This is a genomic window from Chryseobacterium sp. HNCC26DJ238 (assembly GCF_057180465.1).
This window is the reverse complement of record NZ_JBXUGI010000019.1, coordinates 1-57,671: the sequence shown is the minus strand read 5'-3', so window position 1 is coordinate 57,671 and position 57,671 is coordinate 1. Positions and strand designations below refer to the sequence as shown.

General features: G+C 36.7%; 57 protein-coding genes and 1 pseudogene (1 of these 58 running past the window's edge). 21 read left to right on the top strand and 37 right to left on the bottom strand.

Annotation, left to right across the window (positions count from 1 at the left end):
- The 3 genes from AC2A07_RS16930 to AC2A07_RS16920 form a co-directional block, all read right to left on the bottom strand.
- On the bottom strand, window positions 1-799 hold the 5' end (the start) of the coding sequence (locus tag AC2A07_RS16930; RefSeq protein ID WP_314495027.1) for an efflux RND transporter permease subunit. It extends 2,384 nt beyond the left edge of the window; the window shows 799 of its 3,183 coding nt (coding positions 1-799); its start codon is at window positions 797-799; its stop codon lies beyond the left edge, outside the window.
- Between the two features lie 196 nt (window positions 800-995).
- On the bottom strand, window positions 996-2,156 hold the full coding sequence (locus AC2A07_RS16925) for an efflux RND transporter periplasmic adaptor subunit (protein WP_484051356.1): 1,161 nt from the start codon (window positions 2,154-2,156) through the stop codon (window positions 996-998).
- 345 nt (window positions 2,157-2,501) lie between these two features.
- On the bottom strand, window positions 2,502-3,098 hold the full coding sequence (locus AC2A07_RS16920) for a TetR family transcriptional regulator (RefSeq protein WP_314495023.1): 597 nt from the start codon (window positions 3,096-3,098) through the stop codon (window positions 2,502-2,504).
- A gap of 260 nt (window positions 3,099-3,358) precedes the next feature.
- Between AC2A07_RS16920 and AC2A07_RS16915 the strand changes: the two genes are divergently transcribed.
- Window positions 3,359-3,913, top strand: coding sequence for a redoxin family protein (locus AC2A07_RS16915; protein WP_314495022.1), 555 nt, complete (start codon window positions 3,359-3,361; stop codon window positions 3,911-3,913).
- A 142-nt stretch (window positions 3,914-4,055) separates the two neighbouring features.
- Here AC2A07_RS16915 and AC2A07_RS16910 read toward each other — a convergent pair whose 3' ends face one another.
- Window positions 4,056-4,694: an MBL fold metallo-hydrolase gene (locus tag AC2A07_RS16910; RefSeq protein ID WP_484051355.1), complete on the bottom strand. Its 639-nt coding sequence runs from the start codon at window positions 4,692-4,694 to the stop codon at window positions 4,056-4,058.
- A 61-nt stretch (window positions 4,695-4,755) separates the two neighbouring features.
- On the opposite strand from AC2A07_RS16910, the gene AC2A07_RS16905 reads away from it, so the two are divergent.
- The gene (locus tag AC2A07_RS16905) at window positions 4,756-5,967 is read left to right on the top strand and encodes a type IX secretion system plug protein (protein ID WP_484051354.1); all 1,212 of its coding nucleotides are present in this window, start codon (window positions 4,756-4,758) and stop codon (window positions 5,965-5,967) included.
- Window positions 5,968-6,100: 133 nt separating this feature from the next.
- Here the strand turns inward: AC2A07_RS16905 and AC2A07_RS16900 are convergent, their stop codons facing one another.
- The 4 genes from AC2A07_RS16900 to AC2A07_RS16885 all read right to left on the bottom strand — a co-directional run bounded on the left by AC2A07_RS16900 (window position 6,101) and on the right by AC2A07_RS16885 (window position 8,756).
- On the bottom strand, window positions 6,101-6,361 hold the full coding sequence (locus AC2A07_RS16900) for a hypothetical protein (RefSeq protein WP_314495016.1): 261 nt from the start codon (window positions 6,359-6,361) through the stop codon (window positions 6,101-6,103).
- Window positions 6,361-6,588, bottom strand: coding sequence for a hypothetical protein (locus AC2A07_RS16895; protein WP_314495014.1), 228 nt, complete (start codon window positions 6,586-6,588; stop codon window positions 6,361-6,363). The genes AC2A07_RS16900 and AC2A07_RS16895 overlap by 1 nt, the downstream gene beginning before the upstream one ends.
- A 214-nt stretch (window positions 6,589-6,802) precedes the next feature.
- Complete coding sequence (hemH, locus tag AC2A07_RS16890; protein ID WP_484051353.1) at window positions 6,803-7,825, bottom strand: ferrochelatase; 1,023 nt, start codon at window positions 7,823-7,825, stop codon at window positions 6,803-6,805.
- Window positions 7,826-7,877: 52 nt separating this feature from the next.
- Window positions 7,878-8,756 (bottom strand): NifU N-terminal domain-containing protein, encoded by an 879-nt coding sequence (locus AC2A07_RS16885; protein ID WP_314495012.1) that lies wholly within the window; start codon window positions 8,754-8,756, stop codon window positions 7,878-7,880.
- Window positions 8,757-8,909: 153 nt separating this feature from the next.
- On the opposite strand from AC2A07_RS16885, the gene AC2A07_RS16880 reads away from it, so the two are divergent.
- On the top strand, window positions 8,910-9,425 hold the full coding sequence (locus tag AC2A07_RS16880; RefSeq protein ID WP_314495010.1) for a DapH/DapD/GlmU-related protein: 516 nt from the start codon (window positions 8,910-8,912) through the stop codon (window positions 9,423-9,425).
- Window positions 9,426-9,712: 287 nt separating this feature from the next.
- Here the strand turns inward: AC2A07_RS16880 and AC2A07_RS16875 are convergent, their stop codons facing one another.
- On the bottom strand, window positions 9,713-10,159 hold the full coding sequence (locus AC2A07_RS16875) for a hypothetical protein (protein WP_484051352.1): 447 nt from the start codon (window positions 10,157-10,159) through the stop codon (window positions 9,713-9,715).
- A 64-nt stretch (window positions 10,160-10,223) separates the two neighbouring features.
- On the opposite strand from AC2A07_RS16875, the gene AC2A07_RS16870 reads away from it, so the two are divergent.
- The gene (locus AC2A07_RS16870) at window positions 10,224-12,350 is read left to right on the top strand and encodes a helix-turn-helix domain-containing protein (protein ID WP_484051351.1); all 2,127 of its coding nucleotides are present in this window, start codon (window positions 10,224-10,226) and stop codon (window positions 12,348-12,350) included.
- 220 nt (window positions 12,351-12,570) lie between these two features.
- Here AC2A07_RS16870 and AC2A07_RS16865 read toward each other — a convergent pair whose 3' ends face one another.
- From AC2A07_RS16865 to AC2A07_RS16855, 3 genes and pseudogenes are all read right to left on the bottom strand, one after another.
- On the bottom strand, window positions 12,571-13,005 hold the full coding sequence (locus AC2A07_RS16865) for a hypothetical protein (RefSeq protein ID WP_484051350.1): 435 nt from the start codon (window positions 13,003-13,005) through the stop codon (window positions 12,571-12,573).
- Between the two features lie 97 nt (window positions 13,006-13,102).
- Window positions 13,103-13,639, bottom strand: a complete 537-nt coding sequence (locus AC2A07_RS16860) for a hypothetical protein (RefSeq protein WP_484051349.1) — start codon at window positions 13,637-13,639, stop codon at window positions 13,103-13,105.
- Window positions 13,626-13,802: pseudogene (locus AC2A07_RS16855) on the bottom strand (Txe/YoeB family addiction module toxin); the annotation flags it as partial. The gene AC2A07_RS16860 and the pseudogene AC2A07_RS16855, both read right to left, overlap by 14 nt.
- A 291-nt stretch (window positions 13,803-14,093) precedes the next feature.
- Here AC2A07_RS16855 and AC2A07_RS16850 point away from each other — a divergent pair.
- Together AC2A07_RS16850 and ribB are read left to right on the top strand one after the other, a co-directional pair.
- Window positions 14,094-15,140 (top strand): LLM class flavin-dependent oxidoreductase, encoded by a 1,047-nt coding sequence (locus tag AC2A07_RS16850; protein ID WP_484051348.1) that lies wholly within the window; start codon window positions 14,094-14,096, stop codon window positions 15,138-15,140.
- A 414-nt stretch (window positions 15,141-15,554) separates the two neighbouring features.
- A complete protein-coding gene (gene ribB, locus AC2A07_RS16845) occupies window positions 15,555-16,676 on the top strand; it encodes a 3,4-dihydroxy-2-butanone-4-phosphate synthase (protein ID WP_484051347.1) in 1,122 nt (373 codons plus the stop codon).
- 91 nt (window positions 16,677-16,767) lie between these two features.
- On the opposite strand, the gene fmt is transcribed toward ribB, so the two are convergent.
- From fmt to folK, 5 genes are all read right to left on the bottom strand, one after another.
- Complete coding sequence (gene fmt / locus AC2A07_RS16840) at window positions 16,768-17,715, bottom strand: methionyl-tRNA formyltransferase (protein WP_484051346.1); 948 nt, start codon at window positions 17,713-17,715, stop codon at window positions 16,768-16,770.
- A 175-nt stretch (window positions 17,716-17,890) separates the two neighbouring features.
- Window positions 17,891-19,792, bottom strand: coding sequence for a RecQ family ATP-dependent DNA helicase (locus tag AC2A07_RS16835; protein ID WP_484051345.1), 1,902 nt, complete (start codon window positions 19,790-19,792; stop codon window positions 17,891-17,893).
- Between the two features lie 76 nt (window positions 19,793-19,868).
- Window positions 19,869-21,326, bottom strand: a complete 1,458-nt coding sequence (locus AC2A07_RS16830) for an OmpA family protein (protein WP_484051344.1) — start codon at window positions 21,324-21,326, stop codon at window positions 19,869-19,871.
- 52 nt (window positions 21,327-21,378) lie between these two features.
- The gene (locus AC2A07_RS16825) at window positions 21,379-22,476 is read right to left on the bottom strand and encodes an OmpA family protein (RefSeq protein ID WP_314494992.1); all 1,098 of its coding nucleotides are present in this window, start codon (window positions 22,474-22,476) and stop codon (window positions 21,379-21,381) included.
- A gap of 21 nt (window positions 22,477-22,497) precedes the next feature.
- The gene (gene folK / locus AC2A07_RS16820; RefSeq protein ID WP_314494991.1) at window positions 22,498-22,911 is read right to left on the bottom strand and encodes a 2-amino-4-hydroxy-6-hydroxymethyldihydropteridine diphosphokinase; all 414 of its coding nucleotides are present in this window, start codon (window positions 22,909-22,911) and stop codon (window positions 22,498-22,500) included.
- Window positions 22,912-22,930: 19 nt separating this feature from the next.
- Between folK and sppA the strand changes: the two genes are divergently transcribed.
- Complete coding sequence (sppA, locus tag AC2A07_RS16815; protein WP_484051343.1) at window positions 22,931-24,685, top strand: signal peptide peptidase SppA; 1,755 nt, start codon at window positions 22,931-22,933, stop codon at window positions 24,683-24,685.
- Between the two features lie 67 nt (window positions 24,686-24,752).
- Here sppA and AC2A07_RS16810 read toward each other — a convergent pair whose 3' ends face one another.
- The 6 genes from AC2A07_RS16810 to lnt form a co-directional block, all read right to left on the bottom strand.
- Entirely contained in the window at window positions 24,753-25,004 is a 252-nt protein-coding gene (locus AC2A07_RS16810) for a GlsB/YeaQ/YmgE family stress response membrane protein (protein WP_050377379.1), read from the bottom strand.
- A 56-nt stretch (window positions 25,005-25,060) separates the two neighbouring features.
- Window positions 25,061-26,014 (bottom strand): signal recognition particle-docking protein FtsY, encoded by a 954-nt coding sequence (gene ftsY / locus AC2A07_RS16805; RefSeq protein ID WP_484051342.1) that lies wholly within the window; start codon window positions 26,012-26,014, stop codon window positions 25,061-25,063.
- A 104-nt stretch (window positions 26,015-26,118) separates the two neighbouring features.
- Window positions 26,119-26,271 (bottom strand): DUF4295 family protein, encoded by a 153-nt coding sequence (locus tag AC2A07_RS16800; RefSeq protein ID WP_082002123.1) that lies wholly within the window; start codon window positions 26,269-26,271, stop codon window positions 26,119-26,121.
- 19 nt (window positions 26,272-26,290) lie between these two features.
- Complete coding sequence (gene rpmG / locus AC2A07_RS16795) at window positions 26,291-26,473, bottom strand: 50S ribosomal protein L33 (RefSeq protein ID WP_027373683.1); 183 nt, start codon at window positions 26,471-26,473, stop codon at window positions 26,291-26,293.
- A gap of 6 nt (window positions 26,474-26,479) precedes the next feature.
- Window positions 26,480-26,722: a 50S ribosomal protein L28 gene (rpmB, locus tag AC2A07_RS16790; RefSeq protein ID WP_463429458.1), complete on the bottom strand. Its 243-nt coding sequence runs from the start codon at window positions 26,720-26,722 to the stop codon at window positions 26,480-26,482.
- A 193-nt stretch (window positions 26,723-26,915) separates the two neighbouring features.
- Window positions 26,916-28,559 (bottom strand): apolipoprotein N-acyltransferase, encoded by a 1,644-nt coding sequence (gene lnt, locus AC2A07_RS16785; RefSeq protein ID WP_484051341.1) that lies wholly within the window; start codon window positions 28,557-28,559, stop codon window positions 26,916-26,918.
- A 55-nt stretch (window positions 28,560-28,614) separates the two neighbouring features.
- Between lnt and AC2A07_RS16780 the strand changes: the two genes are divergently transcribed.
- Window positions 28,615-29,040, top strand: coding sequence for a VanZ family protein (locus tag AC2A07_RS16780; protein WP_484051340.1), 426 nt, complete (start codon window positions 28,615-28,617; stop codon window positions 29,038-29,040).
- A 34-nt stretch (window positions 29,041-29,074) separates the two neighbouring features.
- On the opposite strand, the gene proC is transcribed toward AC2A07_RS16780, so the two are convergent.
- The 9 genes from proC to AC2A07_RS16735 form a co-directional block, all read right to left on the bottom strand.
- Window positions 29,075-29,878 carry a pyrroline-5-carboxylate reductase gene (proC, locus tag AC2A07_RS16775; protein ID WP_484051339.1) on the bottom strand — a complete coding sequence of 268 codons (804 nt, stop codon included), beginning with the start codon at window positions 29,876-29,878 and terminating at the stop codon, window positions 29,075-29,077.
- Window positions 29,879-29,916: 38 nt separating this feature from the next.
- Window positions 29,917-31,065, bottom strand: a complete 1,149-nt coding sequence (locus AC2A07_RS16770; RefSeq protein ID WP_484051338.1) for a cytochrome-c peroxidase — start codon at window positions 31,063-31,065, stop codon at window positions 29,917-29,919.
- Window position 31,066: 1 nt separating this feature from the next.
- A complete protein-coding gene (locus AC2A07_RS16765; RefSeq protein ID WP_484051337.1) occupies window positions 31,067-32,599 on the bottom strand; it encodes a DUF6850 family outer membrane beta-barrel protein in 1,533 nt (510 codons plus the stop codon).
- Between the two features lie 29 nt (window positions 32,600-32,628).
- On the bottom strand, window positions 32,629-33,858 hold the full coding sequence (locus AC2A07_RS16760; protein ID WP_484051336.1) for a DUF4876 domain-containing protein: 1,230 nt from the start codon (window positions 33,856-33,858) through the stop codon (window positions 32,629-32,631).
- A gap of 24 nt (window positions 33,859-33,882) precedes the next feature.
- Window positions 33,883-35,223 carry a hypothetical protein gene (locus AC2A07_RS16755; protein WP_484051335.1) on the bottom strand — a complete coding sequence of 447 codons (1,341 nt, stop codon included), beginning with the start codon at window positions 35,221-35,223 and terminating at the stop codon, window positions 33,883-33,885.
- Entirely contained in the window at window positions 35,204-36,634 is a 1,431-nt protein-coding gene (locus AC2A07_RS16750; RefSeq protein WP_484051334.1) for a TonB-dependent receptor plug domain-containing protein, read from the bottom strand. Before AC2A07_RS16750 ends, AC2A07_RS16755 begins: the two co-directional genes overlap by 20 nt.
- 123 nt (window positions 36,635-36,757) lie before the next feature.
- Window positions 36,758-37,795, bottom strand: a complete 1,038-nt coding sequence (gene murB / locus AC2A07_RS16745) for a UDP-N-acetylmuramate dehydrogenase (RefSeq protein WP_484051333.1) — start codon at window positions 37,793-37,795, stop codon at window positions 36,758-36,760.
- Between the two features lie 51 nt (window positions 37,796-37,846).
- Window positions 37,847-38,326, bottom strand: a complete 480-nt coding sequence (locus AC2A07_RS16740) for a hypothetical protein (protein WP_484051332.1) — start codon at window positions 38,324-38,326, stop codon at window positions 37,847-37,849.
- Between the two features lie 14 nt (window positions 38,327-38,340).
- Window positions 38,341-39,546 (bottom strand): pyridoxal phosphate-dependent aminotransferase, encoded by a 1,206-nt coding sequence (locus AC2A07_RS16735; protein WP_484051331.1) that lies wholly within the window; start codon window positions 39,544-39,546, stop codon window positions 38,341-38,343.
- Between the two features lie 284 nt (window positions 39,547-39,830).
- Between AC2A07_RS16735 and AC2A07_RS16730 the strand changes: the two genes are divergently transcribed.
- The 6 genes from AC2A07_RS16730 to AC2A07_RS16705 all read left to right on the top strand — a co-directional run bounded on the left by AC2A07_RS16730 (window position 39,831) and on the right by AC2A07_RS16705 (window position 46,757).
- Window positions 39,831-42,305, top strand: coding sequence for a GEVED domain-containing protein (locus AC2A07_RS16730; RefSeq protein WP_484051330.1), 2,475 nt, complete (start codon window positions 39,831-39,833; stop codon window positions 42,303-42,305).
- A 99-nt stretch (window positions 42,306-42,404) separates the two neighbouring features.
- Complete coding sequence (locus AC2A07_RS16725) at window positions 42,405-42,860, top strand: DUF1801 domain-containing protein (protein ID WP_484051329.1); 456 nt, start codon at window positions 42,405-42,407, stop codon at window positions 42,858-42,860.
- Window positions 42,861-42,867: 7 nt separating this feature from the next.
- Complete coding sequence (locus tag AC2A07_RS16720; RefSeq protein ID WP_484051328.1) at window positions 42,868-43,491, top strand: YiiX/YebB-like N1pC/P60 family cysteine hydrolase; 624 nt, start codon at window positions 42,868-42,870, stop codon at window positions 43,489-43,491.
- A 171-nt stretch (window positions 43,492-43,662) separates the two neighbouring features.
- A complete protein-coding gene (locus AC2A07_RS16715; RefSeq protein WP_314494952.1) occupies window positions 43,663-43,968 on the top strand; it encodes an NIL domain-containing protein in 306 nt (101 codons plus the stop codon).
- 281 nt (window positions 43,969-44,249) lie between these two features.
- Complete coding sequence (locus tag AC2A07_RS16710) at window positions 44,250-44,804, top strand: LemA family protein (RefSeq protein ID WP_484051327.1); 555 nt, start codon at window positions 44,250-44,252, stop codon at window positions 44,802-44,804.
- Between the two features lie 3 nt (window positions 44,805-44,807).
- Window positions 44,808-46,757, top strand: a complete 1,950-nt coding sequence (locus tag AC2A07_RS16705; protein ID WP_484051326.1) for a DUF2207 domain-containing protein — start codon at window positions 44,808-44,810, stop codon at window positions 46,755-46,757.
- Between the two features lie 100 nt (window positions 46,758-46,857).
- Here the strand turns inward: AC2A07_RS16705 and murA are convergent, their stop codons facing one another.
- Window positions 46,858-48,165 (bottom strand): UDP-N-acetylglucosamine 1-carboxyvinyltransferase, encoded by a 1,308-nt coding sequence (gene murA / locus AC2A07_RS16700; protein ID WP_314494947.1) that lies wholly within the window; start codon window positions 48,163-48,165, stop codon window positions 46,858-46,860.
- Complete coding sequence (locus AC2A07_RS16695) at window positions 48,165-48,833, bottom strand: DUF4290 domain-containing protein (RefSeq protein ID WP_484051325.1); 669 nt, start codon at window positions 48,831-48,833, stop codon at window positions 48,165-48,167. The genes murA and AC2A07_RS16695 overlap by 1 nt, the downstream gene beginning before the upstream one ends.
- Window positions 48,834-49,022: 189 nt before the next feature.
- On the opposite strand from AC2A07_RS16695, the gene AC2A07_RS16690 reads away from it, so the two are divergent.
- The gene (locus AC2A07_RS16690; protein WP_484051324.1) at window positions 49,023-50,450 is read left to right on the top strand and encodes an alpha-amylase; all 1,428 of its coding nucleotides are present in this window, start codon (window positions 49,023-49,025) and stop codon (window positions 50,448-50,450) included.
- A 35-nt stretch (window positions 50,451-50,485) separates the two neighbouring features.
- On the opposite strand, the gene AC2A07_RS16685 is transcribed toward AC2A07_RS16690, so the two are convergent.
- The gene (locus AC2A07_RS16685) at window positions 50,486-50,899 is read right to left on the bottom strand and encodes a thiol-disulfide oxidoreductase DCC family protein (RefSeq protein WP_314494942.1); all 414 of its coding nucleotides are present in this window, start codon (window positions 50,897-50,899) and stop codon (window positions 50,486-50,488) included.
- 11 nt (window positions 50,900-50,910) lie between these two features.
- Window positions 50,911-51,369, bottom strand: coding sequence for a heme-binding domain-containing protein (locus tag AC2A07_RS16680; RefSeq protein WP_484051323.1), 459 nt, complete (start codon window positions 51,367-51,369; stop codon window positions 50,911-50,913).
- 228 nt (window positions 51,370-51,597) lie between these two features.
- Here AC2A07_RS16680 and der point away from each other — a divergent pair, with 228 nt between their 5' ends.
- Window positions 51,598-52,908 (top strand): ribosome biogenesis GTPase Der, encoded by a 1,311-nt coding sequence (gene der / locus AC2A07_RS16675; RefSeq protein WP_484051322.1) that lies wholly within the window; start codon window positions 51,598-51,600, stop codon window positions 52,906-52,908.
- A gap of 106 nt (window positions 52,909-53,014) precedes the next feature.
- Window positions 53,015-53,665 (top strand): uracil phosphoribosyltransferase, encoded by a 651-nt coding sequence (upp, locus tag AC2A07_RS16670; protein ID WP_484051321.1) that lies wholly within the window; start codon window positions 53,015-53,017, stop codon window positions 53,663-53,665.
- Window positions 53,666-53,822: 157 nt separating this feature from the next.
- On the opposite strand, the gene AC2A07_RS16665 is transcribed toward upp, so the two are convergent.
- Window positions 53,823-54,476 (bottom strand): ComF family protein, encoded by a 654-nt coding sequence (locus tag AC2A07_RS16665; RefSeq protein WP_484051320.1) that lies wholly within the window; start codon window positions 54,474-54,476, stop codon window positions 53,823-53,825.
- Window positions 54,477-54,570: 94 nt separating this feature from the next.
- On the opposite strand from AC2A07_RS16665, the gene AC2A07_RS16660 reads away from it, so the two are divergent.
- The 4 genes from AC2A07_RS16660 to AC2A07_RS16645 all read left to right on the top strand — a co-directional run bounded on the left by AC2A07_RS16660 (window position 54,571) and on the right by AC2A07_RS16645 (window position 57,651).
- Window positions 54,571-55,017 (top strand): 6-carboxytetrahydropterin synthase, encoded by a 447-nt coding sequence (locus AC2A07_RS16660; RefSeq protein ID WP_314494934.1) that lies wholly within the window; start codon window positions 54,571-54,573, stop codon window positions 55,015-55,017.
- A gap of 24 nt (window positions 55,018-55,041) precedes the next feature.
- Entirely contained in the window at window positions 55,042-55,815 is a 774-nt protein-coding gene (locus tag AC2A07_RS16655) for a UDP-2,3-diacylglucosamine diphosphatase (protein WP_314494932.1), read from the top strand.
- A 173-nt stretch (window positions 55,816-55,988) separates the two neighbouring features.
- Window positions 55,989-56,978, top strand: a complete 990-nt coding sequence (locus AC2A07_RS16650; protein ID WP_484051319.1) for a LuxE/PaaK family acyltransferase — start codon at window positions 55,989-55,991, stop codon at window positions 56,976-56,978.
- 127 nt (window positions 56,979-57,105) lie between these two features.
- Window positions 57,106-57,651, top strand: coding sequence for a hypothetical protein (locus AC2A07_RS16645; protein ID WP_314494928.1), 546 nt, complete (start codon window positions 57,106-57,108; stop codon window positions 57,649-57,651).
- The last annotated feature ends 20 nt before the right edge of the window (window positions 57,652-57,671 follow it).

Below are 57,671 nucleotides of genomic sequence, written 5' to 3'. Positions count from 1 at the left end.
CTCTTGCCACATCCTTTAATCTTAAAAAGGAGCCGTCGCTGTTCGATTTGACAGCAATGTTTTCGTAGTCTTCGTTTTTATTTAATTTACCTTTATACTTTAAAATATATTCATAAGTTTCCTTGCTTCCCTGTCCCAAACGTCCCGGTGCTGCTTCAAGGTTATGGTCTTTAACTGCTGCCAAAACTTCCTGGGGAGAAAGATTATTAGAGGCTAGGCGGTCGGGTTTAAGCCAGATTCTCATTGAATAATCCCTTGTACCGAAGACCTGTGCCTGTGCGACTCCGGGTATACGCTGTATTTGAGGAATGATGTTGATTTTCAGATAATTCTGTAAGAAAAGTTCGTCGTATTGCTTTGGATCATCGCTGGATAGTCCCATAAACATAATCATACTGTTCTGAACTTTCTGAGTTGAAATTCCCGCCTGTACCACTTCCTGAGGAAGCTGGCTCATTGCTTTTGAAACACGGTTCTGAACATTCACCGCAGCATTGTCAGGGTCAGAACCCTGCTTGAAAAATACGCTTAGGGTCATTGAACCGTCATTGCTTGAGTTGGAGGTCATGTACGTCATGTTCTCAACACCGTTCACTGCTTCTTCAATCGGAACTGCTACAGAACGGGCAACAACTTCTGCATTGGCTCCGGGATAAAATGCCGTTACCTGTACACTTGGTGGGGCAATGTCGGGAAACAATGTAATCGGAAGGTTGAAAACCGACATCGCTCCCAACAGCAAAAGTATGATGGAGATGACCGTAGAAAGCACCGGTCGATCTATAAATTGTTTTAACATAAGAAGTTTATTTTTTTAATGTTGTTAACCTTTTGTGAGCCAGCTTTTAAACCCTTAAGTTTATTTTAATTTTAAGAATTTAATCTTTGATTTTTTTTTAAACTTATGTGCTCTTAATTTTCATAATGCTTATCACTTAATGTGACTTATGTGTCAAAAAATTTTGTGACTTTTATGATTAAAATTCAAACGGGTTTTACAAAGGTCTTGCTCTTAAAAGGCTGTCAGAAGAAATTGCTTTGGGATTGATGGTAACTCCGTCTTTCAGTGCACCGATTCCTGTAAATACGATCTTATCTCCTGCGGAAAGTCCTTCAGAAATAAAATAATAGCTGTCTGTCTTTCCTGAAATCTGTATCGGTTTTCCGGTTACTTTTTTATCTTTTCCAACCACGTATACATAAATTTTATCCTGTATTTCGAAAGTTGCTTCCTGAGGAATGACAAGTGTATTGGTAAATAACTGGGGCATCCGTACACGACCGGTATTACCTGTACGCAGTGTTCCATTGGCATTTGGGAAAATAGCACGTACGCTGATTGCTCCTGTGGTTTTGTCAAACTGCCCGTCAACGATACTCATTTTTCCTTTTTCAGGATAAGTTGTGTTATCAGCAATGACTAAATCTACCATAGGCATATTTTTCAGCTTTTCATTAAGTGTTGCTCCGGGATATTTTTTCTGAAAGCCGATAAAATCCAGTTCGCTCAGTGAGAAGTATGCGTAGATTTCACTGATGTCTGATAATAAAGTGAGAGGGCTGGCATCTGTTCTTGAGATCAGACTTCCTTTTTTATGGGGGATTCTGCCTATATAGCCACTGACCGGAGCAGTAATTGTGGTAAAGCCGACATTGATTTTAGCTCCTCCAACGGATGCTTTTGCCTGGGATGCCGCAGCCACCGCCGCAGCATAATTGGCTTTTGCAGTTTTCATCTGTACATCTGAAACGACTTTTGCGGCAACCAAAGGCTGAAGCCTGTCTACCTCTACTTTAGCTTTCTGAATATTGGCGTTGGCGACCTGTAAATTGGCCTGAGCCATATTCATCTGTTCTCCATAAGCTCTTGAATCTATTTTAAATAAAGGCTGTCCGGCTCTTACATAAACCCCTTCTTCCACATAGATTCTGTCTAAATATCCATCAACTTGGGATCTGATTTCCACATTATTCTTACCTTCAAGAGCTGTAGGGAACTCCTGATAGATGGTTGCAGGTGATGTGGTAACAGTGAATACCGGTAATTCCGGAGCGGGTGGTGCAGCATTCGAACCTTCTGCCGCCTTTGTACAATTCTGTAAAAGAATGATACTTGATATAAGTAAGATAATTCTTGCTTTTGTAGTTGTTTTCATTTAAGTTTTATTTTTTAATGAGTGTTATATAATGTTGTTTTAATATTAAATCATGTTATTTTTTCTAACGGTGTTAAGTGTAAAGAAAAAAAATTAACATGATTTGAGTGGAAGATTATTTTGTTGTTTTCATGAGGATAATTTTTGATGTTGATTTTAAATAGAAATGATATTTCAGGTGTTATTTTTCTTAACAGTGTTAATGGTAAGGAAAAAAAATGGCAAGAATCAGTGTTATGAAATTATGTTTCATTTTAAAGTTTTTTAATTTATATAATAGTATGCTAATGTTAATTATTCCGTGTTACTTTTCCTAACAGTGTTAATATTTGGTTCAAAAAAAAATTACAAAGATTTAATAAAGGCCGAAACCGTTTCGTCCAAAGTTGTTTTATTCATCGTTGAAGGAATGTCGTCATTTCTCATCATCATGATAGAGATCAGTCCGTGGACTGCTGAAAACAAAGCGTGAGAAGAGTGGCATGCATTATCCTGATTTGAACCTTTTTTCTTAATAATTTCAAAGGTACAGTCATAAATCATATCCTGAAAAGAGGAAAATTCCTCTTTCATTAAACCTTTTCCGCTGCATTGCATTCCAAGACCAAACATCAACTGGTAATATTCCTTGTTTTTAAAGGCAAATTTCCAGTAAGCTTCGACAATTGCCGTTAACTGTTCTTCCGGAGTATCATGTTTTTTCTGAGCTTTCAGTAAATCAATCTGTAAGCAGTGAAAACCATTTATAGAAATTTCATATAAAATGGCTTCTTTGTTTTCAAAATGATCATAAACAACAGGTGCACTGTATTCAATAGCATCAGCAATTTTACGGATAGAAAGCGATGCCCAGCCGTCAGTTTTAGCCAAAGTAAAAGCAGCCTGCAAAATATTTGCACGGATAGATTCCTTTTCTCTTTGACGACGTTCATGTAAACCCATGATTTTATTTTACTAACAGTGTTAGCAAAACTACAAACATTTGACCATACCAACCAAATAATATTTAAAATTTAACATTCAGATCTTGTGTAAAAGTGAAATGTTCGATTGTTTAAACGCAGTAGCTTATAAATTTCTGAGTAACAAAGCATAATTTATCCGTTCTCCAACACGATCGTCTAAATTAACGCAAGTTTATAAAACCCGAATTGGCTAATCCTAAAACTTGTTTTATCTTTGTGTTTAAAGAAATTATGGATATGAATACTCCCTCAAATATGCTGGCATTAGGCACAAAAGCTCCTTTTTTTGAACTTCCGAATCCTTCAAGAAGTAATGAAGTGCAGTCATTAGATGATTTGAAAGGTGAAAAAGGTACATTGGTGATCTTTATGTGCAACCATTGTCCGTTTGTATTGCACATCATCGATAAGTTGACAGAACTTTACGAAGATTATAATGAAGCAGGAATTGAGTTTATCGCTGTCAACTCAAATAATGTCGAGAAGTATCCTGCTGACTCTCCGGAAAAAATGATTGAATTTCAGATTGAAAGAAATTTTGATTTTCCGTACCTGTATGATGAAAGCCAGGCGATTGCCAAAGCGTATGACGCTGCCTGTACTCCGGATTTCTTTTTCTTTGATGATAAATTAGACCTTATTTACAGAGGCCAGATCGACGATTCAAGACCCGGAAATCATAAAGATGTCACCGGTGAAGACCTTATTATTGCTTTTGAAAACCTGTTAATTGGTGAACCTCAGGAGGAAATTCAGAGACCGAGCATAGGCTGTAATATCAAATGGAAATAAATTTTTATTCAAAATAAATTAAAAACCGTCAGATTTTTCTGACGGTTTTTTAATACGCAGACCGGCTTTCAGTACTTTTTCTTTCCATGTGAAAACCGGATTGGCTTTTAACTAAAACTCGTATTAATCCTGCTTGAGAATTTTATTTCAAAAACGGATTGTACTGTTTTTCAAAACCGATGGTTGTCGCATTTCCATGACCTGAAAAGACCTGGGTTTCTTCATCAAGAATTAAAAGTTTTGTTTTGATTCCCTCAATAAGCTGATCATAGTTTCCTTTATATAAATCTGTTCTGCCTATGCTTCCTTCAAACAGCACATCCCCGGAAATCATGAATTTCTGAGTGTCATTGTGATATACTACACTGCCCGGAGAATGTCCGGGAACATGATAGACTTTAAATTTTTCTCCGTCAAAATCGATTTCGTCTCCTTCATTAATGTATTCAGGGTCAATGTTGATGTGATCAAGCTGAAATCCGAATCTCATTCCGCTGATCTGAAACATATCCAATACTTCCTGATCATCCTGATGCATGGTCACCGGAACTTTGAAAGTATCGGATGCCCACTGTAAACCCAAAACGTGGTCAATGTGGGCGTGGGTCAGAAGAATTCTTTCAATTTGCAATTCATTTTCTCTGATGAAATTTTCAATCGTTTTGGTCTCCTGATCGTTCATATTTCCCGGATCAATCAGCCAGGCATTCTTATTTTCATTAAAAAGGATATATGTGTTTTCACTTGCAAAATTGAAAACAAAGGCTTGTATCTGAAACATATTCTGAATATTTTTTCATCAAAAATACAATATTCCTGATAGATTCGTTATCTTCGTCATAATGAAAACGTTGCAGATATTTTTACTCGGTTTAACTTCTTTAGCTTTCGGACAGAACATTCAGAGTGTTCAGCTTTTTAATCCTCATACCAATGATGAGACGCCTGTTATTACGATGAATCAACAGCTCGTGCTGAGTTTTGATGATCTTACCAATTCAAGTAATATCTACCGGTATACGATCAAACATTATGACAGGAACTGGCAGGATGATAATCTTTTTTTTACGGAGATTGCCAATGGAAGTATGAATGCCCTGCTGGATCAGTTTGAATATTCTTTCAATACATTACAGCCTTACACGCATTATAAACTCAATTTCCCAAATGATAAGATCAGGCCGAAAATATCAGGCAATTTCGAAATCATCGTGTATAAAGATTCTGCGGACAAACCATTATTCACCAAAAGATTTTCTTTAGTGGAAGATCAGGCGAATTTAGCATTGAATATTTCGAGAATTGCAGATGCCAGAAACCCGAATGTGAATCAAAGGGTCGAGGTGCAGGTGACTTCAAAAGGAGGAGATCTGTCGGCAAATGTGAACTCCATGACGCTTAATGTGATGCAGAATAACAATCAGCACATGACGATTACTAATCTTAAGCCAAGTTCTACGCTGGGAAGTCAGATCCTGTTTCAGCAGATGGGTATTGTGTTCCCGGGAAATAATGAATTTTATTATTTCGATAATAAAAATATGAATATGCCGGCAGATATGGTGCGTGCAACAGAACTGAAAGAAGGTATTAACCAGACGTATCTTCATCCTGTCTGGGCTTATCCGTTAAATTATCAGTATCAGCCTGACGTCAACGGTGCCTTTTATTACAGGAGAAATGATCTGGGCTTAGAAAGGAATGCAGATCGGGAAGCAGATTATTCATGGGTGCATTTTTCACTGGACTCTGATCCGATGGATAAAGAACTGTATGTTTTGGGTGGTTTCAATAACTTTAAAGCAGACAAAGAGTCCCAGATGATTTATGATGCTGAAAGTAAAAAATATATTGCAAAAATTTACCTCAAGCAGGGATTCTATAATTACATTCTGGCAACAAAAGAGCAAAACGGTGCTTTGAATTTCGGAGAAATCAACGGGAATTTCTGGCAGACGGAAAATCTGTATCAGGCATTTTTATATTACAAACCTTTCGGAAGAAACTATGACGGTCTGCTTGGTTATGGCGAATTCCGAACGCCAGTAAGATAGTATCCCCGGATTATTTTGAAATGAAAAAACCTTACAAATTTTCCATTTGTAAGGTTGCTGTTTGGGGTGTACAAGACCCCGACAGATAAATCAAACTATATAATAATGTCAAAAAAGTCGTTACTAAGATGTACTAATTTTTAAAAATGGCAGTGATAAAAAGACTGTCGTTATCTTCAAATAAATAATGAATATGGACAGGAAATTTTTCGGTTTTATACACCTGGATTTCTTTGCTTTTTATATCTATATTTTCGTAATTAATCAGAATCGTGTTGATGGATTCTTTTAAATCATCCAGAAAATATTTGTCTTTATTAATCTCTTCCGCATTAAATACCCTCATCAGCATTCTAATGTCATTTTTTGCAATCGATGACAGTAAAACTTTCATTAGGCACAGATTTTCTCCAGTTCAGAGATATTCTCAAAAAAATCAAGTTTCGTCGCAGGATTTTCTGTATGAAACTGAATTCTGTTAAAAACTTCATCCATCTGAAACTGTGGAACATCAGATCTCACAGTTGTATCTAGGTTTTCCACAATTTTAATAAATGCCTCTGCAAGTTCAGGAGTGAAATTTTCAATCTTTCTTTTTAAGATTTCTATACTTGTATCCATGATTTCTAAAAATTTAAGGTAGTGCTTATCTTTTGATAGGGTAAAGGTATGAAAAAATATTAAAAAACAAAGTTAACCCCTATAAAAATGTAAAAATATTTTAAAAAATTTGTTTTGTTTAAATAATGTAGTGTTTTAAAGGGGGGGTAGAGAGAATTAAATAAAAAATGACATTTGATTAATCAAATGTCATTCATATTTTTAGAAGTTGGTTTTAAACAAAATAAAACTCGTTCAGTTTTTCTTCACATAGTGTTTTTACCACATCAATCCATCTGTCTTCATCGTTCAGGCAAGGGATATAATGAAAGTTTTCTCCTCCTCCATGAGTAAACTGATGTTTCCCTTCAACAGAAATTTCTTCCAGAGTTTCCAGGCAGTCAGAAACAAATGCCGGACAGACAATAGCCAGGTTTTTAATTCCTTTTTTGCCGATAGTTTCCAGGGTTTCATCTGTATAAGGTTCCATCCATTTATCTTTACCTAATCTTGACTGGAATGTAACCATTACTTTTTCTTTTGGTAAGCCTAATTTCTTAATGACAGAGTTGGTGACATCAAAACACTGATGACGGTAACAGAACTGATGGCTGGGATTATTTTCACGTGAACAGCAGTCATTCAGATTACAGGTATTTGTAGGATCCGTCTTATAAATGTGTCTCTCCGGAACGCCGTGATATGAAAACTGTAAGGCGTCAAAATTTTCAGGAAGTTTTTCTCTTATGCTCTCTGCAAGACAGTCTATATAAATCTCTCTGTTGTAAAAAGGCTGTATGTAATTGATTTTAATTCCGGGGAATTTCTTTTTCCTGACCTCTTCTGCTTTTTCAATCACAGTTTCGGTTGTACTCATTGCATATTGTGGGTAAAGAGGAAATAAAACAATTTCTGTTACCCCCTGATCAACTAATTTCTGAATTCCGGCTTCGATACTTGGCTGTGCATAACGCATTCCTATCTCTACGGGAACGTCCACCAGTTTCTGAAGTTTTTTCCGAATTCTCTGAGTGATGACAATCAAAGGAGAACCTTCATCGGTCCATACAGTTTTATAAGCTTCAGCTGATTTTGCAGGTCTGGTATTTAAAATGATACCCTGCACCAAAAGCGCACGAAAAAACCATCGGTAATCAATTACCTTTTCATCCATCAGAAATTCATCAAGATATTCTCTTACATCGGGTACGCTGGTTGATCTCGGTGACCCGAGATTGACTAATAATATTCCTTTCATAAATATAAGTAATGGGTAATAAGTAATGGGTAATTTACTTGCTGCTCATTTTTTATCCGTTTACGGCTTCCACATGTTCCACTAAATCCGGAACAAACTGTTTTAAAATATTTTCAATTCCTCCCTTTAAAGTGGCGGTAGAGCTTGGACATCCTGAACATGCTCCCTGTAGAAGCATCTTTGCAGTTTTGTTGGCTTCGTCATATTCAATTAATGAAATTTTTCCACCGTCATTTTCAACTGCAGGTGCAACATATTCATTTAAAATATCAGAAATTTTCTGTTCGTTATCTGTATAATCCCGGTTAATGATATTCTCAACCGGACTTTCGTGTTTCTGAGCAGTGATATTGGATATTTCTCCTCCGTTCTGAAGGTATTCGGCAATCAGGCCGCGCACTGCCATCATTACCTGATGCCATTCCACAGAGTTGTCTCTTGTTACCGCAACGAAATTATCTGAAATGAAAACTTCTTTAGCGAAATCGAAATCTTTAAAAATAGCCTGAGCTAAAGGGACTCCGTCTGAAGTCTCTCTGGATTTCACCTCTACGAAGCCATCCATCAGCATTTTACTCGAAACAAACTTCATCACATTTGGATTCGGTGTCATTTCGGCATAAATCTGAACCAATTCTTTTTTCTTCTGAAGATAGATTCTTGGATTAGCCAGAAGTTCGTCCTCAATTACGTTTTTCAGATTTTCCGAAATGTGCTCCCATTCCACAGTGTCCTGTTTTGCAACTGCAATAAAGTTGGCAGTGACAAAAATCCTGTCAACAAAAGGATAGTTGAAAAGTTCCTGTGCTAAAGGGATTTCTGATATATCTGAATTTCTGTCCAACTCTAAAGACCCTGGAATCAGATTGTAATCAGCTACAAACTTCATCACTTTTGGGTTTTCTGTCGGCTCTATAAGAATAGTATGCATTTTTTCTATAAATTTGAGATACAAAAATACGGATTTAGAACTTAGAAGCTGGAAATTGGCAGTTAGATTTTTGCTATCACTGCCATTTACAATTTGTGATTTCAATTTACTGTTTCAATTGAACTCGTTATAAATTTTTCAAAATAAAAATAAATGGCACTTATAAAAGAACTTTTAGGGAAAACACCGGAAATCGGAGAAAATACATTTTTAGCCGAAACAGCCACTGTAATCGGTAACGTAGTAATGGGCAAAGACTGCAGTATCTGGTACAATGCTGTGATCAGAGGTGATGTGAATTATATCAAAATGGGAGATAAAGTCAATGTACAGGACAATGCCATGTTACACTGCACCTATGAAAAATTCCCTTTGGAAATAGGAAATAATGTTTCGATCGGTCATAATGCCATCGTCCATGGCTGCAGAATTAAAGATAATGTCCTGATCGGTATGGGTTCTATTGTAATGGATGACTGTTTAGTTGAAGAGAATTCCATCGTTGGTGCGGGGTCGGTAGTAACGCAGGGAACTCACATCAAATCAGGCGAAGTCTGGGGCGGAGTTCCTGCAAGAAAAATAAAAGATATTTCTTCTGCCTTACTGGAAGGAGAAGTAAATAGAATAGCTGATAATTACGTAAAATATTCTTCGTGGTATAAAGAGTAGATGCAGATGGTTTTTTGGGATGGAGCAATAATTTTTGCTGTTTCCTGTGAAATCTGAATTTTATTTTAAAATGCTGATTGGTAGAATTTTGAATTTTATAAAGTAAATACAACGAGCCGGTTTTTGGATAGAAACGGGCATGTCGTCTCTGGCGCAGGAAGTCTGTTTTTGATAGAGAAATAATCCTTTGAATTTAGCGAGAACCTACTGTTGAATCGGGCAAAAAAACAAAAGCTCTGAACGAAATTTAGTTTAGAGCTTTATTTTATCTTAAAAAACTTATAAAATCAAGGATAGATCAAAACGGCTTTTTCACCCTGACATTTTACGCCCGTAGGTTCGGCAGGCATCATGCAGTCTGAGGTGATACTGTATTTCTTGTTAAATTCAGACATTTTTATTTCATATTCTTTAATTTTTGGAAGGATAATATCCTCATTTTTCTTAGGATAAGCAATGTAGGAAACCGGTCCGCCACAGGCTTTTGTACCTAATGGAGAAAAAGACCATTCCGCAGCATCTGTACATTTTTCTTTAGAAATCATTGATTCTATTGAAGCTTTCAGTTTATCAAGCTGAGCCTCATCATACTTTTGAGAGCTTTCATCTGCAGGTCTTTCTGAAATATCTTTAGGCATTTCGGAAGGGTCATTGCTTTGTGCTGATTTACAGGAAAACATTGTGAGACTTACACATAGAGCAATTGCCGGAATTCTTATCAACCAATTTTGCATAATTAATTTTTTTAGAGGTCATCAAATTCCATTCCTTATTTTCATTTTTTGTAATTTTGCAGCGATGAATAATCATTTTTTTGACTTAATAGAACATACCAACCGAAGTGTTTTTCTTACCGGAAAAGCAGGAACGGGAAAGACAACATTCCTCAACGAATTTGTAAAAAAAACCAGAAAAAAGCACATTGTCGTAGCTCCAACAGGGATTGCGGCTATTAATGCAGGTGGCGTAACCATCCATTCTATGTTTGGTCTGCCCCTGCGTACCTTTTTGCCGACCACCGACAGAATTGATGGAAGTCTGGGAAATAATATTGCAGATCTGATGTCTCATTTTAAATACAGAAAAGATAAACTCAAGCTTTTGCGGGAAGTTGAAGTTCTGATTATTGATGAGGTTTCGATGTTGCGGGCTGATGTTCTGGATATGATGGATTTTTCTCTCCGGTTCATACGAAGAAATAATCAGCGGTTTGGAGGTGTACAGATGCTGTTTATCGGAGATCTGTATCAGCTTCCGCCAGTGGTTAGGGATGAGCATATTTTAAAAATGTTTTATCAGTCACCTTTCTTTTTTGACAGTCTTGCGATCAAAGATATTCCTCTGCTGACAATTGAACTGACTAAGGTATACCGTCAGACGGACGAAGATTTTCTTGAAATCTTAAATGCTGTTCGTGACGGGGATGTTGCAAATATTGATTTTGACCATCTGAATGAAAGATTCAATCCTGATTTTAATTATGGTGAAGAATCTTATATCTATCTATGTTCGCACAATAAGCTGGCTGATGACATTAATCAGCAGAAACTGGCTGAAATCAAAGTTGATCCTTCCACTTTTGAAGCGAAACTGTTTGGCGAGTTCAAGGAAAATCAGTTTCCGAATGAGCAGTTTTTAGAATTGAAGATTGGTGCTCAGGTAATGTTTATCAGAAATGATATTTCCGGAGAGAAAAAATATTTCAACGGAAAACTGGGAGAAATCTCAGCTTTGGATGAAAAAGAGATCAAAGTAATTCTTGACGGAAGCGAAAGGGAAATTACGGTGAAAAGAGAAGTCTGGGAACAGAAAAAATATTCCTTAGACGGAGAAAAAAATATTAAGGAGGAAGTACTGGGAAGTTTCGAGCAGTTTCCAATTAAACTCGCATGGGCAGTGACGATACATAAGAGTCAGGGATTAACTTTCGATAAGGTCATTATTGATGCAGGGAAAAGTTTTACTGCAGGGCAGGTCTATGTGGCTTTGTCCCGTTGCCGGACTCTGGAGGGTATAGTTTTAAAATCTAAAATAACCCCGGAAGTTATTTTTAAAGACAACAGGATTCTGCAGTTCCAGGGTGATACTTTCGCAAATGATCATGTGGAAGATATCATCAATAAAGAAAAGTATGACTACAGCATCCGAAAAGTGCTGCGCTCGGTCGATTCCCAATGGCTTTTAAAGGAAGTTGAGCTTTGGAATAATCTCTCGATGACCACAAAAAGCATTGATCAGGCAAAATCTAAACAGCTGTATCTTCAACTGAAGCGTGATGTTGTAAATCTGGGTAAGATTTTCGAAAAACTGGAAAGGATTATTTTTCAAAAGGTAAATAATTTCATCAGTAAAACTGAGGAATGGAGCGAGATTGAAAATAAAACCAAAGGTGCGGTCAATTTCTTTTTTAATGAAGTGAAAGATAAAATTTTCAGTCCTCTGAAAGAATTTTATTCTGAAATCAAAGGAGTGAAGGGGCTGAAAAATTATAACGAAGAACTCAGAAGCTGGCTTGAAGATATTGAAGAATATCTCAATGGGTTAAAAACGGCTCATCTTTTGGAGACGAAACTTTTAGATGAAAAAAACGATAAGGAAGTCAGCATGAAAATTGCGAAAGTGCCTTCTCAGGTTTTGACTTTCCAGTTGTTTGAGCAGGGGAAAACAATCTCAGAAATCGCTTTGGAAAGAGGACTGGTTAAAGAAACAGTTTTGGGCCATCTGGCAAGATTTGCAGAGCAGGGTTTACTGGATATATCGAGAGTGATCACTTCTGACAAAATTAAAGCGTTTGAAAAGGCATTTAAAACTGACCCGAAGGATACGTTAAACGAGTGGAAAACGGCATTGCCCAATGATTTTGATTTTAATGAAATCCGGATTTTGATCAATCATTTTAATTTTTTGAAAGAGAAAGATAAGTAGTATTTATTATTAGACAAAACACTTATTTTTTGAAGATCCGATATCAATCATACTACATAATTTGATACTAAATGCACGAATTTTTTTTACGAATAAATGTTTTAATGTTACATTAAGCTATTGACTTTGTCGAAATGATATTGATAGATTAAATGTAGATAATCTTTGATTTTACTTATGAAGTTAAGGAATTTTAGTTATGACAAACGGATAATCAAGCTTATTTTTTTGTTGTATGATTGATGTGGTAACCTACAATTTTAATGATCTCATCTTCTTTAAGCATTGAGAATGTTTCTTGAGTTTTACCAGATTCTCTCACCACATCATAGATAAGCAGATATTGACTTTTATTATTCGAACCCTTGATAACCAAAGTTTCCCAGTGTTTTAAATTATATTCTTTGATGACGCCGCTTTCTTGCTGTGCGTACATAATCAATTCATCTAATTTATCCCTGCTTGTGATCTCAGAAAATTTATCACTGAACAAATAATAAATTTTATCCTGATTTGAGCCATATAATAATTCCCAATAGAATTTTTGGGTAATTTTTTTTGCATCATCTTTATCTGATTCTCTGTTTGAAAATGTCTGATTAAACGAGCAGCTTGCTAATATTAATACAGATAGTAGAAGTTGAAAATTTTTCATTTAATATTTTAAAATTTAGCTTGAAAGCATTATTGTAAATAATTTGATCAACAGTTTTAATTTTTTAAATATAAATGACGGAAGTCGATTTTACTGTTTACAATTTATATCTGAATTGTTCAGCAATAACAAATTGGTCATTGATCATCAATAATTGATTTTCTGTAAACTTAATTTCTCCAAAGTAACTGATTTTTACCTTATGATCACGGCAGGCTGTTTCTATTTTTTCAATAATCGAAAATGGTGCTTTCAAAAGCAGACCTGATCCTTTTTGAATGTTTTTTAAAAAAATCTGATAATTGGTTCCAGTATCAGATTCAATATAATCTTTCCAGTTTCTAAAACCCTGAGTGACTTCATTGATCGCTTTTTTTAGATCTTCGATAAACATTTCATGATTTTCCGGTTTAGAGTTTATGAAAACTTCATGATTGCTTTCATTATAGTTTGTTAATAAAGGATGATGTTCGTAGAAATTCAGTTTTCCTGTCTTTTTCTGATTTAGAAAAGCTTCCTTTTTATTTCTAAAATCAAAGTGCAGCAGTTTATTTTTGATTTTTAAAACGATGAATGTACTCTGGAAGTTTTCAATTGTTGCGATTTGATTTTGAAAATCTTTAAGTGTAGCCATACTTCAATCTGCATTTTGCGATAAGGATCTCATCATCCTGAAATTTATAAATCAGTCTGTGTTCTTCGTCAATTCTTCGTGACCAAAACCTCTAATATTTATGTTTCAATAGTTCAGGTTTTCCGATTTTTTCGAAAGGATTTTTTGAAATATCTTTCAGTAAATTAAATCATTTATTCTTTTAAGTTTCTACTTTATCAAAGTAAGATATTATATCTTTTTTAAAATCTGAAGCAGCTGTCCTTAGTGTACAGCATTATTTATACAAATATATGTACAAAATCTGATATTCACATTACTTCTAAATTTCATGTATTTTAGACTTCTCTAAATATTTTAATAATAGATTTTCGTATGCAATAACTATTACCCCTATCAATTACAAAAAGTAACTAATGCAGTTTAATAGCTTTAAATTTGTATTTCATTTTTGTAAAAGAAAAATGTTTTAAATATGAAAAACTTTGAAATATCTGTTTTAGACCTCGCTCCCGTAAAGCAAGGGAAGAGCATTAATAATACTTTTCAGGACAGTCTGTCTTTGGCAAACTTTGCTGAAAATTTAAATTATAAAAGATTCTGGCTCGCCGAACATCACAATATGGAAAGCATTGCCAGTTCTGCAACTTCAGTGCTTATTGGCTACATTGCTAATGGGACAAAAAAAATCAGAGTCGGCTCAGGAGGGATTATGCTTCCCAATCACAGTTCACTGGTCATTGCCGAACAGTTCGGAACCCTGGAATCACTTTTTCCTGGAAGAATAGATCTGGGTCTGGGAAGAGCTCCGGGAACGGATGGTCTGACTGCAAAAGCTTTGGGAAGAAATCCTGCAATCATCAATGAGCAGTTTCCGAGACAGATTCTTGAGCTTCAGAGGTATTTTTCAAAAGAGAATTCTGATGCGCAGGTTCGTGCAATTCCCGGTGAGGGTCTGGATATTCCGATGTATATTTTAGGTTCGAGTACCGACAGTGCCTGGTTAGCGGCCGAACTTGGACTTCCTTACGCTTTTGCCGGACACTTTGCTCCGGAGCAGATGGAAATGGCTTTTAAAATTTACAGGGAACATTTTGAGCCTTCACTCTATTTGGATCAACCTTATTTGATTGCCTGCGTAAATGGAGTGGCTGCAGAAACTTCTGAAGAAGCACACCTGCTTTCCACGACTTTGTTTCAGGCATTTATCAACATCATCAGAAATGACAGAAAACCTTTTCCGGCACCGGTCGAAGATATGGATGCCATTTGGTCAGCCATGGAAAAATCGATGGTTTTACAAAAATTGAAATTTAGTTTTATTGGAAATCAGGATGAAATTGCAGAACAGATTAAAAACTTTCAGGAAAAATATCAGGTGGATGAACTGATGATTAATTCTCATATTTACGACCACCAAAAACGTTTGGAGTCGTACGAAATTATCAGAAAAGCTACAGATTCTTTGATGAATCAGCACATTAGTCACAGAGATTTTTTTTCAGCTTTGAAAATATTTTAGAGCACATTAGAAAAAGCTCAAAAATTTTTGAGAGGTGTGTTTATAGTTGGTCTGTGAGAATTAAAAAATGTAATGATTTCCCTTCAAAATTAGATTAGTAAGTGTATTGAGCATTAATGAAAATCTTTAACTTTCAAATCTTTTGTGTTCTAAAATATTTTCAATATGTATAACTAAAACTAATGTGACTTATGTGTCAAAAAATATTTTGTGATTAATTTCCAGCATATTGATAAAAATGGAGTTGAACAAGAAACTTATAAGTTCTAAAATGTTTTCAATAGGTATAACTGAAACTAATATGACTTATGTGTCAAAAAATATTTTGTGATTAATTTCCAACGTTAAAACAAACCGTTCATATTAATTGTTGATGCTTATTTTTATGAGTATCTTTGCGAAAATTAAAGTAAAATGTCTGATTTTAAATTAAATACTATTCCAGAGGCTATCGAAGACCTTAAAAATGGTAAAATAATTATAGTAGTAGATGACGAAGACAGGGAAAATGAAGGAGATTTTCTTTGCGCTGCCGAATTAACGACTCCTGAACTCATCAATTTTATGGCATTCCACGGAAGGGGACTGATTTGTATGCCGCTTCCTGAAAAGAGATGTGATGAGCTCGGTTTAGATATTATGGTAAGCAGAAGCAGTGATCCTAAGGAGACTGCATTTACGGTTTCGGTTGACCTTTTAGGGGATGGGACTTCTACAGGAATTTCTGCAGGAGACAGAGCTAAAACTATATTAGCATTAATGGATGAAAAGTCTAAGCCTACAGATTTTATGCGTCCCGGCCATATTTTTCCGCTTCGTGCAAAAAAAGGAGGTGTTTTAAAAAGAGCAGGACACACGGAAGCAGCCATTGACCTTACGTGTCTTGCAGGTCTGAAGGAAGGGGGAGTGATCTGTGAGATCATGAATGAAGATGGAAGCATGTCCCGTCTGCCGGAGTTGTATGCCTTTGCACAGAAACATGATATGAAAATCGTTTCGATCGAAGATCTGATTCACTATCAGCTTAAGAAAGGAAACCTTATCGATAGAATCGAGGAAAGAGATGTAAAAACGGCTTTTGGTGATTTTCATTTCCTGGCTTTCAGAGAAACGTCGAATGATCAGATTCACTTTGCATTGACCAAAGGATCATGGACCGTTGACGAGCCCGTCCTTGTGAGAGTACAGTCTTCAGATTCTTATTTTGATGTTTTAACCCGCTTGAATAATGGTGAAAAACCTCAGTTGGAAAAAGTGACAGGGATGATCAATGAAGCAGGAAAAGGAGCCATTATTTTTATTAACAATGTATCCAATTCTGAAAATACACTGAGAAAGCTTCAACAGTTCTTAAATCATCAGGACGGTCAGCAGAAACATCCTACTGCAGCATTTAATTACAGGGATTACGGAATAGGAACTCAGATTTTAAAGAATCTGGGAATTAATAAGTTTAAAGTAATCACTCAGAATCCTGATGTGAAACCTCAGGTTGGAGGATATGACGTTGAGGTGACTGAAATGGTTCAGCTTTAGAAGTGAACAGTATAAAATCAATTTTGTAATACAGACGAATTTTTCTGTTATAAAATTGACTTCGATTGAATAAAAAAATGGCTTGAGTACATCAAGCCATTTTTATTTCTTCAAAATTTCTGAATCCGTTCAGGAAATCTTTTACAATCATCCTTTTCTTTCCTTCTAACTGCAATTCAAGGGGAAAGTAAATTCCATCCTTGGTATAGATTTTAAATTCATTTTTAGAAATATCTGATGTTCCGGAATTTCTACTGTGCTCCAGAATTTCAAATGTACCGCCATAGATTTTAAGCCCTTTTTCTTCTTCTCCAATTTTTAACGTGGTAAATGCAGCCGGATAGGGTGACATTCCCAGGATAAACTGATGAACTTCTTTTGAGTTTTTACTGAAGTCAATTCTCGTGTCTTCCTTAAATATTTTAAATGCATTTTTTGGCTGTTCTACCTGCGGTTGGGGTTTTTCTGTTATTGAATTTTCAGATAAGCCGTCAAGTGTCTTTACGATTAATTTTGCACCCATCTCCATGAGTCTGTCGTGAAGGCTTCCTGCGTTTTCATTAGGCAAAATTTCAATTTCTTCCTGAAGAAGGATATTCCCTTCGTCAATTTTTTCATTGATAAAAAATGTTGTAGCACCGGTTTTTTCTTCACCGTTTATTACGGCGTAATTGATGGGGGCAGCTCCCCGGTAATCAGGAAGTAACGATGCATGAAGATTAAAAGTACCAAGCTGAGGCATTTCAAACAGGACTTTCGGCATCATTCTGAAAGCGACGACTACATAAACATCAGCATTTAATTTTTTTACTTCTTCTAAAAATTCAGGATCTTTTAATTTCTCAGGTTGTAGGATTGGTAAATTATTTTCTGCAGCATATATTTTCACTGCCGACTGACTGATTTTCTGTCCGCGTCCGCTGGCTTTGTCAGCAACGGTCACTACACCTGCAATTTTGTGGTGTGACTGATGAATGGCTGCCAGAGCTGTTTTCGCAAACTCGGGCGTACCAAAAAAAATGACTTTCAATGATTTCATACTGCAAAGATAATTTTCTTTGATTTTATTTAAAAATGAAATGGAAGTAAAATGAGATTTTTAATTTTGCTCATCACTCATCACTCATCACTCATCACTCATCACTCATCACTCATCACTCATCACTCATCACTCATCAATTATTACTTATTACCCATTACCCATTACCCATTACTCATGCCAACGCGTAAGTTCTGAAGTTCAGCATTTTTATCTTTCCTGAATCTAAAAGAAAAATCAGGTTTTCAAGAATATTTTCTTTTGCATGAAAATTCAGCTGGATAGACAGCTCTTCAATGGTTGCAGGTTTTTTGGCTAGTAATCTGATAATTTCTGAAGATATGTTATTTCCAAACATAGACTGTTTATTTTTTTCACAGACTGTACACTGTCCACAGTTTTTTGAATTTTTTTCGCCAAAATAAGCAAGAATCAGTTTCATTTTACAGTAGGTTGAATCTTCAATGTAAAACTTCATTTCTTCCCATTTCTGAATTTTATTTTTTTGGATTTGCTCAAAAAGCTTCCAGTATATGCTTTTTATTGATCTTTCGTCTCTCGGTTTAAGGAATTTAACACTTGCCAGGGTTCCGTCAATGTATTCGAGATAATTTTTCTGCTGTAATTCTTTTAAGCGTTCTTTGATCAGGTGGATACTGACTCCTATTTTGTCGCTGACTTTCTGTTCGCTGAACATCACCTTGTGTGTGGTTACTCCGGAAACCGAGCGCAGAAGGAGCTCTATGAAGTATGCGTCTTTCTGTGGGAGCTGATCAAGTTCGTCCGCTTTCACGGAAAGCTCCAGCGATGACAGACTTTTGTTGCTGTTATAATAGATGATTTCCTGAGTATGAAGAAAATTCAGGACATTTTTAATTTTTGCATTGGAAAGTCTGGTGAAATTCTGAATTCCGGAAATATTCAATTGAAAAACTTTCTCTGGAAGTTCAAATTCGGCCACCTGAAATTTAGAATAGAGATAAGAAATTATTTTCAGGAACTCATCTTTATTGGGAATCTGATTTCTTAGAATCTGGTCAAAGTTTAAAATTTCCTGCCGGTTCCAAAGCATAAACGCAAAACTTTTTTTTCCGTCTCTACCTGCTCTACCGATTTCCTGATAATAATTCTCAATGGACTGGGAAGGGGAGAAGTGGATGACAAAGCGTACATTGTCTTTGTCAATTCCCATTCCGAATGCATTGGTAGAAATCAGTACATTTTTATCGCTGTTATTCCAGAAATTCTGTCTTTCATTTTTTTCTTTTGTCGTCAGACCTGCATGGAAATAATCTACCGTAGTGATTTTATTTCTGTGAAGAAACTCTGTGAGCAGTTCAGCTTCTTTCCTTGTTCTTACATAAATGATCCCGGATTCCTGAGCATATTTTAAAATATTAAAAATACGTTGGTATTTATCAGAAATTTCTTCACAGAAAATTTTAATATTTTCCCGTTTAAAACTTTTCTGAAAAATATTTGGTTTTTTTAATTCAAGCTTATTTTTTATTTCTTCCAGAACTTTAGGAGTTGCGGTAGCTGTCAATGCCAGGCAGCTGATCTCAGGGTTGTTTTTTCTGAAATCTTTAATGTTCTGGTAGCTGGGCCTGAAATCCTGCCCCCACTCTGAAATACAGTGAGCTTCATCAACGGCAATAAATGACATCTGTATTTCCTCCATTTGCTGAATAAAATGAAAGTTAGTGAGTCGTTCCGGTGAAACATATAAAAGTTTTGTTAAACCGTCTTTACAACGGTTATAGATGACCTCTGCATCAAAGTCATCGAGTTCCGAAGACAGGTATTCAGCTTCGATTCCTCTGAATTTTAATTGATTGACCTGATCCTTCATCAAAGCCAGTAATGGCGAAATAACAAGACATACGCCTTCCCTTAATAAAGCAGGAAGCTGGTAGCACAGGGATTTTCCGGCACCTGTAGGCAAAAGCACAAGCGTGTCGTTTCCTGCGATGACCGAATCAATGATATCACCCTGGGAATCTCTAAAAGTATCATATCCCCAAAAATGTTTTAGGGTTTTATTTTTCAGTTCCTGAAAGTCATGAGAAGAAATCATCCTGTAAAAATATAGAAAGTAATTTAACAAAAAAAGTCACGCATTGCGTGACTTTAAAAAATAGGTAATAAGTTTATTATTTAGCTTCGAAATAAACTCTTCTGTTTGCTCTGTTTTTCCACTCCGGACATTTAGTAGCCGGATCACACTCTGGGTATTTAAGGTCTTTTTCACCTCTACCTACCGCATTGATTTTAGAAGAATCTACACCATTTTTGATCAGATAATTTTTAACACTGTTCGCTCTTCTTTCAGATAATTTCTGGTTATAAGCATCAGAAGCTCTTGTGTCAGTTGCTCCGATCACCGTATATGAACCATTTGAAGAATTGATATAGCTTACCGCATTATTAAGGATTGGAGTGTTTGAAGGTAAGATTCTGTCAGAATTCAAATCAAATTCAATTCCCTCCATATTGGTTACTTCTTCTTTTACAGGTCCCGTTGGTCCTACAGGGGTAACCGGACAACCGTCATTTTCAACAGGTCCCGGTACAGTAACACATTTATCGTAAAGGTCGATAACTCCATCTAAATCTGCATCTAAAGCAACACCTGCTCCGTCAACTCTTGCACCTGCAGGAGTATCAAGCTGTCTGTCCCAGTCATCACAAACTCCGTCATTATCTGCATCTCCTTTTTTGCAAACTTCAATATCCTGGTTTTTATCTGCCAGAACATCTAATTTATAATAAATCTCCTGTAATGGATCATGCCACATTAAGTGCGATTCGTGTTTTCCTAATTTTAATGATAATCCTACAGTAGCATTAAAGAAGTTGTCAGAGATCTGATCTTCTCTTTTGTTGATATCACTATATTGTGCTCCACCACCGTCGAATTCATCATCACCCGTGTAAACATACATTACTCTTGTTTCAAGATCCAGTCTTCTGTTTACTTTAAACTTAAGTCCGGCTCCTGCCTGACCGAAGAATGAACCAAGTTTAAAAGGTTTGATCTCTGTGACTAATCTCTGACCGGAAAGATCTTTCTGAAAAGCTCTGTATGCTATGGTACCGATACCTGCATAACCGTGTAGAGCCCATCTGTAAGTTGACTTGTTGTCAACTCTTCTCAAAAGATTTGAAAAATTAAGATCACCCAAAATTGAGATTGCATCATACTGAGTTCTTGCACCTACCTGCTGATAAGGTAAACCTGCAGGAGCTGCATCTTTTGTATTAAACCATCCCTGTCTTGTTTCTCCTCTGTCGTATTGTAAATTAAGACCAAAAGCATGAGTAATCGCTTTGTCAATACTTACATATGCTGAGTAACCGAAAAGATTCTTTCCGTTACCGTTTTTTATAGATGTTAAATCTGCAGACTGAAGCAGTGGTACTCCTGCACCAAATGAGATAGCCCAATCATTGAATCTTTTAGATTTCTGTGTAAATGGGGATACATTAGCAGACCCTGAAGAAAATGTATTAGGATATTCATCGTTTGAAACTACCGCTGTTGAATCTTGTGCGAAAGCAGCAGTAGGAACTGCTAATGCTAATGCAACAATTGCTAAACTTAATTTCATAGTGTATTTTATTTAGTTAATTAAATGATTAGTTATTATTTGTCCAAATTGATTATTTTGGACAGCCATTATTATCTGCAGGTCCCGGAACTGTTACACATTTGTCATACAGGTCAATAACACCATCAAGATCTAAGTCTAATGCTACACCTGAACCATCAACTCTTGCTCCCGCAGGTGTGTTTAATTCTCTGTCCCAGTCATCGCAAACTCCATCATTATCGTTATCACCTTTTTCACAAACAACAAGTTCTGTAGGAGTGTTTTCCAGTGCGTATGTTCTTGCATAAACTTCCTGTAAAGGATCATGCCATGCTAAATGAGTCGGATGTTTGCCTAATTTGAATGACAATCCTAAATTAAACGTCATCATCGCATCTGAATACGAATCATTAATCAGGTTATAATTAATTCTGTCTCCAGCAGGAGTATCCAGAGATCTTCCTTCACCGCCACCATCAAATTCTTCATCAAAGCTGTTAATATACATTACTCTTGCTTCAACATCAATGAGTTTGGAAACGTTATATTTTAAACCGACTCCAGCCTGCATGAAAAATGATTCGATAGCCAGTTTCTGATCGTTCATGATTGGAATTCTCGGAGGATTAGTACTCCATCTTGAAGCATCACTGTCGATCAGTTCAGTTTTGAAACCCAGTATTCCCGCCCCTAAATATCCATGTAATGCCCATCTGTATGGTGAATGATTATCAACTCTCCTTACTAAATTAGATAAGTTGATATCTCCAATAATGGATATTTGATTAAATTCTGTCCATGCTGTCGCAACTCCAGCTGCAGGATTATTAGGTAATTTAGCTTGTTGATTTGTTTTTCCTAAAGAGTATTGAAGGCTGAGGCCAAATGTGTGTGTAATTTGCTTGTCAATACTTGCATAAGCATTCCATCCCCAATTGATTTTGTCCCCGTAAAAAGAAGTTACGTCCGCAAATGTCATAAATGCAGGACCTCCACCGATCGACACTGACCAATCGTTGAACTTTCTTGCCTTATTGTCAAATTTTTGAATATTTGCAGAACCGGAAGAAAAAGTATTGGGATACTGATCTGAAGTATTAACCGCAATACTGTCTTGAGCATATGAAGCAACAGGCAATATGGCCAATAATAGTAAACCTAATTTCATACAATATGTTTTATGTTTTGATTAAATAAAATCTTTTAATAATATTCTAGAAAATTCCCTTTCGAAAAGATGTTTTTTATGAGGGATTTCTAACTTTTCTGAAGTGAATTTTAACTCATTGTATTTAATGATGTCAATATCAATAATTCTATCTGTATAGCCTCCTGATATTTTAGAATCATTAACTCTTCCCATTTCAATTTCAATTTTCTTTATGTAATTAAGTAACCGAATTGGTGATAAATGAGTGAATATTATTGATGCAATATTACAAAAATTATTGGAACTTACAAATTCTACAGCATCAGATGTTAAATATTTACTAATTTTTAATATAGTGCCCACTTCCTGCAGCCTGTTCAAAGCAGTATCTAAATTATTTTTTTTGTCTCCGATGTTACTTCCCAGTAACAAAACTACTGTATGTTGCGACATATTGAAAAATGATTATTTTATGAAGAGTTTCTTTAAAAATGTATTGGCAAATATAGTAGCAATTGGAATACTGTGTGTGTTGTTTTTCTTCTTTTTTATCATCATGATTGCGTTTGGATCGATGAGTAATGAAAAATCTGTAGATGTGAAAAAGAATTCTGTTTTGACTATCAATCTTAAAACAGATATTATAGACAGTCCTACGGAAGAGCAGCAGACGATATTTAATGTTAACAAAAAAAATACAAGTGTCCTTATATATGATGTTATTAATGCAGTAAGAAAAGCCAAAGATGATGATAAGATAAAGGGGATCAGTATTGAGGTTGATAATATCAATGCAGGGATTACGCAGATTGATGATTTAAGAGCAGCAATTCAGGATTTTAAAAAAAGCGGAAAATTTGTTTATGCTTATGGTAATACCGTATCACAGTCTTCTTATTATTTAGGGTCTGTTGCTGATCAGTATTATCTGAATCCTTCGGGAGGAATCGAATTAAAAGGTCTCTCTACGGAAGTTACTTTTTTTAAGGACTTTGCGGAAAAATACGGAATCGGTATAGAAGTGATCCGCCACGGGAAATTTAAATCTGCAGTCGAACCGTTTCTGAGAAATGATATTTCCCCGGAAAACAAAGAGCAGCTCAGCACTCTGCTGAATGATATTTGGAACAATACAGCTTCTAAGATAGCAGTGTCACGAAAAATGGATGTCAGCCAGTTCACTACAGTGGTTGACAGTCTTTATGGGATGATTCCTGATTTAAGTCTTCAGTATAAGTTAGCGGACAAGCTGATTCAGAAGTCCGAATATGATCAGATAATCAGAACAAAACTGAAACTTAAGGAAGATGATAAACTGAATAAAATTTCTCTGACCAATTATATTGATTCTTTTTCAGATACAGATAAGTCAGGAGAAAAGATTGCGGTATTGTATGCGTCAGGTTCTATTAATAACGGAGACGAGTACAGTGATATCAATTCTGAAAAGTATATCAAATATATCAAAGAACTTCAGAATGATAAAAAAGTAAAAGCTGTTGTACTGCGAATTAATTCGCCAGGGGGAAGTGCGAATGCTTCGGATGAAATTCTATTTGAACTCCAACAGCTTAAAAAGAAGAAGCCGCTGGTTGTATCTTTCGGTGATTATGCAGCTTCCGGTGGTTATTATATAGCCATGGCAGCAGATAAAATTTATTCTGAACCCAACACGCTTACAGGATCAATAGGGGTTTTCGGGGTAATGCCTTATTTTAAAGAATTAGCCAATAGAAACGGAGTGCGCTCAGATATTGTCGCAACAAACGCCAATTCAGCGTATTATTCTTCATTAAACGGATTAACACCTTATGGGGTGAATGTAATGACAAGGAGTGTGGAAGGTACTTACAAGAGATTTGTACATTTCGTAACTCAAAACAGGAAAAAAACTTTTGAAGATATTGATGCTGTCGGGGGTGGAAGAGTATGGAGTGGTTCCCGTGCAAAGGAGATTGGCCTCGTAGATGAATTGGGAAGTCTGGAAGATGCGGTTAAATTTGCAGCACAGAAGGCAAATTTAAAGACATATCATGTTTCTTCATTTCCAAGGAAAATGACTGCATTTGAGCAGATCTTTTCTGATTTGAATGAAGATGATATTTCTGCCAGAGTGATTAAGAATAAAATTGGTAAAGCAAACTATGAAATTTTAGAGCAGATTACCAATGAAAAACTGAAGTCTGAGGTTAAAATGGAAATGCCTTATCAGATTAAAATCAACTAATTGTATTGTTCATAAAAAATCCGGATTTGAAATTTTCAAATCCGGATTTTTATTTTTTAAGTGTTTGTTATTTCTTGGTTACCATCCTGTAGATTGCAAGTAAAAGAACAGATCCACCAATTGCTACTAAGAAACTCGAAAAGTTAAATCCTGTTACATCAACTCCGAATATCATTGATCCAATCCATCCACCGAGCATACTACCTAAGATACCGATGATGATTGTTACGATCCAGCCTCCAGGATCGTTTCCCGGATGTAATGCTTTAGCGATTGCGCCTGCGATAAGACCGAAAATGATCCATGTCAAAATTCCCATAGTTTAAATTTTTTAATGTTAATGAATTTGGTTTATTCTTAAGAAATAAAGATTACTTATCTCTTCTTAAAGAATGAGTCTACAAACTCCGTACCATTAAATAATTGAAGGTCCTGCATCTTCTCTCCAACACCGATGTATTTAACCGGAATCTGGAACTGATCCGAGATTCCGATGACCACACCGCCTTTTGCGGTTCCGTCCAGTTTAGTGACTGCTAAAGCATTTACTTCAGTGGCTGCAGTAAACTGTTTTGCCTGTTCGAATGCATTCTGGCCAGTTGAACCGTCAAGAACCAATAAGATTTCATGGGGGGCATCAGGAATAACTTTCTGCATCACTCTTTTGATTTTAGAAAGCTCATTCATCAGATTAATTTTGTTGTGAAGTCTTCCGGCAGTATCGATGATAACTACATCAGCATTTTGGGCAACAGCACTTTGTACAGTATCAAATGCTACAGATGCGGGATCCGATCCCATTTCCTGTTTTACAATGGTTACTCCGGCTCTTTCACTCCAAATAGTCAGTTGATCTACCGCAGCTGCACGGAAGGTATCTCCTGCGCCCAGTACTACTTTTTTTCCTTCATTTTTAAACTGATGAGCCAGTTTTCCTATAGTGGTGGTTTTTCCTACACCATTAACGCCTACAACCATTATGACGTATGGTTTTTTGGACGTATCTATATTTCCTGTATTGGCCTGTGGGTTCTCAAGCAGTAAACCGGAGATTTCCTCTCTTAGAATTCTGTCAAGTTCGTTTACGTTAACGTACTTATCTTTTGCAACACGCTCTTCAATTCTCTGGATGATTTTGATGGTGGTAGATGCGCCTACATCGGAAGCGATAAGTATTTCTTCGAGATCATCAAGAACCTCGTCGTCTACTTTACTTTTGCCGACCACGGCTTTTGTCATTTTTTCAAAGAATCCCTGATTTGATTTTTCCAAACCTTTATCTAATGTTTCTTTTTCTTCTTTTTTGAAAATATTTTTAAACCAACTCATCTTAGAATTTTGATTTTATAAGCTTACTTTATCCTGTACCACAAATATAACAAAAAAACTACCCAAAATATGAGTAGTTTCTGTATTGTAAATAAAGTAACGGATTATTTTTTCAAATAAGCATCTACTTCGTCTGCATTCATTACTTTTTCTTCGAAAACGTAAGCTTCTGATTTAGAAGACTTCACCATTTTCACAACTTTGGTCATTTTTTTTGACTGTCCGCTTTGTAGGGTTGCTACTACTTTCTTTGCCATGGTAAATTATATTTATAAATTACTTGATTTCTTTGTGAAGGGTAGATCTCTTAAGAACAGGATTGTATTTTTTCAATTCTAATCTCTCTGTAGTGTTCTTTTTATTTTTTGTAGAAATGTATCTTGACATTCCCGGCATACCACTTTCTTTGTGCTCTGTACATTCAAGAATTACTTGAACTCTGTTTCCTTTTTTTGCCATGATGGTTTAGTTCTTTTTAATCAATCCTTCTCTGATGCCTCTTGCGATAGCCTCTTCGATTCCAATCTTGTTAATAACTCTCAATCCATGAGCTGAAACTTTTAAAGTAACGTGCTTATCTTGCTCTGGAAGGTAAAATTTCTTTTCCAATAAGTTAATTTCAAAACGACGCTTCGTTTTGTTATTAGCGTGGGAAACGTTGTTACCAACCATTGCACGCTTTCCTGTTATCTGGCAAATTCTTGACATATCTCGATGTTCTTATTTGTATAATATTTGAGGTTGCAAAATAACGAATAATTTTTTAGACAGACAAGTTTTCTAAGAAACTTTTATAATAATTATTTGTCTTTTTATTTTATTCTGAACCATTTTAAAATGAATAAATCTTTAATACAGCGTTTTTTACGCTGTTTGTTGTTTTTTAAAAGATTGGTTGTAATTACTTATTTTTCCTGTTCTGGAATTTGTCCTGAAACCTTTTTATTAAAAAATAAAATAACAGAAAGCCCAGGGAAAATATTGAAAATCTGGTCAGTAGATCTCCTGCCTTTACGTAAAATGTTTCCTGATCATACAGGTTGACTTTGGCGAATAAAGCAGTCTTGTCACCATAAAAAGTATCTTCTAAAATTTCACCTTTGGCGTTGATGTGCGCTGAAATTCCGCTGTTGGCCGACCGTGCAATCTCTCTTCTCGTTTCAATTGCCCGCAGTCTTGCATAAGATAAAAGCTGTTTGTGCCCTTCTGTAACACCCCACCATGAATCATTGGTTACAATGGCGAGAAAATTGGCTCCTTTTTTAACATACTCTGTTACAAATTCTCCGTAAATACTTTCGTAGCAGATAATGGGGGCGATTCTTCCTTTGTTAAAAGGATTTGAAAAAGCTTTTCTTTCTTTGTCTGTTCCTAATGAAGCTACAGTTCCGCCCAGATTAATCATTGCATCCCCTAAAAGAGGTTTAAAAACACTCATGTATGGGAAGATTTCAACCCCTGGAACAAGTTTCCCTTTATGGTAGACTTCGATTTTTCGGTTAGGTATGATCTGTAATGCAGCATTGTAATTCTCAACCCACAGTTGGGGATTAAGCTGATAAGCTTCTTTCGGTAGGTTTTCTGCGCTTTTATAAAAACGGTGTGATGAAATTCCCGTTGTGAAAACAGAACCGGGATGTTTGCTTAAAAATCCTTTCACCTCATTTAGAAGCCCGCTTTTTTCAAATGCGGTTTCAGAAATAGAACCTCTTCCTGGAATTGCCGTTTCCGGAGCAATATAATAGTCGATTCTTCCTTTCGTATTTTCTTCGGCAAGTGAGAGGAGTTCATTAACAATCGTTATACTGTCTTTAGAATATTTTTCAGCGTATGGATCAAGAGCCGGCTGCAACATCAGAACATTCACCTGAGCAATCGGTTTTTCTTCAAAACTGTTAAATTTAACCAGTGAAATAATTATAGGGATGATAATCAGAATGGCGACAATCGATGAATTTCTAATCAGGTCCTTTCTTTTTCTTCCGGCTTCAAAAACCCTTATGGTATAAAATATCAGAACATTGATCAGCAGGATCCAGAAACTTCCGCCGGTAGAGCCTAAGGTATCATACCATTGAATGAATTCTGGGTAATCTGAAAATACATTTCCCAAATTCAGCCATGGCCAGGTAAATTCCCAGTTGAGATGAAATTTCTCAAAACTCATCCATATGGCTACGAAAAAGGCCAGCCCCCAATAGCTTCCCTGTGCGTTTTTATACCAGTGATAGCATTGAAAAACAATTGAATATAAAAAAGAATTAACTAAAACAGGAAAGACGACCGCCATCATGGAATGACTTCCGTCAGGATTTTTAGAACCATAAAGCCAGCCGGTGGTTACAATATTCCAAATGATGAAACAGAGGTAGGAAAGTCCGAAAACGACCCAGCTTTTTCTGTTAAATTTTGAAAATTTAGAAACGCCGTGCTCCATCATTAATAGTGGAACAAGCGCAAAAAATATAAAAAACGGAATTCCGTAAGTGGGCCAGGATACGGATAAAAGCATTGCTGATATGAGCGAAAGTAAAACGTATTTCATTAAATTATTTTAACACACAAATTTAATGCTTTTGAAATGAATAACTTTGTAAATCATGTTAAAGAAATTTTATAAAATCATTATTTTACCCTATACCTTTTTTCTGTTGTATCTTATGTTTTTAGGCATGGGCCGTTTTCAGTATGATGATAATGTGATCAGGATCGAGCCTGTTTTTTCTACGTTGAGTTTTATAAAGAATACGATTCGCTGGTGGGATATCATCCGTATTGTTTTAGGGAATATTGTTATGTTTATCCCCTTTGGTTTTTTAGGATGGGCTTTTCCTCAGATAAGGGATCTGAAAAGTACTGTAATTGTATTTTTGTCTGCCATTGTTATTGCAGAAGGTCTTCAGTATTTTTCAAGATTGGGAATTTTTGAAATAGATGATATCATCCTTAATACTTTCGGGGTTTATCTGGGTTGGCAGATCAAAGGATTGATAGAGGCGAAACTCAGCAGGTTTGTCAATCAATAGCTTAAGGATTCGGGGAAGCTGATTCTCCGCTAAGTCATCCATTTAATTCTTTAGCTCTCTTTTCTGCATTCAGAATTCCTTTCTGTAATATTTCCTTAAAATTATTTTCCTCAAATGTTTTTAAAGCTGCTTCTGTCGTACCTCCTTTTGAAGCGACATCTTTGATAAGTTCTTCAATATTTTTATCTGAATTATTGATAAGATGATAAGCGCCGAGCATGGTCTGTTTTACAAAGAGTTTGGAAAGGTTTTCGTCAATTCCCATCTGTGTACCGGCTTTGATCATGGCGTCAACGATATAATAAAAGTAGGCAGGTCCACTTCCTGAAAGTGCGGTAACGCCATCCAGCAGATCTTCGTTTTCCAGATAAACAGATCTTCCTGTACTGTTGAGAAGTCTTTCAATGTTCATTAAGTCATTAAAGGTAATCCCTTCTGCTGCAGTGTAGCCTGTGATTCCCATTCCTAAAAGTGTAGGAGAATTCGGCATTGCCCTTACAACTGATTGGTGACTTAAAAGTTTTTGAATTTTCCCGATTTTGATTCCTGCCATAATGGAAAGAATCATTTGTGTCGATTTTAATTTGAATTTAAAATTTTCAGCAACGTGCTTGAAATCCTGCGGTTTTACGGCTACAATGATTAAATCGGCATCCAGTTCCTGAACGTCATCAAATATTGAAATCCTGGATTTTGGAAACTCTTCAGAAATTTTTTGAATTTTCGATTGATTCCTTGTAATGAGCTGAAGATTCTCAGGTTTAATCAGTTCATATTTCAGAAAGGATTTTGAAAAGGACAAACCCATATTTCCGGCTCCGATGACAGCGATTCTCATTTTGTGTTGTTTTGAATTTCCTCAAAGATAATAAAATCTTATTCTGTAGGAAACTCTGGTCTTCTCATTTTATATTTTGTACCTGAAAGTGTCTCAAGAAAAGAGACCAAAGCCTTTATTTCCACTTTATTCAAATGTAAAGGCTGGAGAAGGGGGTCTGTAGAAGGGTGAAGTGGATCTGCAAGTTTTTTTTCAGCTGTGGGATCGAGCTGATGCATCCCGCTGTTATACATATTCACAATGCCTTGCAGATCATCAAAAAGCCCATTGTGCATCCAGGGTTGCGTGATGGCCAAATCTCTTAACTGCGGTGTTTTGAACTTCCCTGCATCCTCATTTTTTTTGGTGATATTGTAAAGACCAAGATCTTCGTATTTTCTCTTGTAATAAGTCAGTCCGATATTGTGGAAAGATTCGTCAGTCAGATATTTTCCGTTATGACAGTTCATGCAGCGTGCTTTGGTTCGGAAGATATGCATCCCGTAGATTTCCTCATCAGATAATGAACTGTATTTTCCTTCCAGAAACTTGTCAAAACGGCTTGGCTGGCTTTTAATCGTTTTCTGAAAATCTGAAATGGCCTTAACAATTCTGCCGTAGGTAACTTTTTCAGTACCATATGCATTTTTAAAAAGTATTTTATACCCATTGATGCTCTGAATTTTTGAAGGCAGGATTTTTACATCCATTGCCATTTCATGATGCGCTCCAAGTGGTCCGGAAGCCTGTTCCTCCAGTGATTTCGCTCTTCCATCCCAGAAAAATGAAGTTCTTTCCGCAATGTTTAAAAGCGAAAGGGTATTTCGGTTTCCTAAAAGATGGTTGTTTCCAAGTGCTACCCGTCTTCTGTCCTGCCATCCCATTTCAGGATCGTGGCAGGTGCTGCAGGAAATCTGGTTAGATTGCGATAATTTGGGATCGAAGAAAAGCATTTTACCTAAAATTACATTTGGTTTCCCCTGCTCTGCGAAATAAGCAGAATCATTTTTTACAGGAGCAAATTCCTTCCATTGTACACCATGGTCAATCGAAGGTTTGGGCCATTCTGTAATTGCTTTTTTATAGCTTTTTACGATATCTTCAACCGACGGTTCCTGAATGTCGGAAAGATTAGTGCTGACTTTGGAAGTGAAGCTCCACAGAAAAATGATGATCGCACAAAAACTCCAGTATATACCTTTTTTCATGTTAAAATGTAATTCCCAGGCTTACGCTGAAAAAATTATTGTTTTTTTTAAGAATCTTCTGTGACTGGTATTGAGTGCTGGCAAATAAAGCCGGAAGCTTCTCCAGTTTGATATCATATCTTAAATTCACTCCGAAACTGCTGATGTCACCTGCCTGAAAATTATAATCATCTAAAATCCATCTGCTGATAGCAGGGTTTCCTGATTTTTCCAATGCGTTGATGGACTTACTTACCGTTCTTTTAGAAATACAGGGTTCTACAGAAATTATTTGTGAAGGACTGATCTGTTGGCGGTAACTTGCAGTTATTCCAAAATTGATATACTCAAATTTCTGTCCTGAATTTGGATATAAAGTTTTTTCTTTGATTTCTTCAAATCCAAAAAAAGGTGAAGTGCTGAAGGTTACATTATCTCCGCTGTACTGATAGAAACCTTTTACAGAGCCCATGAAGTTTTCAGAACGGTATGATGGTCTTTTGTAGATCATTTCAGTTGCATTTGTATTCACTGAATATCCATATTCTGATCCTGTTTTTACAACCGCTGAATAGTTTGCCAAAAGTCCGATTCGGTGTTTTTCTCTTAGACTGAAAAATTTTGCACCTTCTGCCTGAAAGTTCTTGTTCTCCAGTTCTGAAATTTCAAATGACTTCGAAGTTCCGCTGTCGCTGTGGCTTTTTGTATTGTTGGAACGACCTGTGGAAGCCTGAATATAAAAGTCCTTTCCCTGTTTGTTGGAAATCTGGATTCCTCCTTTGTATCCAAACTCTTCAAACGTCTGAGACGGGCTTACGCCTCCGCTAAAAAAATAATTGGATATTCCCAATCCGGTCATTTGATAGACAAAAGGTTTACCAAGTATACTCTGAAACCTTAGAGAACTGTTTTGAGTGTATTTATTAAAGGTCCCGAATACACTTACTTCGTATTCACTGACAACTCTGTAGTTCACTCCTGCATTGACGTATAAATCCGAAGTCGTACTTTTTAGTCTGGGATCTTTTGTCCGGTAGCCAAGCTGGGCCTTATAGCTTATTTCCCCACCTAGGGTCCACCTGTCACGTAGTTTTTTTGATAAGCCCCCGGCAAAATTGTACCTTTCCAAATTTAAATTTCCACCTACAGAATCTGCTGTTGTATAGGGAGCAATTCTTTCGTAATCTAAATTTTCATTCCAACGGAATGTTTTCCTCTCTAAATTCTGATAAGCAGCATTTCCCCATACTGCGGTTGTGGAATCAAGTTTTAAATAGGAATCTGCACTGACAGACAAACCTTTTTCACCTTCGCCTAACTGCTGGCGAAATACTTTTTTATCCTCATTATGATATCCTGCTCGGAATTCGGAAAAAGATGAAGAACTATAATCCGACATTGAGGCCGGATTATAGTAAAACTGACTTCTGAAATTTCTTTCAATACTGTACTGATTACTGATTTTCCTGTAAAGCTGAATGCTGTCCTGTGCTTTCATTAAAAAGGAGGCGGATGTTGTAATCAGTATGAGTAATGAACGTTTAAAATTAGTCATAATGTAAGTATTGTAATAAATACTATTTATTAATGAGAGATACCGTTTTTTAAACTCGGCACAGCATCTTTAATAAAGTCATTAGTGGAATTGTTGGTGTCTGTGTAGATATTTTTACCGTTAGACATTGTTCCTCCTGTTTTACGTCTGACAGATTTTCCGTAGCGACTCGCATCATTATCAGTGGCCCCTACAGAAGTCCATCCGGAATCGATACTTGCTGAAGTTAAAGTGTGAATAAACTTTGTAGGAACAGAGTTGTTTTCAGCATCAATAATCCATGAATTAGGAATTGCGTATGTACTCACCTGTTTTACTGTTCCTGCACTTGTGACGTAGGTGTAGTCATATTTATATTTGCTAAGAAAAGTGTCTTTGTTTTCATCAGCAGGAAAACGTGCAATGACATAACTTTCAAAACCTCTGTTGTGAAGGAAAAACATATTGTAAGTCATTTGACTGTAAATTACTTCTGCATTGGGCACGTTTGGATTGTCCACCTGTCCTAAGGTTGGGTTTGTGGAGGGAAATTCAAAATCTGCATTATGGAGATCGAATGCTGTGTTAGTATTCTCTTTGTGATTGATAGCATTATCTGCAATGACTATAAAGTCTCCCGGCTGAACAGGATATTGGTTTCCTGTTCCGGGCAGAATCAGTACACCTTTTACTGCAAAAGACATATTTATAGGATATGGTGTGGGATTTTTATTATCGGTAGTAAGAAATTCTGACTGTCCGATAATCAGCTGATCAGCATAAAGGATCTGATCAGTATTGTTGGTGATTTTAAAATAACGGCCTGAATTATAGTTTTTATTGTCAGGCGTTCTCACCCCTGTAAAAAATACTTCCTCAATAATAAAATCTTTATGGAATTTCTGTGCAAATAAAGGTATGGTAAGCGTTTGAGAAGAAGATGATAAATCGGTTTGTCCCACACCTGCAGCTCTGGTTTCTTCATTATTCATTATCACAACACCATTTGCGGTGATTTTATAAGAACCGTACGGAATGTCAGATATAAATGTTGTTTCTCCGGATTTTAAAGTCTCTTTAATATTGTTTCCTGTGTTTAATTCTATAATTTCAATACTGATTCCTTTATATGAAGTAATGCCTTCACCTGTGAAATTTAAAGTTAATTTTCCGTTCTGTTTTGCGGTTACTCCAAAATCATCATCGCTCGAACAGGATGTTATGGTAAATCCGGTTACGAGTACGGCGGCTAAACTTAGTAATAAGACTCTTTTTTTCATGACGTTTCTATTGATTAAATTATATTAAAAATTATAGGTTAATTCCATTCCGAAGTAGGGGGTATTGCTTCCTCGTCTTTCAATAAGCATATTGTTGAAATAATAGGGTGCACTGTAATTGAAAATTCTTGTAACAAACATGGATGTTTTAATAGCTCTGTAGATGCTCTTTGTTACTTTTAAGTTAGCAGCCAGACTGAAAGTGAGTTCGGTCGGCAGGTTATCGGTTACGAAAACATTTCTTACCAGCCATTGTCTGTAGGTATCTGTTTTATCTGCTTCCGTAAAAGGATAAATGACTCCGTCAATACCGTAATACGAAATGGGTTCTGCTATTCTCTTGTCTCTTCTGCTGTAGTCAAAAAAGCTTCCCTGAAATGATGCAGAAACTGTTAAATCCATTTTAGGAATATAAGTATCGACGAATAGATTGTAATTCATATTGGAATTAATATATCCCAAATCATTATGATAAATTCCATAATAGGGAAACCCATCTGGTCCGATAGATCCCGAAGGCCTTTCGATAACCGGAACCGAATTTCTGTATTGAGTTTTAAAATAAGCACCGCTTAAAGTAAACCTTGTATTGATTGAACGAAAACGTGGTGATGTATATCCGAATTCGATACCGTTTTTAACAGTTGCACTTCCATTTTCTTGGACTGTGTATTCGGCATTGATTTTTTTGTCATTGTGTGGGATGCTGGATAAATCCGGTCCGTTATTCCACTGTGAAAGATCTACCTGTGACGCATCATATTGTTTATAAGTATGGAGAACGGTATGGGTCATCGGACGGAATCCATTCGTCATATCTTCCCTGAAAAAGGTGAAGAAAATAGTGTGATTACTGTAGGAAAGATCCAGTCTTATCTCTTTTTTTATATTTTTAGCGGCTTCAAGGTTTTTATTTGCAACATCCTGTACGTAGGTCATGAAATTCACATAACGGTATTGAGCATTATTATGGTAGTAATTAAGTTGGGTATAATCCCAGTATTTTTTATTCGGGTACAGCATTAAAAGAGTTGGTTGCTTGTAAAATTGACCATATCCTAAGGTGATATCGGTTTTTAACGGAATGCTGTTGATCATTAGAGGAGGGAGGTTGTATTGCAGATTTAATCTGGGTTCTACAATTTTTTTTTTGCTTATTGTATAAGAATTGTCTATTCCTATCTGTCTAGAGAATCGTAATCCTGTATAGAGTGTAAATTTATGTCTGTCGATTGCGTAGCTCATTTGATCTCCAATAAAAACAGCGAATAAATTATAGGCAGGAAGATCATTAAAAGGTCGTGGTCTTGAATTGCTCAGATCGGCAGAATAAGGAGAATTCATGTCATAAGTCAGACCTGCCATTATTTTTGGAATATCGCCAGTCTAGACCGGCTTCATACTGGTGGTTGATCCCAAAAGTATTTCTTGTACCTGTGGTTTGTAAGAGTGCGGTAAGATCCAGTGGCTTTCCATCTGTAGAAAAATTGCTGATGTAACGGAGAGCCGGAAAGACTCCTTCATTTTCTCCCTGCTCAGTTGCTAATGAAAAAGATCTTGGTCCCGACAGCTGTACCAGTTTTGTCTGAGCAATTTTTTCAAATCCCTGCCTGAATGCAGTGTTCAAAATGATTTTATCAAAAAATGCTGCTTTAGGCAAGCTGTACAAGAAATTATTGGTAAGGCTGATTCTCGTTTTAGTTTGTTTATATTGATCTATATCAGGAACACCATTGTCAGGATCATTTTTTTTTGAATCTATATTTGATGAAAGATCTATATTTGAGCGCCACTCCAAAGGTTGAGACCATAGATTTCCTCTCTTTTTTGAACGGACAGAGGCGGTTATTCTCTGGTAGTTTTCAAAAGCATCAGTCGGAGTTGCTTTGGAATCTAAAAAATCTGCTCCTGCACTGATTTGCCAACTGTCATTAATCTTAAAACCTTTTCCGGCATAATACTGTTTACTGAATCCATCGGCTTTAAATCTTGCCTGTAAAGGAGACTGGCTAATTTTTCTTTCAATCTTGATAACTCCGGATGTTAAATCTCCATAAGATGCAGAAGGAATTCCACGGATGATTTCTACCTTTTCTATATCATTCGTAGAAATGGTTCTCATATCAATACCCGTTGATGCTGTTTCTCTGTTTAAAGGGCTTTCCAGAAATTGTCTGTTGTCTAAAGAAATCTGCATGTCTGCATTCGAATTCAATACATTACCATCAACCATAAACTGGACACCGAGTGATGACGTATCATATTTCTCATTCGCCATGATTCCCCGGTTTTCACGAAGCAATGCCCGGTTACTCACATTTAGTGATGGTGTTTTAGCCAATCCACCGGGTAAAAGCTCCATCAGGTCTGAGATACTGGAAGGCTGCAGATGTTCCATAGCCTTTCTGTCGATTACAGATTTCGTAGTCAGCCCTCTGCTTTCTTTTGAAAAGATCATCAATTCTTCAAGCCTGTTAATGGGCTGCAGCTGGATGCTGGTTGTTTTTGAACCATCTAAAAAAATATCAAGATCTTTCTCCTGATAATTGGGGTGGGAAATTTTTAAGTGATGATTTCCTTGACGAATGCTTAAAACTGCAGTTCCGTTTTCGTCAGTTGCCATTGAATCTCCGGCACTTTTTACGATCGCATTTTGGATTTTTTGCTGATTTTCACCGGTAACAGTAATGGTTAATTTTAATTTCCCATTTTGAGCCAATAAAAGTTGTGAGCCAAGGAGTATGAATGCCAATAATTTTAAATGCCTGATCATCATTATTTTAGTTTCTAAAACAAAATCGAGCGCAAATTTAAAAATTAAATTTGCGGATTTTAATTTTATTTAGAATAAATTAAAATAAATGATATATGTCAGATTTTTTCTTAAATGTGGCTGATGCTATATAATGTTGACTTCCCGTTCCAGTTCGATCCCGAATTTTTTCTTTACAGAATCTATAATCATTGCCGAAAAATCGAAAATCTCCTTTCCTGTTGCGTTTCCTGTTGCATTGACAATCACCAGAGACTGCATCTGATGGGATGCAACGTTTCCGATCTGTTTTCCTTTCCAGCCGCATTGTTCAATGAGCCATCCTGCGGGAACTTTTACATAATCTCCGTTTGGATATCCCTGTATGTTTTCAAATAAAGTCTGTAAAGCTTCAAACTGAGCTGCAGGGATGGTCGGGTTTTTAAAAAAGCTTCCTGCGTTTCCTGTTATTTTCGGATCGGGTAATTTGCTTTGTCTGATATTGATGACTGCCTTTGAAACATCCTGAATGGTTGGGTTTTCAATGCCTGAACGTTCCAGTTCAGACTTGATAGCGCCATACTCTGTTTTGATAAAATGGTTTTTTCGGGTCAGCCTGAAAGTGACTTCCAGAATTACATATCTGCCTTTTCCTTCCTGTTTAAAAATAGAATCTCTGTAACCGAAGCGGCACTGATCAGAGTTTAATGTTTCAAGTCTTAAATTTTCAAGGTTCAGAACAGTACACTGTACAAATACATCTTTTATTTCTGTTCCATAGGCACCAATGTTCTGCATTGGTGATGTGCCTACATTGCCGGGAATCAGGGATAGATTTTCCAATCCTCCATAATTTTTATGCAGACAAAACAGGACCAGGTTATGCCAGTTTTCACCGGCCTGTGCAGTAACGAAGACTTCATTTTCATTGATGATCTCTTCAGAAATTCCTTTAAGATTAAGCAGAATGGTTAATCCGTCAAAATTTTTCGTCAGTAAAATATTACTTCCGCCTCCCAGGAACAAGACCGGAAGCTTCCCTGAAGCCTCAGGATTGCGATCCTGAACTGTTGAATGACTGAGGATTTTGATCAATTCATCTGCTGAATTGACTTCTGCGAAATATCTGGCATTTGCTTCTACCCCGAAAGTATTGTAGGATTTTAAAGAAAAATTTTCATGCATTGAAGAGAAAATATTTATAATTAATGAGCTGAATGTAAAGTTTTAAATGTATTATCGATTTTTCGACGCAATATTTTCCAGCCTGATTTTGAATTCTTCAAATTGTCTGTAGTGAGTATCGCGGTATGCATTTACAAACACGTGTGATTTTTTTGTGGTCTTAATCTGGAATGTTTCGTCCATTCCGTCAATAGGCTGAATGCTTGGTGAGCTTTCAATTGACCCAAGATCTTTGATTTTGATAGAAGAAATAAGGTTGTTCCAGATTTGCTCATCAATCGGAACGTTCCATTCCTTATGTTTTTGATTGACCGTCGTTCCGCCCTCAAAATGAATGGATTTTTTTGTGATTTTAAAATTGCTGTAGCTTCCCGCTTGCCCTCCGACATTTGATAATGCAATGAAGGTAATCTCTTCGGGATCTCTTTTTGAGGATTTATTTTCGGTCGTTTTATGAGTACAGCCAAAACAAAGCAACAGTAAAAACGTTGCCAGAAATATGCTCAGACTGTTCGTTTTTACTGTTGACATATGGTTTTGTTTTATTAATGACGAATGTCTGAATTGTAGTTCTCAAGTGCAGCCTGTAAGATAGCAACACTTTTTCTTAAATCCTGTTCTTTGAGCACATAAGCAATTCTTACCTGTTTTTTACCCAGTTCAGGATTGCTGTAAAATCCACCTGCCGGAGCAACCATGATTGTCTCATTGTTCAGAGAGTATTTTTCCAATAACCATTGGGCGAATATTTCAGTATCATCCACCGGAAGTTCTGCCACACAATAGAAAGCACCTTTAGGTTTTGGGCATATAACACCCGGGATTGCATTTAATAAGTCTACAAGTATATTTCTTCTGTGTGCATATTCTTCTCTTACGGCTCTGATGTAGGCTCCGTCATTCTGATGAGCGGCAGTGGCTGCGATCTGACCCAGAAGAACAGGGCTTAGCCTGGCCTGTGCAAAAAGCATTGCGGCATCATGAATCTTTTTGGAGCGGGTGATCAGGCATCCGATTCTGACACCGCACATAGAATACCGTTTTGATTCTGAATCAATGATAATACAGTTTTCGCTCAGTTCAGGGAAAGCAAGCATTGAAATCTGCTGTTTGCCGTCATAAACATATTCTCTGTAAACCTCATCTGAAATGATAACGATATCGTATTTCAGCGCAATAGTGGCTAATTGCTGAAGTTCTTCTCTTGTATATAGATATCCTGTAGGATTTCCCGGATTGCAAATAACGATTGCCCTTGTCCTGGCGGTTATTTTTTTCTCAAATTCTTCGATTGGCGGTAGTGCAAAACCTGTATCAATCGTAGAGGGCACTGCTACTACGTTTACATTAAAAGTGCTTGTAAAGCCATTGTAATTTGCATAATAAGGTTCCGGAATAATTACTTCGTCACCATCATCACATAAAGTTGATATTGCAAAATTCAAAGCTTCAGATCCGCCATTGGTAACGATAAAGTGATCGGGCGTCAAATCTGTAAAATCTAAAGAGTGGTAATATTCAGTCAATGCTTTTCTGTACTCAATATTTCCTTCTGATAAGGCATATTCCAATACTTTCAGGTCAATGTTTTTTAGCGCATTAAGTGCTGTTTCCGGAGTTTCAATATCCGGTTGTCCTATGTTTAGATGGTAAACTTTCGTTCCTCTCTGTTTTGCCTGAAGGGCAAATGGAACGAGTTTTCTTACCGGTGAAGGAGGCATCTGTTGTGCTCTGTTTGAGATGTTAGGCATTGTTTAAAAATTTGTATGACAAAAATAGGATTAAATTCTTAATAAGTAAAATGCTTGCGATAGAATATAGTGTGTGGAATTTATATTATTAATTGTTTTGATAGTTTAAGTAATTTGTTTTTTTTAATTAATGAATAGCTTTTTACTTTGTGTTTTAGATAAATTTTAATAAAGAAAATAAAATGATCTTAAATTGTTAATTTAAAATAATTAAGTATAAAATATTTAATAAAATTTGTTTTGTTTTGATTTTTAATTAAATTAGCGGTGATTAAATTAATAATATGAGAATAAATCAATTTTTTGGATTTGTCAGTTTGGCTTTAGTGATGTCTTCGTCAAGTCTGACAGCACAGTACTATCATCCGGTGACGGTAACAGGTTTTACACAGGATGTAATCGTTAATGGTATAGGAAATGCATCTACAAGTACAACGGGACCTGTGGATGACGCAAACTATGCGTATATTTCCAGAGATTTCCAGGCGACAGCAACTACTCCGGTTCCAAGCTATGGTCTTCCTGTAACGGGACAATTTATGACAATGGTAGCGACAACACCAGGACTGACCTATCAGTTAGCCCCTTATTCGGGGAGTAATTCTTTAAAATTAAGTGCTGCGAATGATACAGGTACTCTATCATTCACTACACCTACGGCAGCTTACAACCTTTATTTTCTTGCAACAGGAGGAAGTGGTGCAGCGGTTGCAAGTGCTGTTGTCAATTTTACCGACGGAACATCGCAGTCATTCAGCAACCTTGCTGTTGCAGATTGGTATGGAGGTGCTAGTGCTGCTATACAGGGAATAGGAAGGGTAAACATTACGAATAATAATCTTGAAGACGGCGGAGGGATAAATCCAAGAATTTACCAGATTCCTTTGGCAATTGCTGCTGCTAATCAGTCCAAGACTGTTCAGAATGTTAGTTTTACTAAAGTATCAGGAAATGGCTTTATAAATATTTTTGGGATTTCAGCCGACAGATACACGACCTGTCTTGCTCCTACGGCGGTTACGTCCACGGCAGTTACAATCAGCGCAGGTACGCTCAACTGGACACCGCCGGCGACAGCTCCAGGCAGTTATGATATCTATTATACTTCATCTACATACGCTCCCAATGCTTCTACGACACCATCTCAGTCAGGGATTACCTCCACTACAGCCCAGATGAGCGGGCTGGTACCTCAGACCAGATTCCATGTGTGGATTAGGTCTAACTGCAGTGGTAACATCGGTCAGTGGGCTTACGGAACTACTTTTATGACACCTTGCTCTACATTTACAGTTCCGTACACGGAAAACTTTGATACTACGGCAACGGGTACCTCAACAAGTACGAATGCGCCGAACTGCTGGGCATATTTAGAGACAAGCGGCTTTGCCGGATCGGGTTACGTTACAGCATTAAATCCTGTCTCAGCTCCCAATTCTTACCTTTTAACCAATTCATCAGCCACTACAGGAAATCAAATGCTGGTTTCTCCTCAAACAATTGCACTGTCGGACGGCTCAAAAAGGGTGAAGTTTTTTGCAAGAGGAAGTTCTGCCAATTACTCGCTGCAAATAGGAACTTTGACAGATCCTGCTGATCCGACGACATTTGTATCGTTCAATACAACTACGCTGTCAGCTGCTCAGACGCAATATATAGTAAATATACCTTCAGGAGGAGGATCATATTTAGCTTTCAGACATAATCTTGGTGGAGCCAGCAGATCAATTTATCTGGACAATATCACTGTAGAAGCAGTTCCTTCATGTCCCGAATCTACAAACTTGGCTATTACGGCATCCGGAACAAATTCGATCAGCTTATCATGGACAGATATAGGACCTGTACCTACCAATAATTATGATATTTATTACAGTACGACAAATGTTGTCCCTTCTTCAACTGTCGTTTTAAATGCATCAAACTCCGTAACATCTAATACAACAAGTGTTACTGTTCCAGGATTATCAAATTTATATTCTTATTATTTTTGGGTAAGAACCCATTGCTCCGGTGCAGACCGAAGTCCATGGTTTGGATCTGTAAGCGGGATAACAACCTATTGTAAGCCTTCTTCAACAAACCAGAATTCGTGGATCTCATCATTCTCATCTATCGGTGCAGTGACCAATATGGCCTATACTTCTGCTGCAGCAGTAGCGGGTACAAACGGCTATCAGAACCTGGCAGCAACTGCCAATACAATTTCAAGCAGCGCTGGAACGGCTGTCCCGATTTCAGTAAACGTTGGCGGAGGTACTTGCGGAGTAGCCGTATGGGTTGACTGGGATAATGACGGAACTTTCAGTACTGCTGAAAGAGTATATGCAACTACTGCTTATATTAATACAACGTCAGGCACACTGACGATTCCGGCGGGAACAGCGCTTGGGAATTACAGAATGAGAATTATGTGTGATTATAATACATCTGCCCCAGCAAATGCCTGTGCTGCTCCTACCAGGGGAGAGTTTCTGGATTTTACTCTGCAGGTTGTGGCTCAGTTGGCAACATCAGAGATTTCTTCCGGTCAGAAATCAGGCAGAATTTCACCCAATCCATTTAAAGATGTTATCAATATTTCAGAGTTTAAAGATGTTAAAACTCTTAAAGTAACCGATCTCTCCGGAAGAACTCTTGAAACGTTCGAAAATCCAGGGCAGGAGATTAATTTGAGTTCATTGAACACAGGTTTGTATCTGGTCAATTTATATTTCAAAGACGGTTCACAAAAAAGCATTAAAATTATTAAGAAATAAGAAAGCGTTCCTTTTACATTATTTTGGCAGCTGTACTTTAAGTATGGCTGCTTTTTTTATGATTAAATTTTGTTATTTTAGTAGTCAAATTTTTATGCCATGCAAATTGATGCCTCATCAGTAGAAGATTATATCTCAAAAATTCCTGAAGAAAGGCAGGAAGTCTTCAGAAAGTTCTTCGATACGGTAAATGATAATCTGCCGGAAGGCTTTCAGGAAACCACTGTTTATGGGATGGTTGGCTGGGCAGTTCCTCTGAAGAGATATCCCGCAGGCTATCACTGTACGCCAGGGTCACCCTTACCTTTTATGGCATTAGCTTCCCAAAAGAATTTTATTGCATTTTATCACATGGGAATGTATGCAGATCCTCAATTGCTGGAATGGTTTGTTGCTGAATATCCAAAGTATTCCAAAAGAAAACTGGATATGGGAAAATCATGCGTCCGCTTCAAAAAAATGGATGATATTCCTTTTGAACTTATTGCTGAAGTCAGTAAGAAAATAACGCTGGAAGAGTGGATTACTCTATATGAAAAGGAATATAAAAAATAGGCGTAATATGAAAACAATTTATTTTTTTGGGATTCTGCTTACCTTTCTGAGTTGTAAGACTTCTCAAACGCTTGGTTTGTTAAGTGGTGACCTGCTTTTTGTCACCGCCAAAGAAAGCGGACTGTCAGGTGCTATTGATAATGTAACGAAGAAACAGAAAAATGCGTCATTCGATCATATCGGGATCTTGGAAAAACAGGGCAAGTCGGTATATGTGCTTCATGCAGCACCGAAGGGAGGGTCTCAGAAGCAAAATTTAAATGCTTTCCTGAAAGATCAGAAAGATGACGGACAAAAAGTTGTTTTATACCGTTTAAAATCTGAATACCGGAATGCAATACCAAAAGCGATTGAAAAGGCAAATTCAATGTTGGGAAAACCCTATAATTATAATTATATTCTGAATGAAGATTCTTATTACTGTTCAGATTATATTGAAAGATCTTTTAGAGAAGATCAGATTTTTGCATTGGAACCGATGACTTTTAAGGATCCGAAAACCGGAAAAGTCAATGAATTCTGGAAAAAATTTTATGCTGAAAAAAAACTTAAAGTTCCTGAAGGTGAGCCCGGCTGTAATCCTAACGGACTCGCAGCGTCAGATAAGATCAAAAGAATTAAAGAATTATAAATACAAAGAGAAGTTTTCTATACTTCTCTTTTTTTTGTTAAAATTAAAAAAATATTACCCTACTAATTTGGTAGACTAATATTTTTTTATACTTTTGTCAGATATTAATGAGTAAATATTTTAAAAAAATGTAATTCAGAAAATATTTGTTTAATCAAAAATTGTTTAGTTATGATTACGCCAAATTTGCAGGCTCTGCCAAAAAATGTACCCCTTATCAAAAAAGATTTGATCATCGAAGTAGAATTGAATGGAAAAATGAAATTTGACCATCTTTTAAATGCTATCTATCAACAGATGGGAATCTGTTACAAGGTGCTGAGCGCAAATGTGGAGTATATGAACGGAGCAAATTTCGGCTCTTTCCAGTTACATGTCAATGCTACCAGTGAAGAGTCCCAGCAACTTGAATTTTTCCTGAACAAAAATAAACTTTTGAATACCACTGTCGATTATACCTGCAGAAAGTATTCATAAAGCTGTTAGTCCATATAGTTTGAGGGGCGTTCAATTTATTGAGCGCTTTTTTTATGATTAAAAACAGGGTCATGATCCGATTTTATGGGTCTGGAAAGACTGTCATTGTAAAGAATCATAAGCCTTTGAAGTTTTTAAAAAATTCAGAATGAAATTTAATCTTTTTGAAATATTTCATTCCTGAATTTTGCTTCATTTTCCTTCAGGTAAAAGTTGAAACATATTTGTATTCAATTATCAGGGAAAAAAGATTATTTTTAATAAAAATAAATTACAAAATTATGATTGCACTTATTATCGTTGGAGCTCTGGTCCTGATCACGGTTCTTTATGGAGTTTCTATCTATAACCGACTTGTAAAACTTAAAAATCTTGTTCAGGAAGCCTGGAGCAGTATTGATGTAATGCTTAAAAAACGTCATGATCTTATTCCGAATCTTGTTGAAACGGTAAAAGGATATGCAACTCATGAAAGGGAAACTTTGGAAAATGTAACCAAAGCAAGAAATCTGGCTGTCGCAGCAGATTCTGTGGAAGGCAAGGAGTCTGCGGAAAAAAAACTTAATCAGGCTATGGTCAATTTATTTGCGGTGGCTGAGCAATATCCTGATTTAAAAGCTAACACCAACTTCCAGCAATTACAGTCTGAATTAAGTTCTATTGAGAACGATATTGAAAAATCAAGAAGATATTACAATGGAACGGCCAGGGATAACAATACATTGGTTGAGTCTTTCCCTAGTAATGTCATTGCCAACATGTATAAATTTGAAAAAGCCAAATTCTTTGAACTTGAAAATATCGCAGACAGAGAAGTTCCAACAGTAAAATTTTAACGGATGAAAAAGATTTTAGCATTTCTTTTTCTGATCTTAATTTCTTTCAGTTTTGCTCAGGAAACAGGTGATATTGAAGTTACGAACGTAGAATCGGTTACAGATACCGTTGGATCTAAAAGAATTCTTTCTTTTCATGCCAATATTGACGTCAACAAAAACTCTGGGCTGACTGTAACTGAAAAAATAAAAGTTCACAGTCTCGGAGCCGAAATCAAACGGGGGATTTTCCGTTCACTTCCTTTGACGAGAGATTTGAATAATACCATCCAAAAAGTACGGTATGACATCATTTCAGTAAAGAAAAACGGAGCAGATGAAGATTTTCATGAAGAATATGAAGACGGATATCTCAAGATCTATATTGGAAATAAAGATGTCATTCTTGAACCGGGAAATTATGATTACGAGATAAAGTACACCACAGAAAAGCAAATCGGTTTTTTTGCTCAATATGATGAGTTCTACTGGAATGTCAACGGAACTTTCTGGGGTTTCCCGGTTGATAACATTTCTGCGACAGTGAATCTTCCGGAAGGTGCTGGGATTTTACAGAATTCATGTTATACAGGGAGCCAGGGAAGTACTTCTCAAAATTGTACCGCAGATGTTCTCTCTGAGCATTCAATTACGTGGAACGCTAAAAATCTTGGTGCTAACGAAGGTCTCACCATTGCAGTAGGATTTAAAAAAGGAATCATGATTCCACCTCCACCCCCTACATTTCTTGAACGGTTCGGAATTCTGATTGCAGGAATTGCTGTGTTTCTGGGCTTAGTTATATATTATATTTCCACCTGGAGGAAATATGGAATTGATCCCGAAAAACCAACTGTTTATCCACAGTTTAATGCTCCCGATAATCTTTCACCTGCATCTCTTGGGTTTATCAACAGCGAAAATTTTAAAAATAAATATCTTACCGCTGCCCTGGTTAATCTTGCGGTGAATGGATATGTAAAGATTATTGAAGGTGAGGATTCAGGTGTATTGGGTTTGTTTAAATCTAAAATGTTTACTGTAAAAAAGATGAAAAATGCGGATCAGTCTCTACCCAAAGAAGAGATTAATCTGATGAACAGTCTTTTCTCAGGTGGAGACAGCATTGATTTTGATGGTCAGTACAATTCTAAAATAGAAACTGCAGTCCGAAGCTTTGACCAAACGCTGAAATTTCAGCATGATGCACTTTTAAATGAAGGAAATAATACCCGCAAACTTTATCTGCCCCTTATCGTGATAACGGTAATTTATCTGTTGGGGCTGTTTTTGAGTTTAAAAATGTTTCCTGAATTTGAAAAGATCGTTGTCGGTGGTTTTTTGTATGTTTTCTTACTGGTCTGTTTTTTAATTACAGGATATATCTTTAAACTGTATCCTGTTCTATTTAAGATTTTCCTGATTATTCCCGCAGTTATTCTTGTAATTCTGGGAGGATTGATATTCAACCACAATGAATTCACGATTGATAACAATTTCAATATCTGTTATATCTTCATTGTGCTGGGCTTCACTTCGCTGATTATTTATCAGTATCTGATCCGAAGACCTTCTGAAGATAAACTGAAAAAGAAATCTTTGATTGAAGGTTTTAAAATGTACATGGGTGCGGCAGAAAATACACAGCTGCAATTTCATAATCCACCCACAATGACACCGGAATCTTTTGAAAAACTGCTGCCTTTCGCAATGGTTTTGGGAGTCGATGAAATTTGGGGAAAGAAATTTGATGCCCTGCTGACAAAAATGTCTGCCGAATATCAAAATAACTGGTACGTAGGTTCATCAATGAATCATTTTGCCATGGCAGGCATTCTCAATTCGAGTTTAACCAATTCTATACAGACATCAGCGACACAGCCTTCAAGCTCAGGAAGCAGCTCAGGTTCCGGTTCCGGCGGAGGTGGATTCTCTGGTGGCGGAGGCGGAGGTGGCGGAGGCGGCGGCTGGTAATCCAAAGCTTTTCATTTCACCAAATAAATAAGCGTTCAGAAAATCAATTCTGAACGCTTATTTTATTATGTATAAAAAGGTTCTATATTCGTATTGAAAGCTATATTCTCTCAATATCAGCTCCGATTGCCTTTAGTCTTCCGTCAATGTTTTCATAGCCTCTGTCGATTTGTTCGATGTTATGGATGATTGATTTTCCTTCTGCAGAAAGTGCTGCAATCAAAAGTGCATTTCCGGCTCTGATATCCGGTGAAACCATCGTTGTTCCACGTAGAGGAGATTCCTGGTTGAGACCGATAACAGTAGCTCTGTGCGGATCGCACAAGATGATCTGCGCTCCCATGTCAATCAGTTTGTCAACAAAGAATAATCTGGATTCAAACATTTTCTGATGTACAAGAATACTTCCTCTTGCCTGAGTAGCGACAACTAAGATAATCGAAAGTAAGTCAGGGGTAAATCCAGGCCATGGAGCATCAGAAATTGTAAGGATAGAGCCATCTATAAATTTCTGGATCTTATAGTGTTCCTGAGAAGGGATGTAGATATCATCGCCACTTTGCTCAAGCTCAATTCCCAGTTTTCGGAATGTATTTGGAATAACACCTAACTGATTCCAGTTGACATTTTTAATCGTGATTTCAGATTTTGTCATGGCTGCAAGACCAATCCATGAACCTATTTCAACCATATCCGGAAGCATGGTATGCTCTGTACCGCTGAGATGGGTAACCCCCTCAATCGTTAGCAAATTAGAACCGATTCCTGAAATCTGAGCACCCATTCTGTTCAGCATCTTGCAAAGTTGCTGCAGATAAGGTTCGCAGGCTGCATTGTAAATTCTTGTTTTTCCTTTTGCCAAAGCTGCTGCCATCACAATATTGGCAGTTCCGGTAACTGAAGCTTCTTCCAGAAGGATGAATTTTCCGTTAAGTTCTTTAGCTTTTAATGAGTAGAAATATTCTTCTTCATCATAATTAAATTCCGCACCCAGTTCTACCAGTCCCTGGAAATGCGTATCCAATCTTCTTCTTCCTATTTTGTCACCTCCGGGAGTCGGCATGTACGCTTCACCATAACGGGCAAGCATGGGTCCCATCAACATGATTGAACCTCTGAGTTTCGCTCCGTCTTTTTTAAATTCATTAGACTTAATGTAATCAAAGTTTACGTGGTCTGCTTTAAAAGTAAAATCACCATGACCGTTTTTGGTCACTTTAACCCCAAAGTCACCTAAGATCTCAATCAGTCTGTTGACATCATGGATATCCGGAATGTTTTTTATTCTTACCTCTTCATCCGTTAACAAAACCGCACATAAGATTTGAAGAGCTTCATTTTTTGCCCCTTGTGGAGTGATTTCACCTTGCAGTCTTTTCCCCCCTCTTATTTGAAATGTCCCACTCATTATCTTCTATTCTTATTATTGTTGTTATTTGTGAATCTTCTTTTGTTAATATTGTTATTAGTATTGCTTTGATTTCTGTTGTTGGTGTTCTTGTTCAGATTGTTACGGTTGGCGGTAGCGTAATAAATCTTGCTTTTTTCAAGAGCTTCAATATTGGTCAGATCAAGCCTGTTTGCGGATAATTCTTTTAAATGACGGAAAATCACGTCATCAGTTACATGTTCTTTATTGTAGACATTGTATGACTTCTTCATATTATTGGCAATCACTTCGATCAAGGCTTCCTTTTCGTCTCCGGGTTCCAGTTCGATTGCCTTTTCAATCAGCTGAAGAATGCTTTTTCCATAAAATTTAAAGTCACCCTGTAGCTTGGGATATTCCATTCTTTTCGGTTTCTCCTCAAGTTCTTCTTTGGTAGGGAAAGGATAAACAGGATCAATATCCAGATCATGGTTAGCCAAAATATATAAGTGATCCCAAAGTTTATGTTTGTAATTGTCTTCGTCTCGTAATTGTGGGTTTCTCTGACCCATAAAGTCAATGATTGCCATTGCCATTTCGTTTCTTTCCTCTTTTGTAGAAAGCTCTTTGCAGCGCTCAACCAATTGCTGTATCATTCTACCGTATTCCGGCATGTTAAGTTGAGTTCTTTGGGTATTGTATTCCATAGTATGCAAATATATGGATTAATAAAAAAAAGTTCTGAAAAAACTTTAATGTTAATCCTTTTTAATAAAAATATAGTTACAATTAATAAACCATTTTCATATTAATTGGTAATAATATATGTTTTTTATAAATAATATTTGGTAAAAATTGTAATTTAGTTGTCATTTCACCAAATAAAATTACTTACTATGAGAAAAACACTATTTTTACTGCAGGCTTTAGCGGTAGGCTTTATTTATTCCTGTCATGATAGCGAAATCATTGATGAAGAGCCTTCCGGTATTAACAAAAGGGTCGTCAATGTAACCACTCATGACGGCAGACCTTTCAGTACAGGAAATAATAATCCGGTCAACGGAAAGTTTGTTTCCGGACCCGGCGGCGGAGTAATGATGCAGGGATTCTATTGGGATGTTCCTGCCGGTGGCACCTGGTGGAACACCGTTAAAGATAAAGTTACCGGCTGGTCAAATGCGGGAATAAATGCCGTCTGGCTTCCACCTGCTTCAAAAGCGCAGAATGGAGCCTATTCGATGGGGTATGATCCTACAGATTACTATGATTTTGGTAATTTCAATCAGAATGGAAGTGTAGAGACCCGGTTCGGATCAAGAACTGAACTGGAAGCATTGATTACAAAGGCCCATGCTGAAAATATGCAGGTTTATGCAGATATTGTAATCAATCATAACAGTGGCGGGCAGTCTCAGGCAAATCCTTTCACAGGAACCAGTACATGGACTGATTTTTCCGGAATTTCATCCGGCAAATTCCAGAGAAGTTATAATGATTTTTATAAAAATGCCTACGGAAATAATGATGAAGGCGCATTCGGCGGTTTTCCTGATCTGTGTCATGCGAATCCTTATGTTCAGAACTGGCTTTGGGAGCGGGAAGATTCTGTAGGGAAGTATTATAAAAATGTAATGAAATTTGACGGATGGAGGTTTGATTACGTAAAAGGCTTTGGACCGTGGGTAGTCAATACGTGGAATTCTAACGTCGGTGGATTTTCTGTCGGCGAACTGTGGGATTCCAATGTGAATACGCTGGAATGGTGGGCAAATAATGCCAACAGCTCTGTGTTTGATTTTGCAGCGTATTATAAAATGGATGAAGCATTCGATAACGGAAATCTTAATGTGCTGAATGATGATATGATGTGGAAACGAAATCCTTATAAGGCTGTAACATTCGTAGCCAACCATGATACAGATATCATTGGCAATAAAATGCTCGCCTATGCTTATATATTGACGCATGAAGGATATCCTACAATTTTTTACAGAGATTATGAGGAGTGGCTGAATAAAGAGAGACTGAATAACCTGATCTGGATCCATAATAACAAAGCAACAGGAAATTCGTCTATCCTGTATACCGATAATAATGAATATATCGCAAGAAGAAACGGATACAACGGAAACCCGGGATTGATAGTTTATATTAACAGTTCTTCAGACTGGCAGGAAAGATGGGTGGAAACGAACTGGAGCAGCAGGCAAATCAAAGATTTTACAGGTCACTCGTCATGGTATCCGGTGACCCAGGGAGATAAATGGGTTAAGATTCAGTGTCCTCCAAACAGCTACTCTGTCTGGTCACTAAATCAATAAACAATTGAAGTAAAAGAGAGTTGAAGAACTCTCTTTTATACTTCTATAAATTTCTTTCTTTCCTGTGGAGTAGGCAGATAACATTTCTGATTGGCCATTTTCATCCTGTTTTCTGATACGATATCATACACCTTATCACTCAGAAAAGAGGGGATGAGCTTGCCTACAGCAGAAAATTTATAAATACCACCCAGTAAATTAGCGATTTGCAGGACTGCACGGGATTTTGTCAGATAATAATCATTCTGCTTCCAGAGGTACATAGTGTTGAAAACTTTAGTTTCCAAACCTCTCTCAGAGAGAAATTTTTGTCCAAAGTCTGATTGCAGTGAAGCAAACATAAACTGATCGTTTTTATCCCTTTCAAGGATCCACTGTACCCAAAAATTGCAGACGCCACATTCACCGTCAAAAAATACAATATGTTTATGGTTTTGGTTTTTTTGCATGTTTTCTGTTTTTACTGCATTTTTATTTGTGTATCCTCGATCTGATTTTTAAAATAAGTGACGAGTTCTTTTCTCTGCTGATCACTTAATTTAGCATTTTGATGACCGATATAATAAGATTCCAAAGGCATTTCTTTTTTTTCGATCATTTCGATACACTCTTCCATCTTGTGAATCTGTCTCTTAGGCTCATACGTAGCAAAAATTGAAAAATTTAAATGCTTTCTTCCTTCATTGATATGGTTTTTCAAAAACCATGAAGATGGTGCTATGCCGGAATACCAGGGATATTCTGTTTCGTTGGAATGGCAGTCATAACATGAAGTAGTGATTATTTTTGCAATGTTCTCCGGAGTATTTTTAATTCTTAAAAAATCCATTCCCTCATTCACAGGAGGATTGGTCTTGTCAATAGGGAAAAACTGAATGATTACAAATGCAACCAGCAAAATAATAAGAATTTTCTTCATAAAGTGAAATTTTGAAAAGACACTTAATTCAATCATATCTCGTGCCTAAAGTATAAAATTAGGAAAAAATATTGACTATTCGTTTGTGAATTAGAGATTTAGAACAGATAGACTGATGGGTTAAATAATAAAACCCTATCTTTGCAAAAAAATTGGGCTCCAATAGTTGGAGTAACCCATTGATAATCTGATCCTGAGTACTGTCTCATGGGTTATTAAACATTTTTTATGTCAAATATTGTTGCAATCGTTGGGCGTCCCAACGTAGGAAAATCCACCCTGTTTAACCGTTTGCTTGAAAGAAGAGAAGCTATTGTAGATTCTACTTCGGGAGTTACGAGGGACCGTCATTACGGGAAATCTGACTGGAATGGTGTCGACTTTACCGTAATTGATACCGGTGGTTATGAGGTGAACAGTGAAGACGTTTTTCAGGAAGAAATTTCAAAACAGGTTCAGCTCGCTATTGATGAAGCAACTTCCATTATTTTTATGATGAACGTTGAAGAAGGTCTTACAGATACGGATTACGAGATTCACGAAATGCTGAGAAGAGCAAAAAAACCGGTTTATATTGTGATCAACAAAGTAGATTCGGCCAAAGAAGAACTGGCAGCTACAGAATTCTATCAGTTAGGAATTGAAAAATACTATACTTTATCATCTGCTACAGGTTCCGGGACAGGTGAGATTTTAGATGATGTTGTTAATGACTTTCCGTCTACAGACTATAAAGATCCATTTGAAGGGCTTCCGAAAATTACCATTGCAGGACGTCCAAATGTGGGGAAATCAACGTTGACGAATGCTTTGCTGGATGCCGAAAGAAATATTGTAACAGATGTTGCAGGAACGACGAGAGACAGTATTCAGACCCTTTACAATAAATTCGGGCATGAATTTGTGCTGGTAGATACAGCCGGAATGCGTCGTAAATCTAAAGTAAATGAAGATCTGGAATTTTATTCCGTAATGAGGTCTATCCGGTCCATTGAATTTTCTGATGTGGTCATCATTATGGTGGATGCAACGTTAGGATGGGAATCTCAGGATATGAACATTTTCGGTCTGGCTCAGAAAAACAGAAAAGGGATCGTCATTGTCGTTAATAAATGGGATCTGATTGAAGATAAAACCACGAATACCGTAAGGGATTTCGAGCAGTCGATAAGAGATAAAATAGGACAGTTCAGCGATATTCCGATTCTTTTTGTTTCAGCTTTAACGAAGCAGAGAATCCTCAAGGCAGTTGAAATGGCAATGGTGGTATATGAAGACCGTAAAAAGAAGATCAAAACTTCAAAATTGAATGAAGTTATGCTTCCTATTTTCGAGCGTACGCCGCCGCCGGCAAATAAAGGGAAATATATTAAAATCAAATACTGTGTACAGCTTCCGACGCCTTCACCGCAGTTTGTATTTTTCTGTAATTTACCGCAGTACGTGAAAGAAGCATATAAACGATTTACAGAAAACCAGCTGAGAAAAGAATTCGGTTTTACCGGAGTTCCGATCGAAGTTTATTTCAGACAAAAATAAACCGGCTGATCACAGATAAAGACATAAAAATAAATCCCTTTCAGTAATCTTTTCTGAAAGGGATTTATTTTATTATTCTTAGTTTTGCTGTCAGAATATTCAAATTATGACTGTAGAGCTATCTAAAACTTTTTCTTTGGTTAATTCATGGATTAACGAGCTTCGAAACGTAGAAATCCAGCACGACCGGATGAGGTTCCGCAGAAATATGGAGCGCATCGGGGAAATTGCCGCGTTTGAAATCAGCAAAGATCTCGAAACAGAGGAAATTGAAATTCAGACTCCTTTAGATACGATAAAAGCTCATGAAATTTCCGTTCAGCCGGTTATTACCACTATTTTAAGAGCAGGAGTTCCTTTATTTGAAGGGATTCTGAATTACTTCGACAAAGCCGACTGTGGTTTTGTAGCAGCTTACAGAAAGCACGATGCCAACGATTATTTTTCGATCAAGCAGGATTATCTGACCTGTCCGAATATTGACGGCAGAACGTTAATCGTTGCAGATCCAATGCTGGCGACCGGTGCTTCACTCATCGAAGCAATCAAAGATCTGCTGACCAACGGTACGCCTTCTCAATTACATATTGTAGCGGCAATCGCATCAAAACAAGGAGTTGAAACCATCCGGAAATCTTATCCGCAGGCAAAAATATGGGTAGGTGCCATCGATGAAAACCTTACAGAGAAAGGGTATATCACACCAGGTCTGGGTGATGCCGGAGATTTGAGTTACGGAGAGAAGCTGCAGCGATAATTATTCCATTAAATATGATGTTTATTTTGAATCTTAGTACTCATAAAAAATAAATGGATCTTCATTTCGTCAATGAATGTTATTTCGATGTCAGGCAAACATCTTTTTTTTATCTTTATTTGATTTGTTAAAATATCACAGAAAAAAAATCGCCCAATCACTCATCCATTGCCATGATGAGGACGCTCACTTTATTATTGCTTTCATTCAGGATTTTCCAGGCAATGGTGGCTAAAGTATTTCCTGTAGTGAAAACATCATCGATCAACAAAATGTGCTGATCTGAGATCTTTCCGGTCAGTGAAAAGATATTCTCTGTTTCGATCCGATGTTTTTTATCCTTTAGAGCCTGGGCTTTAGAATAATGGTTTCTTTTAATTAACGTGTGATCAAAAGGAATGTCAAAATGCTGAGATAGTGTTCTGGTGAATAGATGTAGCTGATTATAGCCTCTTTCTTTCTCTTTCCTTGGGTGGAGTGGTACTGTAACCAGGAGATCAGGTTTTTCTTCCTTAAAATCCAATCTTTCCATGATCCATTCTGCAAGGATTTTTCCCGTCTTTTCCCTGCTTTTGTATTTCAGTTCGTGAATGATTTTTCTGCTCAGGTTCTCCTGTCCGAACTGCATCAGAGCATAAGCATTCTGTACAGGGAAAAGTAATTTGCATTTTTCTTTCAGGTGATTTTCAGTGAAATAGTCAAAATGAGTAAAATGAATCTGCTCAAAACAGATGCCGCATACAATCAGAGAGCCATCAATGATTCGGTTGCAGTGGATGCAGCGGTTGGGGAAAAATAAATCTAAAATCATTAGTTTGTGTTTGAATATAAATTTAAGCAAAAATGATCAATAAGCATCGTCGCTGAAATTCCTGTTTTCTGATCAAATTCTCTATCTTTGCACTATGATACGTATTACAAAGATTTTTACATTTGAGACTGCTCATGTTTTATATAATTATGATGGGAAATGTAAAAATATGCACGGACATTCTTACAAACTTTTCGTTACAGTAAAAGGAAAACCGATCAATGATCTGGATAACCCTAAAAACGGAATGGTGGTGGATTTCGGGGATATTAAAGCCATTGTAAAAGCTGAAATAGTGGATGTCTGGGACCATTCAGTGCTGATCAACGGTGTTTCTCCACACAGGGAGATGGGAGAAGACCTGGAGAATAAAGGTCAGAAAGTTATTTACTGTAACTTTCAGCCAACCTGTGAAAATATGTTGTATGCAATTGCTGCAAAAATAAAATCAAAACTTCCCGCAGATATATCTTTAGCTTACCTTAAGCTTCATGAAACAGAAAACTCCTATGGAGAATGGTTTGCAGAAGATAATCAATAATTTTTTTCTGAATAAAGTTTAAAAGTGCTCAAAACATCCATCCATTTAGAACCCGGTAAAAAAGTATATTTTGCTTCAGATCAGCATTTTGGTGCGCCGGATCCGAAGCAGAGTAAGATTCGCGAAGAAAAATTTATCCGCTGGATGAACGAGATCAAAGCAGATGCGCAGGTTTTGTTTTTAATGGGTGATCTCTTCGATTTCTGGCATGAGTGGAAGCATGTTATTCCCAAAGGATATGTACGTGTCCTGGGAAAGATAGCAGAATTGAAAGACAGCGGGATTCAGGTTTACTTTTTTGTAGGAAACCACGATCTCTGGATGAAGGATTACCTGGAAGAAGAAATCGGATGTACTGTTTTTTATAAGAAGCAGTATTTCGAAATTGCCGGGAAACAATTTCTACTGGCGCATGGAGATGGTCTGGGGCCTGGTGACAAAGGCTATAAAAGAATGAAAAAAGTCTTTACAAATCCTGTTGCACAATGGTTTTTCAAATGGCTGCATCCGGATATTGCCATGAAGGTGGCTTTGTATCTTTCACAAAAAAATAAAATGATTTCCGGAGATGAAGACAAAGCCTTTTTAGGAGAAGATAAAGAGTTTCTGATTATATATTCAAAAGAAAAACTGAAAAAAGAGAATATAGATTACTTTATCTATGGTCACAGGCATTTGCCGATGGTTTTAGATTTAGGAAAAAATGCAAAATACATCAATCTCGGAGACTGGATTTCTTATTTCACTTATGGTGTTTTTCAAAATGATTTTGAATTAAAAACTTTTGGGCAGAAATAAAAAATTACTTCATAAAAGGTAATTCATGAATATTGGTTTCTAAAACTGTTATATCTAATCGATATTCTGAAGATAAGTTTGCTATAATATTACCAATTGTATCGTATTGTATACTAAAACTTAAATTTGATTTCCTAAACGACTCATTTGAATCCTTAAAACCTTACACTACATTGAAAAGTATATTTGACATAAAGACTGAACAGGAATTTCTGGATGTGGCATTGACCACTTTTAGGTATCAATATAAAAATATTGAAGTGTACAGGAAGTTTACAGATTATCTGAAGATCGATCCGGAAAAAGTGAAATCATTGGACAGAATTCCTTTTTTACCGATTGAGATGTTTAAAAATCATCAGATTTTAGATAAGAATATGAGTACAGATCTTTATTTTCAGAGCTCTGGAACCACACAGATGAATCTGTCCAAACATTTCATAGCCGACGAAAATATCTATCAGGAGAGTATTTATAAAAGTTTTGACAAATTCATCGGGAAACCTGAAGATTTCATATTTTTAGGATTGCTTCCAAGTTATCTGGAAAAACAGAATTCATCACTGATCTATATGGTGGACTACCTGATGAAAAAGTCAGATCAGCCTGAAAATGGCTATTTTCTTTACAATCACCAGGATTTATTTCAGCTTTTGACTACTCTTAAAGACAAAAAAGTAATCCTCTTCGGAGTTTCTTTTGCACTTCTGGATTTTTTGGACTACTGCAGCTCTAACTCTTCATCTCTTCAATTCTCGGACTCTCTTACCGTCATTGAAACAGGTGGAATGAAAGGACGTAAAGAAGAGATGACAAAAGATGAATTACTGAGCATATTTCAAAATGGTTTTAAAACCAAGAAGATTTATTCAGAATACTCAATGACTGAACTGTTGTCACAGGCATATTCCCTGGGGCAGAATGTTTATGAGTGCCCAGGGTGGATGCGTGTTCTGATAAGAAATGCAGAAGATCCTTTTGGGTATGAAAATGCAGGAAAAACCGGGGCGGTCAATATCATTGATCTGGCAAATATTCACACGTGCTCGTTTATTGCAACACAGGATCTTGGAAAGCTGCTGCAGGAGGATGACAGAAAATTTCAGGTGTTGGGAAGGATTGACCACTCCGACATCCGTGGATGTAGCTTGTTGGTTAGTTAGAGCTTTTGCCATTATTTTTATTCAATAAAAGAATCGGCGAATTTCGTTAGCAACAGAAAATGTATGTTTAGTGAATAAAAAGTATTGGCGAACATACTGCTAAAATAACTATTAAAAAAAAATAAAAGTGTTGAAGATAGAGGAATTGGTTCACGCTTACATTCATACAAATTGCGATTTTGAAAAAGAAATTGTCCTGAGCAATCACTTTCATTCAGATTGGGAAGCTGACCTGCTGATTATTGATGCTGAAGGTTTCAGTCATGAAATAGAAATCAAACTTTCAAAGAGTGATTTCAAAAATGATTTTAAAAAATCATACATCAATACGAAGACAGGGGAGAAATTTCTGAAGCATGATAAAATATGCTGCGGTGATTACGTGTGTAATGCTTTCAGCTTTTTGCTTCCTATGGGTATGATTGAACATTCTCAAATTCCCGATCACTGTGGAATTATTGAATTTTACCACAATGCTGATAACTGGAATACTGAATTTTACCTGGTGCGTTCTCCTAAGAAAGTGCATGACGATTCTTATTGGAATCTTAATGATAAGGATCTTTTCATCAGGAAAATGGCAGTCAATTTATTACAGAGAAAATTAGAGATTAAAGGGAGGCATGAAGAATTGATTTATAAAAATCCTTTTGAGATAAAGAAAACGAAATAGAAAAATCCTGTCTAAAAATC

Coding starts and splice junctions, on each gene's coding strand:
- AC2A07_RS16925 (WP_484051356.1), bottom strand. CDS start 2,156: ATGAAAACAACTACAAAAGCAAGAATTATCTTACTTATATCAAGTATC.
- AC2A07_RS16920 (WP_314495023.1), bottom strand. CDS start 3,098: ATGGGTTTACATGAACGTCGTCAAAGAGAAAAGGAATCTATCCGTGCA.
- AC2A07_RS16915 (WP_314495022.1), top strand. CDS start 3,359: ATGAATACTCCCTCAAATATGCTGGCATTAGGCACAAAAGCTCCTTTT.
- AC2A07_RS16910 (WP_484051355.1), bottom strand. CDS start 4,694: ATGTTTCAGATACAAGCCTTTGTTTTCAATTTTGCAAGTGAAAACACA.
- AC2A07_RS16905 (WP_484051354.1), top strand. CDS start 4,756: ATGAAAACGTTGCAGATATTTTTACTCGGTTTAACTTCTTTAGCTTTC.
- AC2A07_RS16900 (WP_314495016.1), bottom strand. CDS start 6,361: ATGAAAGTTTTACTGTCATCGATTGCAAAAAATGACATTAGAATGCTG.
- AC2A07_RS16895 (WP_314495014.1), bottom strand. CDS start 6,588: ATGGATACAAGTATAGAAATCTTAAAAAGAAAGATTGAAAATTTCACT.
- hemH (WP_484051353.1), bottom strand. CDS start 7,825: ATGAAAGGAATATTATTAGTCAATCTCGGGTCACCGAGATCAACCAGC.
- AC2A07_RS16885 (WP_314495012.1), bottom strand. CDS start 8,756: ATGCATACTATTCTTATAGAGCCGACAGAAAACCCAAAAGTGATGAAG.
- AC2A07_RS16880 (WP_314495010.1), top strand. CDS start 8,910: ATGGCACTTATAAAAGAACTTTTAGGGAAAACACCGGAAATCGGAGAA.
- AC2A07_RS16875 (WP_484051352.1), bottom strand. CDS start 10,159: ATGCAAAATTGGTTGATAAGAATTCCGGCAATTGCTCTATGTGTAAGT.
- AC2A07_RS16870 (WP_484051351.1), top strand. CDS start 10,224: ATGAATAATCATTTTTTTGACTTAATAGAACATACCAACCGAAGTGTT.
- AC2A07_RS16865 (WP_484051350.1), bottom strand. CDS start 13,005: ATGAAAAATTTTCAACTTCTACTATCTGTATTAATATTAGCAAGCTGC.
- AC2A07_RS16860 (WP_484051349.1), bottom strand. CDS start 13,639: ATGGCTACACTTAAAGATTTTCAAAATCAAATCGCAACAATTGAAAAC.
- AC2A07_RS16850 (WP_484051348.1), top strand. CDS start 14,094: ATGAAAAACTTTGAAATATCTGTTTTAGACCTCGCTCCCGTAAAGCAA.
- ribB (WP_484051347.1), top strand. CDS start 15,555: ATGTCTGATTTTAAATTAAATACTATTCCAGAGGCTATCGAAGACCTT.
- fmt (WP_484051346.1), bottom strand. CDS start 17,715: ATGAAATCATTGAAAGTCATTTTTTTTGGTACGCCCGAGTTTGCGAAA.
- AC2A07_RS16835 (WP_484051345.1), bottom strand. CDS start 19,792: ATGATTTCTTCTCATGACTTTCAGGAACTGAAAAATAAAACCCTAAAA.
- AC2A07_RS16830 (WP_484051344.1), bottom strand. CDS start 21,326: ATGAAATTAAGTTTAGCAATTGTTGCATTAGCATTAGCAGTTCCTACT.
- AC2A07_RS16825 (WP_314494992.1), bottom strand. CDS start 22,476: ATGAAATTAGGTTTACTATTATTGGCCATATTGCCTGTTGCTTCATAT.
- folK (WP_314494991.1), bottom strand. CDS start 22,911: ATGTCGCAACATACAGTAGTTTTGTTACTGGGAAGTAACATCGGAGAC.
- sppA (WP_484051343.1), top strand. CDS start 22,931: ATGAAGAGTTTCTTTAAAAATGTATTGGCAAATATAGTAGCAATTGGA.
- AC2A07_RS16810 (WP_050377379.1), bottom strand. CDS start 25,004: ATGGGAATTTTGACATGGATCATTTTCGGTCTTATCGCAGGCGCAATC.
- ftsY (WP_484051342.1), bottom strand. CDS start 26,014: ATGAGTTGGTTTAAAAATATTTTCAAAAAAGAAGAAAAAGAAACATTA.
- AC2A07_RS16800 (WP_082002123.1), bottom strand. CDS start 26,271: ATGGCAAAGAAAGTAGTAGCAACCCTACAAAGCGGACAGTCAAAAAAA.
- rpmG (WP_027373683.1), bottom strand. CDS start 26,473: ATGGCAAAAAAAGGAAACAGAGTTCAAGTAATTCTTGAATGTACAGAG.
- rpmB (WP_463429458.1), bottom strand. CDS start 26,722: ATGTCAAGAATTTGCCAGATAACAGGAAAGCGTGCAATGGTTGGTAAC.
- lnt (WP_484051341.1), bottom strand. CDS start 28,559: ATGAAATACGTTTTACTTTCGCTCATATCAGCAATGCTTTTATCCGTA.
- AC2A07_RS16780 (WP_484051340.1), top strand. CDS start 28,615: ATGTTAAAGAAATTTTATAAAATCATTATTTTACCCTATACCTTTTTT.
- proC (WP_484051339.1), bottom strand. CDS start 29,878: ATGAGAATCGCTGTCATCGGAGCCGGAAATATGGGTTTGTCCTTTTCA.
- AC2A07_RS16770 (WP_484051338.1), bottom strand. CDS start 31,065: ATGAAAAAAGGTATATACTGGAGTTTTTGTGCGATCATCATTTTTCTG.
- AC2A07_RS16765 (WP_484051337.1), bottom strand. CDS start 32,599: ATGACTAATTTTAAACGTTCATTACTCATACTGATTACAACATCCGCC.
- AC2A07_RS16760 (WP_484051336.1), bottom strand. CDS start 33,858: ATGAAAAAAAGAGTCTTATTACTAAGTTTAGCCGCCGTACTCGTAACC.
- AC2A07_RS16755 (WP_484051335.1), bottom strand. CDS start 35,223: ATGGCAGGTCTGACTTATGACATGAATTCTCCTTATTCTGCCGATCTG.
- AC2A07_RS16750 (WP_484051334.1), bottom strand. CDS start 36,634: ATGATGATCAGGCATTTAAAATTATTGGCATTCATACTCCTTGGCTCA.
- murB (WP_484051333.1), bottom strand. CDS start 37,795: ATGCATGAAAATTTTTCTTTAAAATCCTACAATACTTTCGGGGTAGAA.
- AC2A07_RS16740 (WP_484051332.1), bottom strand. CDS start 38,326: ATGTCAACAGTAAAAACGAACAGTCTGAGCATATTTCTGGCAACGTTT.
- AC2A07_RS16735 (WP_484051331.1), bottom strand. CDS start 39,546: ATGCCTAACATCTCAAACAGAGCACAACAGATGCCTCCTTCACCGGTA.
- AC2A07_RS16730 (WP_484051330.1), top strand. CDS start 39,831: ATGAGAATAAATCAATTTTTTGGATTTGTCAGTTTGGCTTTAGTGATG.
- AC2A07_RS16725 (WP_484051329.1), top strand. CDS start 42,405: ATGCAAATTGATGCCTCATCAGTAGAAGATTATATCTCAAAAATTCCT.
- AC2A07_RS16720 (WP_484051328.1), top strand. CDS start 42,868: ATGAAAACAATTTATTTTTTTGGGATTCTGCTTACCTTTCTGAGTTGT.
- AC2A07_RS16715 (WP_314494952.1), top strand. CDS start 43,663: ATGATTACGCCAAATTTGCAGGCTCTGCCAAAAAATGTACCCCTTATC.
- AC2A07_RS16710 (WP_484051327.1), top strand. CDS start 44,250: ATGATTGCACTTATTATCGTTGGAGCTCTGGTCCTGATCACGGTTCTT.
- AC2A07_RS16705 (WP_484051326.1), top strand. CDS start 44,808: ATGAAAAAGATTTTAGCATTTCTTTTTCTGATCTTAATTTCTTTCAGT.
- murA (WP_314494947.1), bottom strand. CDS start 48,165: ATGAGTGGGACATTTCAAATAAGAGGGGGGAAAAGACTGCAAGGTGAA.
- AC2A07_RS16695 (WP_484051325.1), bottom strand. CDS start 48,833: ATGGAATACAATACCCAAAGAACTCAACTTAACATGCCGGAATACGGT.
- AC2A07_RS16690 (WP_484051324.1), top strand. CDS start 49,023: ATGAGAAAAACACTATTTTTACTGCAGGCTTTAGCGGTAGGCTTTATT.
- AC2A07_RS16685 (WP_314494942.1), bottom strand. CDS start 50,899: ATGCAAAAAAACCAAAACCATAAACATATTGTATTTTTTGACGGTGAA.
- AC2A07_RS16680 (WP_484051323.1), bottom strand. CDS start 51,369: ATGAAGAAAATTCTTATTATTTTGCTGGTTGCATTTGTAATCATTCAG.
- der (WP_484051322.1), top strand. CDS start 51,598: ATGTCAAATATTGTTGCAATCGTTGGGCGTCCCAACGTAGGAAAATCC.
- upp (WP_484051321.1), top strand. CDS start 53,015: ATGACTGTAGAGCTATCTAAAACTTTTTCTTTGGTTAATTCATGGATT.
- AC2A07_RS16665 (WP_484051320.1), bottom strand. CDS start 54,476: ATGATTTTAGATTTATTTTTCCCCAACCGCTGCATCCACTGCAACCGA.
- AC2A07_RS16660 (WP_314494934.1), top strand. CDS start 54,571: ATGATACGTATTACAAAGATTTTTACATTTGAGACTGCTCATGTTTTA.